The sequence below is a fragment of the Caballeronia sp. INDeC2 genome (assembly GCF_023631325.1).
Classification (GTDB): Bacteria; Pseudomonadota; Gammaproteobacteria; order Burkholderiales; family Burkholderiaceae; genus Caballeronia.
The window spans coordinates 1-56,577 of sequence record NZ_JALQDG010000011.1 but is presented as its reverse complement, the minus strand read 5'-3'; the positions used below and the strand labels follow the sequence as shown (position 1 = coordinate 56,577).

The 56,577-nt window shown below is 62.7% G+C and carries 55 protein-coding genes and 1 tRNA gene (1 of these 56 only partly in view); 38 read left to right on the top strand and 18 right to left on the bottom strand.

The annotated features are described in order from the left end of the window. The 4 genes in view from NCS28_RS08670 to NCS28_RS08655 are tightly spaced (at most 23 nt apart) and all read right to left on the bottom strand, a layout consistent with a single transcriptional unit that may run on beyond the window. Positions 1-83 carry the 5' portion of a malonate decarboxylase subunit delta gene (locus tag NCS28_RS08670; protein WP_250513440.1) on the bottom strand. The gene continues 220 nt to the left of window position 1, outside the view, so 83 of the gene's 303 nt are visible here — the first part of the coding sequence; it begins with the start codon at positions 81-83; the stop codon falls past the left edge of the window. 23 nt (positions 84-106) lie between these two features. Beyond that, positions 107-973 carry a triphosphoribosyl-dephospho-CoA synthase gene (locus tag NCS28_RS08665; protein ID WP_250513439.1) on the bottom strand — a complete coding sequence of 289 codons (867 nt, stop codon included), beginning with the start codon at positions 971-973 and terminating at the stop codon, positions 107-109. Between the two features lie 5 nt (positions 974-978). Beyond that, on the bottom strand, positions 979-2,655 hold the full coding sequence (gene mdcA / locus NCS28_RS08660; protein ID WP_250513438.1) for a malonate decarboxylase subunit alpha: 1,677 nt from the start codon (positions 2,653-2,655) through the stop codon (positions 979-981). Further along, positions 2,652-3,446 (bottom strand): GntR family transcriptional regulator, encoded by a 795-nt coding sequence (locus NCS28_RS08655; protein WP_250513437.1) that lies wholly within the window; start codon positions 3,444-3,446, stop codon positions 2,652-2,654. Before NCS28_RS08655 ends, mdcA begins: the two co-directional genes overlap by 4 nt. Positions 3,447-3,590: 144 nt before the next feature. Here NCS28_RS08655 and NCS28_RS08650 point away from each other — a divergent pair, with 144 nt between their 5' ends. The 3 genes from NCS28_RS08650 to NCS28_RS08640 all read left to right on the top strand — a co-directional run bounded on the left by NCS28_RS08650 (position 3,591) and on the right by NCS28_RS08640 (position 6,097). Further along, a complete protein-coding gene (locus tag NCS28_RS08650) occupies positions 3,591-4,904 on the top strand; it encodes an MFS transporter (protein ID WP_250513667.1) in 1,314 nt (437 codons plus the stop codon). Between the two features lie 189 nt (positions 4,905-5,093). Continuing rightward, positions 5,094-5,453 carry a hypothetical protein gene (locus NCS28_RS08645; protein ID WP_250513436.1) on the top strand — a complete coding sequence of 120 codons (360 nt, stop codon included), beginning with the start codon at positions 5,094-5,096 and terminating at the stop codon, positions 5,451-5,453. 269 nt (positions 5,454-5,722) lie between these two features. Beyond that, a complete protein-coding gene (locus tag NCS28_RS08640) occupies positions 5,723-6,097 on the top strand; it encodes a hypothetical protein (RefSeq protein ID WP_250513435.1) in 375 nt (124 codons plus the stop codon). A gap of 92 nt (positions 6,098-6,189) precedes the next feature. On the opposite strand, the gene fabI is transcribed toward NCS28_RS08640, so the two are convergent. Beyond that, entirely contained in the window at positions 6,190-6,987 is a 798-nt protein-coding gene (gene fabI, locus NCS28_RS08635; protein WP_250513434.1) for an enoyl-ACP reductase FabI, read from the bottom strand. Positions 6,988-7,285: 298 nt separating this feature from the next. On the opposite strand from fabI, the gene NCS28_RS08630 reads away from it, so the two are divergent. From NCS28_RS08630 to NCS28_RS08605, 6 genes are all read left to right on the top strand, one after another. Beyond that, the gene (locus NCS28_RS08630; RefSeq protein WP_502801173.1) at positions 7,286-9,106 is read left to right on the top strand and encodes an extracellular solute-binding protein; all 1,821 of its coding nucleotides are present in this window, start codon (positions 7,286-7,288) and stop codon (positions 9,104-9,106) included. Positions 9,107-9,119: 13 nt separating this feature from the next. Continuing rightward, positions 9,120-10,160: a microcin C ABC transporter permease YejB gene (locus NCS28_RS08625; protein ID WP_250513432.1), complete on the top strand. Its 1,041-nt coding sequence runs from the start codon at positions 9,120-9,122 to the stop codon at positions 10,158-10,160. A gap of 1 nt (position 10,161) precedes the next feature. Further along, positions 10,162-11,274, top strand: coding sequence for an ABC transporter permease (locus NCS28_RS08620; protein ID WP_250513431.1), 1,113 nt, complete (start codon positions 10,162-10,164; stop codon positions 11,272-11,274). Continuing rightward, a complete protein-coding gene (locus NCS28_RS08615; protein WP_250513430.1) occupies positions 11,271-12,869 on the top strand; it encodes an ABC transporter ATP-binding protein in 1,599 nt (532 codons plus the stop codon). Before NCS28_RS08620 ends, NCS28_RS08615 begins: the two co-directional genes overlap by 4 nt. Positions 12,870-13,016: 147 nt before the next feature. Next, positions 13,017-13,676 (top strand): C40 family peptidase, encoded by a 660-nt coding sequence (locus NCS28_RS08610; protein WP_250513429.1) that lies wholly within the window; start codon positions 13,017-13,019, stop codon positions 13,674-13,676. Positions 13,677-14,038: 362 nt separating this feature from the next. After that, positions 14,039-15,583, top strand: coding sequence for a 2-isopropylmalate synthase (locus NCS28_RS08605; RefSeq protein WP_250513428.1), 1,545 nt, complete (start codon positions 14,039-14,041; stop codon positions 15,581-15,583). Positions 15,584-15,659: 76 nt separating this feature from the next. Here NCS28_RS08605 and NCS28_RS08600 read toward each other — a convergent pair whose 3' ends face one another. Next, on the bottom strand, positions 15,660-16,175 hold the full coding sequence (locus NCS28_RS08600) for a hypothetical protein (RefSeq protein WP_250513427.1): 516 nt from the start codon (positions 16,173-16,175) through the stop codon (positions 15,660-15,662). A 195-nt stretch (positions 16,176-16,370) separates the two neighbouring features. Here NCS28_RS08600 and NCS28_RS08595 point away from each other — a divergent pair, with 195 nt between their 5' ends. The 27 genes from NCS28_RS08595 (at position 16,371) to NCS28_RS08465 (ending at position 43,070) form a co-directional block, all read left to right on the top strand. Further along, entirely contained in the window at positions 16,371-17,660 is a 1,290-nt protein-coding gene (locus tag NCS28_RS08595; RefSeq protein WP_250513426.1) for a branched-chain amino acid ABC transporter substrate-binding protein, read from the top strand. 157 nt (positions 17,661-17,817) lie between these two features. Further along, positions 17,818-18,087, top strand: a complete 270-nt coding sequence (gene rpsO / locus NCS28_RS08590; protein WP_250513425.1) for a 30S ribosomal protein S15 — start codon at positions 17,818-17,820, stop codon at positions 18,085-18,087. Positions 18,088-18,427: 340 nt separating this feature from the next. Beyond that, complete coding sequence (gene pnp / locus NCS28_RS08585; protein ID WP_250513424.1) at positions 18,428-20,557, top strand: polyribonucleotide nucleotidyltransferase; 2,130 nt, start codon at positions 18,428-18,430, stop codon at positions 20,555-20,557. A 186-nt stretch (positions 20,558-20,743) separates the two neighbouring features. Further along, positions 20,744-21,760: an NAD(P)H-quinone oxidoreductase gene (locus NCS28_RS08580; protein WP_250513423.1), complete on the top strand. Its 1,017-nt coding sequence runs from the start codon at positions 20,744-20,746 to the stop codon at positions 21,758-21,760. Positions 21,761-21,926: 166 nt separating this feature from the next. After that, positions 21,927-22,700: a triose-phosphate isomerase gene (gene tpiA, locus NCS28_RS08575; RefSeq protein ID WP_250513422.1), complete on the top strand. Its 774-nt coding sequence runs from the start codon at positions 21,927-21,929 to the stop codon at positions 22,698-22,700. Between the two features lie 88 nt (positions 22,701-22,788). Continuing rightward, positions 22,789-23,157 (top strand): preprotein translocase subunit SecG, encoded by a 369-nt coding sequence (gene secG, locus NCS28_RS08570; protein ID WP_250513421.1) that lies wholly within the window; start codon positions 22,789-22,791, stop codon positions 23,155-23,157. A gap of 127 nt (positions 23,158-23,284) precedes the next feature. Next, positions 23,285-23,369: transfer RNA gene (locus NCS28_RS08565), tRNA-Leu, on the top strand. A 214-nt stretch (positions 23,370-23,583) separates the two neighbouring features. After that, positions 23,584-23,943 carry an NADH-quinone oxidoreductase subunit A gene (locus tag NCS28_RS08560; protein ID WP_008341784.1) on the top strand — a complete coding sequence of 120 codons (360 nt, stop codon included), beginning with the start codon at positions 23,584-23,586 and terminating at the stop codon, positions 23,941-23,943. A 61-nt stretch (positions 23,944-24,004) separates the two neighbouring features. Beyond that, complete coding sequence (locus NCS28_RS08555) at positions 24,005-24,484, top strand: NuoB/complex I 20 kDa subunit family protein (RefSeq protein WP_006052903.1); 480 nt, start codon at positions 24,005-24,007, stop codon at positions 24,482-24,484. A 21-nt stretch (positions 24,485-24,505) separates the two neighbouring features. Then, positions 24,506-25,108 (top strand): NADH-quinone oxidoreductase subunit C, encoded by a 603-nt coding sequence (locus NCS28_RS08550; RefSeq protein WP_250513420.1) that lies wholly within the window; start codon positions 24,506-24,508, stop codon positions 25,106-25,108. Between the two features lie 9 nt (positions 25,109-25,117). Continuing rightward, on the top strand, positions 25,118-26,371 hold the full coding sequence (locus NCS28_RS08545; protein ID WP_250513419.1) for an NADH-quinone oxidoreductase subunit D: 1,254 nt from the start codon (positions 25,118-25,120) through the stop codon (positions 26,369-26,371). A gap of 152 nt (positions 26,372-26,523) precedes the next feature. Beyond that, entirely contained in the window at positions 26,524-27,009 is a 486-nt protein-coding gene (gene nuoE, locus NCS28_RS08540; RefSeq protein WP_061136112.1) for an NADH-quinone oxidoreductase subunit NuoE, read from the top strand. Then, entirely contained in the window at positions 27,006-28,328 is a 1,323-nt protein-coding gene (nuoF, locus tag NCS28_RS08535) for an NADH-quinone oxidoreductase subunit NuoF (RefSeq protein ID WP_250513418.1), read from the top strand. Before nuoE ends, nuoF begins: the two co-directional genes overlap by 4 nt. A 51-nt stretch (positions 28,329-28,379) precedes the next feature. Beyond that, a complete protein-coding gene (gene nuoG, locus NCS28_RS08530; protein WP_250513417.1) occupies positions 28,380-30,719 on the top strand; it encodes an NADH-quinone oxidoreductase subunit NuoG in 2,340 nt (779 codons plus the stop codon). 2 nt (positions 30,720-30,721) lie between these two features. Further along, positions 30,722-31,786, top strand: coding sequence for an NADH-quinone oxidoreductase subunit NuoH (nuoH, locus tag NCS28_RS08525; protein ID WP_250513416.1), 1,065 nt, complete (start codon positions 30,722-30,724; stop codon positions 31,784-31,786). A 24-nt stretch (positions 31,787-31,810) separates the two neighbouring features. Next, a complete protein-coding gene (gene nuoI, locus NCS28_RS08520) occupies positions 31,811-32,299 on the top strand; it encodes an NADH-quinone oxidoreductase subunit NuoI (RefSeq protein WP_008341734.1) in 489 nt (162 codons plus the stop codon). Positions 32,300-32,473: 174 nt separating this feature from the next. Beyond that, positions 32,474-33,163, top strand: coding sequence for an NADH-quinone oxidoreductase subunit J (locus NCS28_RS08515; protein ID WP_250513415.1), 690 nt, complete (start codon positions 32,474-32,476; stop codon positions 33,161-33,163). Between the two features lie 20 nt (positions 33,164-33,183). Further along, a complete protein-coding gene (gene nuoK / locus NCS28_RS08510) occupies positions 33,184-33,489 on the top strand; it encodes an NADH-quinone oxidoreductase subunit NuoK (protein WP_016345647.1) in 306 nt (101 codons plus the stop codon). A gap of 17 nt (positions 33,490-33,506) precedes the next feature. Continuing rightward, positions 33,507-35,582, top strand: a complete 2,076-nt coding sequence (gene nuoL, locus NCS28_RS08505; RefSeq protein ID WP_250513414.1) for an NADH-quinone oxidoreductase subunit L — start codon at positions 33,507-33,509, stop codon at positions 35,580-35,582. 13 nt (positions 35,583-35,595) lie between these two features. Next, the gene (locus NCS28_RS08500) at positions 35,596-37,095 is read left to right on the top strand and encodes an NADH-quinone oxidoreductase subunit M (protein WP_250513413.1); all 1,500 of its coding nucleotides are present in this window, start codon (positions 35,596-35,598) and stop codon (positions 37,093-37,095) included. A gap of 25 nt (positions 37,096-37,120) precedes the next feature. Continuing rightward, the gene (nuoN, locus tag NCS28_RS08495; RefSeq protein ID WP_250513412.1) at positions 37,121-38,593 is read left to right on the top strand and encodes an NADH-quinone oxidoreductase subunit NuoN; all 1,473 of its coding nucleotides are present in this window, start codon (positions 37,121-37,123) and stop codon (positions 38,591-38,593) included. Further along, entirely contained in the window at positions 38,593-38,913 is a 321-nt protein-coding gene (locus NCS28_RS08490) for a DUF2818 family protein (protein WP_250513666.1), read from the top strand. Before nuoN ends, NCS28_RS08490 begins: the two co-directional genes overlap by 1 nt. Before the next feature lie 45 nt (positions 38,914-38,958). Further along, positions 38,959-39,558, top strand: a complete 600-nt coding sequence (locus NCS28_RS08485; RefSeq protein WP_250513411.1) for an NUDIX domain-containing protein — start codon at positions 38,959-38,961, stop codon at positions 39,556-39,558. Between the two features lie 193 nt (positions 39,559-39,751). Continuing rightward, positions 39,752-40,201, top strand: coding sequence for a DUF1178 family protein (locus NCS28_RS08480; protein ID WP_250513410.1), 450 nt, complete (start codon positions 39,752-39,754; stop codon positions 40,199-40,201). A gap of 55 nt (positions 40,202-40,256) precedes the next feature. Beyond that, entirely contained in the window at positions 40,257-41,453 is a 1,197-nt protein-coding gene (locus NCS28_RS08475) for an acyl-CoA dehydrogenase family protein (protein ID WP_250513409.1), read from the top strand. A gap of 9 nt (positions 41,454-41,462) precedes the next feature. Next, the gene (locus NCS28_RS08470; RefSeq protein WP_250513408.1) at positions 41,463-42,593 is read left to right on the top strand and encodes an acyl-CoA dehydrogenase family protein; all 1,131 of its coding nucleotides are present in this window, start codon (positions 41,463-41,465) and stop codon (positions 42,591-42,593) included. A gap of 21 nt (positions 42,594-42,614) precedes the next feature. Next, positions 42,615-43,070, top strand: coding sequence for a MaoC family dehydratase (locus tag NCS28_RS08465; RefSeq protein WP_250513407.1), 456 nt, complete (start codon positions 42,615-42,617; stop codon positions 43,068-43,070). 5 nt (positions 43,071-43,075) lie between these two features. On the opposite strand, the gene NCS28_RS08460 is transcribed toward NCS28_RS08465, so the two are convergent. From NCS28_RS08460 to NCS28_RS08430, 7 genes are all read right to left on the bottom strand, one after another. Continuing rightward, positions 43,076-44,296, bottom strand: coding sequence for an acyl-CoA dehydrogenase family protein (locus NCS28_RS08460; RefSeq protein WP_250513406.1), 1,221 nt, complete (start codon positions 44,294-44,296; stop codon positions 43,076-43,078). A 19-nt stretch (positions 44,297-44,315) separates the two neighbouring features. Beyond that, positions 44,316-45,413 carry a phosphotransferase gene (locus tag NCS28_RS08455; RefSeq protein WP_250513405.1) on the bottom strand — a complete coding sequence of 366 codons (1,098 nt, stop codon included), beginning with the start codon at positions 45,411-45,413 and terminating at the stop codon, positions 44,316-44,318. Positions 45,414-45,441: 28 nt separating this feature from the next. Then, positions 45,442-46,167, bottom strand: a complete 726-nt coding sequence (locus NCS28_RS08450) for a histidine phosphatase family protein (RefSeq protein WP_250513404.1) — start codon at positions 46,165-46,167, stop codon at positions 45,442-45,444. Between the two features lie 4 nt (positions 46,168-46,171). Further along, positions 46,172-46,960 carry an oxepin-CoA hydrolase, alternative type gene (locus NCS28_RS08445; protein ID WP_250513403.1) on the bottom strand — a complete coding sequence of 263 codons (789 nt, stop codon included), beginning with the start codon at positions 46,958-46,960 and terminating at the stop codon, positions 46,172-46,174. Continuing rightward, complete coding sequence (locus tag NCS28_RS08440; RefSeq protein WP_250513402.1) at positions 46,957-48,498, bottom strand: 3-hydroxyacyl-CoA dehydrogenase; 1,542 nt, start codon at positions 48,496-48,498, stop codon at positions 46,957-46,959. The genes NCS28_RS08445 and NCS28_RS08440 overlap by 4 nt, the downstream gene beginning before the upstream one ends. Positions 48,499-48,573: 75 nt before the next feature. Continuing rightward, positions 48,574-49,755 (bottom strand): pyridoxal phosphate-dependent aminotransferase, encoded by a 1,182-nt coding sequence (locus NCS28_RS08435; protein WP_250513401.1) that lies wholly within the window; start codon positions 49,753-49,755, stop codon positions 48,574-48,576. Positions 49,756-49,801: 46 nt separating this feature from the next. Further along, complete coding sequence (locus tag NCS28_RS08430; protein ID WP_250513400.1) at positions 49,802-50,293, bottom strand: putative toxin-antitoxin system toxin component, PIN family; 492 nt, start codon at positions 50,291-50,293, stop codon at positions 49,802-49,804. Positions 50,294-50,349: 56 nt separating this feature from the next. On the opposite strand from NCS28_RS08430, the gene yaaA reads away from it, so the two are divergent. Further along, positions 50,350-51,129 (top strand): peroxide stress protein YaaA, encoded by a 780-nt coding sequence (gene yaaA / locus NCS28_RS08425; RefSeq protein ID WP_250513399.1) that lies wholly within the window; start codon positions 50,350-50,352, stop codon positions 51,127-51,129. 32 nt (positions 51,130-51,161) lie between these two features. After that, on the top strand, positions 51,162-52,322 hold the full coding sequence (locus NCS28_RS08420) for a M14 family metallopeptidase (RefSeq protein WP_250513398.1): 1,161 nt from the start codon (positions 51,162-51,164) through the stop codon (positions 52,320-52,322). A gap of 95 nt (positions 52,323-52,417) precedes the next feature. Here NCS28_RS08420 and NCS28_RS08415 read toward each other — a convergent pair whose 3' ends face one another. From NCS28_RS08415 to NCS28_RS08395, 5 genes are all read right to left on the bottom strand, one after another. Further along, positions 52,418-53,005, bottom strand: a complete 588-nt coding sequence (locus NCS28_RS08415; protein ID WP_250513397.1) for a BspC domain-containing protein — start codon at positions 53,003-53,005, stop codon at positions 52,418-52,420. A gap of 148 nt (positions 53,006-53,153) precedes the next feature. After that, positions 53,154-53,828 carry an energy-coupling factor ABC transporter permease gene (locus NCS28_RS08410; protein WP_250513396.1) on the bottom strand — a complete coding sequence of 225 codons (675 nt, stop codon included), beginning with the start codon at positions 53,826-53,828 and terminating at the stop codon, positions 53,154-53,156. 67 nt (positions 53,829-53,895) lie between these two features. Then, positions 53,896-54,705 carry a response regulator transcription factor gene (locus NCS28_RS08405; RefSeq protein ID WP_250513395.1) on the bottom strand — a complete coding sequence of 270 codons (810 nt, stop codon included), beginning with the start codon at positions 54,703-54,705 and terminating at the stop codon, positions 53,896-53,898. 193 nt (positions 54,706-54,898) lie between these two features. Beyond that, complete coding sequence (locus tag NCS28_RS08400; protein ID WP_250513394.1) at positions 54,899-56,113, bottom strand: DUF2863 family protein; 1,215 nt, start codon at positions 56,111-56,113, stop codon at positions 54,899-54,901. A gap of 122 nt (positions 56,114-56,235) precedes the next feature. Further along, a partial coding sequence (locus NCS28_RS08395) for a hypothetical protein (RefSeq protein WP_250513393.1) occupies positions 56,236-56,577 on the bottom strand: 342 nt, incomplete at its 5' end.

Genomic DNA, 56,577 nt, shown 5'->3' with positions numbered 1-56,577 from the left:
AGATCGCCCGAGCCGACCACGCCCACGTGCGCGCGGTGCGTGACGGGCCGTTTGGCGGGATATTCGTATCGCATGTTTTCCATCGTTCGTTCCTCTTCGATGCGCCTTAAACGAGACGCCTGAGACTGTCGAGAAAGAGTGTCGCCGCGAGCAGGTCGGCGGCGCCGCCGGGCGATGCGTTCAAAGCCAGCAATTCGGCTTCGAGCCGCGCGAGCGCGGTGCGTCCTTCCTGCGCGCTCACGCCGCCGTGCTTCATCACGTATTTCGCGCCGCGTTGCGCCGCATCGAGCGCGTTCATTCCGCCGCGATGCAGGAGGCACGTATCGTCCAGCGACGCGATGATCGCGATGAGCGCATCGAGTCGCGCGTCGGATTCGTCGAGACCGCGTGCGCGTGCATCGTCGAGCGCGAGCAGGCCGATGAGCCGTGCATGCGGAAAGCCGTCGCGCGCTTCGCCCCGCGCGCCCGCGACCCGATAACGCTCGCTCACGCGCGCGCCGTGACTCGCCTTGACGGACGCGGGCGCATAGCGATCGTCGTAGCGCGCGATCGCCGCGGCCGAGGCGCAGATCGCGTCGCTTTCGTCGGGTGCGTGCATCGCCGCGCCCGCGCATAACAGACCGACGATCCATATCGCCCCGCGATGCGCGTTGCTGCCGTTCGTCGCGCGCATCATCGCGGCTTCGCCTTCACGGCCGATGCGCGCCAGTTGCTCGCGCAGCGCCTGCGACGGCTGCACGCCATGAGCCGCCCGCGCGATTGCAAGAAACGTCGGTTGCAGCGCGCGTGCGGAACGCAGCATCGTGTCGAGATCGAGATCGCGATGCGCGCCGCTGCCGCGTTCATCGACGAGCGCGGGCTTGGGCGTGAGACGCGCTTCGGCGATGAGCGCATCGACGGCATGTGTCGCGATGATCAGCGGCGAAGTCGAATGGTCGCGGACTTCGTCGCGCAACAAGGGAAGGGCGTTCATCGCGATCACCAGCTTCTGAAGCGTGCGGGCGGCACATAGAGGCCGCCCGACCACGCGACGAGATCGTCGATGCTGCGCGCCGCGAGCAGCGAGCGTTTCGCTTCGCCGCGCCGCACGCCCAGATCTTCCGGATACGCGACGATGCCGCGCCGCCTCAACTCGGCGGTCTTCGAAGGATCGGCGCGCATGCCGACGGGCGTCACGCCCGCGACGGCCGCGAGCGCGGCGCGACGCTCGTCGACGCCTTCGGCCGCATGCAGGTACGCGATGCCTTCCTCGGTCACGACGTGCGTGACGTCGTCGCCGTAGATCATGACGGGCGCGATCGGCATGCCGCTTTTTTCGCCGACGGCAATCGCATCGAGCGCGTCGACGATGGTCGGCTCGCCGCCTTTCTTGTACGTCTGGGCGGTTTGCACGACGAGCTTGTGGCCGCGCGCGATCTTCGGGTTCGGGCCGTCGTCCTTCAATAGCTTGAGCCACGCTTCGCTCGAATGGCGGCGGCCGCGCGGATCGTGTCCCATGTTCGGCGCGCCGCCGAAGCCGGCGAGCCGTCCGAGCGTGACCGTCGACGAGTTCGCGTCGGCGTCCATTTGCAACGTCGATCCGATGAAGAGATCGACGCCGTATTGCCCCGCGAGCTGGCAGAACACGCGATTCGAGCGCAGGCTGCCGTCGCGGCCGGTGAAGAACACGTCGGAGCGCGCCGCGATGTAATCCTCCATGCCGACTTCGCTGCCGAAGCAATGCACGCTCTGCACCCAGCCCGATTCGATCGCGGGGATGAGCGTCGGATGCGGATTGAGCGCCCAGTTCGTGCAGATCTTGCCTTTCAGTCCGAGCGATTCGCCATACGTCGGCAACAGCAGTTCGATTGCGGCCGTATCGAAGCCGATGCCGTGATTGAGCGCCGTGACGCCATAACGCTCGTAGATGCCGCGGATCGTCATCATCGCCATCAGGATTTGCAACTCGCCGATGTGGCGCGGATCGCGCGTGAAGAGCGGCTCGACCGCGAACGGGCGATCCGCCTGAACGACGACATCGACCCACGAGCCGGGAATATCGACGCGCGGCAGTTCATCGACGATTTCGTTCACCTGCGCGACCACGATGCCGTGCCGGAACGCGGTGGCCTCGACGATCGTCGGCGTGTCCTCGGTATTCGCGCCGGTATAGAGATTGCCGTGACGATCGGCCTGCACCGCGCACACGAGCGCAACCTGCGGCGTGAGATCGATGAACATGCGCGCATATAGTTCGATGTACGTATAGATTGCGCCTATCTCCAGCATGCCGTCTTCGAGCAGTTGCGCCACGCGCAGGCTTTGCGGCCCGGCGAACGCGAAATCGACCTTGTGCGCGATGCCTTGCTCGAAAAGCGCGAGATGCTCCGGCCGGCTGATGCTCGAGATGAGTAGATGGATGTCGTGCACGTGCTGCGGATCGAGCTTCGCGAACGCGCGCGAGAGGAAGTCGGCCTGCTTCTGGTTGTTGCCTTCGAGCGCGACGCGATCGCCCGCGACGATCAACGCGCTCAACGCATCGACGATGCGCTCGGGATCGAGCACGGCGCCGTCGAGCCACGGCTCGATCAGCTTCAGGCGCCGCGCTTTTTCCTGCGCGCGCGTGTTCCAGTTCCGGCTTGCGGAGAGGGCGTCAGCGGGTGTGGACGAGTTCATCGGTCTGTCTCTGGAGAAGTCGTTCGGGTCGTGCGGGAAGATGCCGAAGCGCGCGGGCGGCGTTTCTTCTTGACGTGGCTCGATAGAGCGAGCGATTGGGCATCGGCGAGAAAGCGGTGAATCAGTTCGCCCGTCGCAAGCAGATGGCGCGCGACGAGCGTTTGCGCCTGTTCGATATCGCGCGCGACGAGTGCATCGAAGATCGCGCGATGCTCGGCATCGGATGAATCCTTGTGTATCGGCAGCCCGAGCTTCAGACGCAGATAGCGTTCGCCGCGCCGATGCATCTGGCCGATCAGCTCCATCAGGCGCGGACGATCCGCGGGCGCGTAAAGACTCATGTGGAACTGCTCGTTGCGCACGACGTACAGCGCGGCATCGGGCTCGTTTTCGGCGGCTTCGAGCAGGCGCTTCGCGTCGGCGAGCGTCTCGGGCGTGTGATGCCCGATCGCGATGCCGATAGCCAGGCTTTCGAGCGACGCGCGTATCTCGTAGATTTCGCGGGCCTCGTCGGCCGATTGCAAGCTAACGGCCGCGCCCCGGTTCGGCTCGATCGTCACCCAGCCTTCGCTTTCGAGCTGGCGAAACGCTTCGCGCACCGGAATGGCGCTCACCGAAAACTGCCGCGCGATGGCGTCCTGACGCAGCGGCTCGCCCGGCAGCAGCGCGCCTTCGACGATCGCGCCGCGCAGCGCATCCGCGATGAAGCGCGACGTGCTCTGGCGCGGCTCGAATTGCGCGTCGCGGAATGTGGCCGGAGGCTGCGCTGCGGCGGAGAGGTCTGTCGGCATGGCTAGGTGAAAGTGCTGAGTTGTGGTGTGTCGATGTTCAAATATTATATATAAAAATGCACACGGAACCCCGGTGCTTTCCCTAGACGCCAGAACAAACACTTTTAACCGGCGCGTCGTTAATTTCTTTGGAGAGACATGGCCATGCCGACAACGCTCGATGGACAGGTAAGCGCCACGCGCGCCACGAAGACGCCGCTCAACCGCTCGCAGATCACCGGTTTCTGGGGCGCGTGGGCCGGCTGGACGCTCGACGGAATGGATTCGTTCATCTACGCGCTCGTGCTCGCGCCGGCGCTCACCGAACTGTTGCCGCGTTCGGGCTACGAGGCGACGCCGGCGAATGTCGGGCTCGCCGGCTCGATTCTCTTCGCGCTCTTTCTCGTGGGGTGGGGACTCTCGTTCATCTGGGGTCCGCTCGCCGACCGTTTCGGACGCACCAAGGTGCTGGCGGCGACCATCTTCACGTTCGCCATCTTCACGGGCCTCGCGGCGACCGCACATACGGTGTGGGAGCTGGGCATCTATCGATTCTTCGCGGGCGTGGGTATCGGCGGGGAATGGGCGCTGGCCGGGACGTATGTCGCGGAGGCGTGGCCGGAGGATCGCCGGAAAATGGGCGCGGGTTATCTGCAGACCGGCTACTACGCTGGCTTCTTTCTGGCCGCTGCGCTGAACTACACGATCGGCGCGGCGTTCGGCTGGCGCGCGATGTTCCTGGTCGGATTGTTCCCGGTCGTCGTGTCGATCATGGTGCTCTTGCGCGTGAAGGAAACCGACAAGTGGGAGCGCGCCGAATCCGTGGCGCCGCATGTGAAGCACGAGAGTTCGCTCAAGGCGATCTTCAATGCGCAATATCGCAAACGCACGACCGTCGCGGCGGTGCTGTTGACGGTGGCGATCATCGGTCTGTGGGCGGGCGCGGTGTACGAGCCGTCCGCGGTCGTGCAGCTCGCGACCAAGGCCGGCATGGACAAGCATGACGCCGCGCGCATGGCGTCGATCGCGACGGGGCTGCTTTCCATCGGCACGATCATCGGCTGTCTCGCGCTGCCGCCGATGGCCGAGAAGATCGGCCGTAAAAAGACGCTCGCGGTGTACTTCGTCGGCATGGCGGCGTCGATCGCGCTCGCGTTCGGCTGGGCGTTCTATCTGCCGAACGGGCTCGTGCCGTTCATCGCGCTGCTCGTCGTGCTGGGCTTCTTCGGCGGCAACTTCGCGCTGTTCTCGCTGTGGCTGCCCGAGCAGTTCGAAACCCGCGTGCGCGCGACCGCGTTCGCGTTTTGCACGTCGGTGGGGCGCTTCTTCGGCGCGATCGTGAACTTCGGCATCGGCGCGATGGTGCTTCACATGAAGACGCTCGGCATGCCGATCGCGATTACGGCGGTGGCATTCCTCATCGGCCTCGCGGTGATTCCGCTCGCGCCTGAAACCAAAGGGCAGGAACTGCCCAACTGAGCGACGCAAAGCACTTCTGCATACAGCGGCCTTGGTGATTCGAAGGCCGCTTTTTCATATGCGAACGAGCTTACTTTTCGTAAGTTTTCATCGCGGTAATGGCGCGTTACGAAGTCGAACACTTGAGGCCACGTCCGTCCGATATAGTCCCGTCAACACAACAAACAACCCATCGAGGTGGGGCATCACATGAACAAGGTATCGAAGGCTTCCGTGCTGGCTGGCGCCGTGATGATCAGCGCACTGATGTCGTCCGGCGCGGCCAATGCGGGCGTGTCCGTGGGCATCAATCTCGGGGTGCCCGCGCCCGTGTACGTCGCTCCCGCGCCGGTCTATGCGCCGCCTCCGCCGCCCGTCGTGTACGCGCCGCCTCCGCCGCCGGTGTATGCGCAGCCGGCCATCGTGATCGGCTGGCATGGCGATCGTTACTGGGACGGCCGTCGTTACTGGAATCGCGACGACTACTATCGCCATTACGATCACGATCACGGTCATGATCACGGTCACGGCTACGGAAACGACAACGGCCATCACAACGGCTGGCATTGAGCGTCGCGCGTTGCAGAAGAAGGGCATAGGGAGCCACCCGTTCATAGCGGGTGGCTTTTTCATTGCGGCTTCACGCGCAGAAAGGCAGATCCGCCGGTAGAACGACACCCGCAAGGATTTCCCACCTCGATGCAATGTAACAAAAGGTAAGCTTTCTCCTGACATTAAGCCGGGACGCGCAGGAACTTACAAAGCTGAAATATTGCGATGAAAGCTTTTCGTTATAGTTCGAGCCAAGCGAACAAGCAGAGAGCGAGGTTGAAATGCAGATGAACAAGAGACGCTCGGGACGATTCGTGGCGGCCGTGCTAGCAGTCGCGGCGCTGAGCGCGACGGGCGCCGCGCACGCCGATGTGCACGTGGGCGTGAACGTCGGCATTCCGGCGCCGGTGTATGTCGCGCCGACGCCGGTCTATGCGCCGCCACCGCCGCCCGTCGTCTATCAGCCCGCGCCGATGTATGCGCCGCCGGTGGTCATCGGCTGGCATGGCAACCGGTACTGGGACGGCCGGCGCTACTGGAGCCGCGGCGACTGGAATCGCTATCACGGACATGGACGCGGGCCGCATCATGGTCCGCCGCCGGGGCACGGACATGGGCATGGCAATGGTCACGGGCATGGCGGCCCGCACGGGCATCGCTGAAGGCCGGCTCGAAAAAGGGCCGCAGCCCGCAAAAAAAAAGCGCCGCTCACGTGAAGTGAGCGGCGCTTTTCTTTGAAGCAGCAAACGAGCGGTTATTCCGCCTCGCCGCCCATTCCGCCGACGACCGCATGGAACCCCGCATCGACATGAAGGACTTCCGCGCTCACGCCGCCCGACAGATCCGACAGCAGAAACGCCGCGACATTGCCCACTTGCTCGATCGTCACGTTGCGCTTGAGCGGCGCGTTCTCCTCGACGAAGTTCAGGATCTTGCCGAAGCCCTTGATGCCGCTCGCCGCGAGCGTCTTGATCGGGCCGGCCGAAATGGCGTTGACGCGCACGCCCTTGCCTCCGAGCGACGGCGCCGCCGCCATGTAACGCACGCTCGCCTCGAGCGATGCCTTCGCGAGACCCATCGTGTTGTAGTTCGGCAGCGCGCGTTCGGCGCCGAGATAGGAGAGCGTGAGGAGCGACGAGCCGTCCTTCAGCATCGGGAGCGCGGCCTTCGCGAGCGCGGGGAAGCTGTACGCGGAGATGTCGTGGGCGACGCGGAAGTTCTCGCGCGTCATGCCGTCGAGGAAGTCGCCCGCGATCGCCTCGCGCGGCGCGAAGCCGATGGAATGCACGAGACCGTCGAGCGTGTCCCAGCGTTCCTTCAGCGACGCGAAGAGCCCTTCGATCTGCGCATCGTCGGCGACGTCGCAGGGATAGACCATATCGCTGCCGAACTCGGTCGCGAATTCGGTGATGCGCTCCTTGAATCGCTCGCCGACATACGTAAACGCCAGTTCCGCGCCTTCGCGCTTGCAGGCCTCGGCGATGCCGTAAGCGATCGAGCGGTTCGACAGCAGGCCCGTCAGCAGAATTCGTTTTCCAGCGAGAAAGCCCATGAATGCTCCTTCTTTGATGTCAGTGTCGCGCGCGGGCGCTGAGAAGAACAAAAGCAGCGGATGCCGCGCGTAGCGCGCATCGCGCGATCGGCCTGCATCAAGACGCCTGGATGCCGGGCCGAACGGTGCGTGATTTTGGGTAGAATTCTCTCACATCGCAATGCCCCGCCGAGGATTCTCGCGGCGTTCGCTTCGGCGTCCGCCCGGGTCACTCAAACGCATCACACCCTCACTTCGCGCCAAGAGGCACATGACGACCCGTACGACGATCCGCTCGTTTCGCGCCTCATCCAACTTCATGGCGCTTGTACTGGCCGGATCGATCGCTTCGTTCGCTTGTCCCGCGCATGCGGTTCACGCGATCGCCCAATACGGCGAGCCGAAATATCCGGCGGGGTTCAGGCACTTCGATTACGTCAACCCCGACGCCCCGCGCGACGGCACCCTCGTGCTCGCGAATCCGAACCGGCTGACGAGCTTCGACAAGTTCAATCCGTTCACCTTGCGCGGCAACCCGGCGCCCGGTCTTTCGCTGATGTTCGAGAGCCTGACGACGGGCAGTTCCGACGAAGTATCGACCGCATACGGCCTGCTCGCCGACGATATCTCGGTCGCGCCCGACGGCATGTCGGCGACCTTCCACATCAATCCGAAAGCGCGCTTTTCCAACGGCGATCCGGTCATGGCCGAGGACGTCAAGTTCTCGTTCGAGACGCTCAAGAGTCCGCTGGCCGCGCCGCAGTTCTCGGTGTACTTCGGGCAGATCGCGCGCGCGGTCGTCGTCGATCCGCGCACGATCCGCTTCGAGTTCAAGACCGCGACGCGCGAGATGCCGCTGCTCGCGGGCGGCATTCCGGTGTTTTCGCGCAAGTGGGGGATGAAGCCAGACGGCACCCGCATTCCGTTCGATCAGATTGCGTTTCAGAAGCCTATCGGCAGCGGGCCGTATCTGATCGACCGGTACGACAACGGCCGCACGATCTCATACCGGCGCAATCCGGATTACTGGGGCGCGTCGCTGCCGGTGCGCGTCGGCACGTTCAATTTCGCGCACATCGACTACAAGCTGTACGGCGATGCCACCGCGCGTCTCGAAGCCTTCAAGGCGGGCGAGTACGACGTGCTCGTCGAATATGTCGCGCGAAGCTGGGTGCGGCGCGATATCGGCAAGCGCTTCGACAGCGGCGAGCTCATCAAGCGCGAGTTCCCGCAGCACAACGGCACGGGCATGCAGGGATTTTTCATCAACACGCGCAAGCCGCTTTTCAAGGACGTGCGCGTGCGCCAGGCGCTCGATCTCGCGCTCGATTTCGAGTGGCTCAACCGGCAGCTGTTCTTCAATCAGTACAAGCGCATCGACAGTTTCTTCGTCAATACGGATCTTCAGGCGAAGGGCACGCCGACCGAAGGCGAACTCGCGATCCTGAACCCGCTGAAAAAGGAACTCGATCCCGCCGTGTTCGGTGAGATGCCGCGCCAGCCCGACACCGATCCGCCCGGGTCGCTGCGCGCGAATCTCATCAAGGCGCGCGAATTGCTCCGCCAAGCCGGCTGGACGTATCGCGATGGCGCGCTGCGCAACGCGAAGGGCGAGCCGTTCGTCTTCGAGATTCTCGACGACACGGGCGGCGGCGCGTCGATGGAGCCGGTCGCGGCCGCGTTCGGGCGCAATCTGCAGAAGCTCGGCATCGCGATGAACTTTCGCACCGTCGATTACGCACTCATCCAGAAGCGTCTCGATGCGTTCGATTTCGACGTGACGAGCGTGCGCATGCCCGACGTGCAGGTGCCGGGCACCGAGCAGGTCTCGCGCTTCGGCAGCAAGTCCGCCGACGAGCAGGGCTCGGACAATCTCGCGGGCGTGAAGTCGAAGGCCGTCGATGCGATCCTGCAGAAGGTGATTTCCGCGCAGACGCGCGAGCAGCTCGTCGACGCGACGCATGCGCTCGATCGTGTGCTGATGAACGGCTACTATGTGGTGCCGCACTGGTACTCGGCGACGCATCGCGTGGCGTATCGCAATACGCTCGCGTATCCGTCGACATTGCCGTTGTATTACGGCGCCGAGGAATGGGTCATATCGACGTGGTGGGCTACGTCCGCGCCCGCGGCGAAATAAAGGACGGTGCGCCATGTGGAGCTACATCCTTAAACGCATTCTCTTGATGATCCCGACGCTCATCGGCGTATTGACGCTCACGTTCGTCGTGATTCAGTTCGTGCCGGGCGGTCCCGTCGAGCAGGCCGTGCACGATCTGCGGCGCGGTCAGTCCGAAGGCGGCGGCGGTTTCGGCCTGCGCACGCATACGGGCGTCGATGCGCAGCAGGTCGAACAGCTCAAGAAGCTCTATGGCTTCGACAAGCCGCCGCTGCAACGCTACTTTTTGATGCTCGGCAAATTCGCGCGCTTCGATCTCGGCGAGAGCTATTTCAGGCATCAGAGCGTGTGGTCGCTGATCGTGTCGAAGCTGCCGGTGTCGATCAGCATCGGCTTGTGGACCTTCTTCATCACATATCTGATATCGGTGCCGCTCGGTATCGCGAAGGCCGTCAGGAACGGCTCGAAGTTCGATGTCGCGACGAGTCTCGTCGTGCTCGTCGGCTTCGCGATTCCGGGCTTCGTGCTGGGCGTGCTGCTGCTCGTGCTCTTCGGCGGCGGATCGTTCTGGCAACTGTTTCCGCTGCGCAATCTCACGTCCGACAACTGGGCGACGCTTTCGCTCGGGGGCAAGATTCTCGACTATCTGTGGCACATCACGTTACCCGTGACGGCGTCGGTGGTCGGCAGTTTCGCCATCGTCACGATGCTCACGAAGAACGCGTTCCTCGACGAGATCCGCAAGCAATATGTGCTGACCGCGCGCGCGAAAGGCCTGAGCGAGCGGCGCGTGCTCTGGAAGCACGTGTTTCGCAATGCGCTGCTGCCGCTCATCGTCGGCTTTCCCGCGGCGTTCATCGGCGCGTTCTTCACGGGCAGTTTGCTGATCGAGACGCTGTTCTCGCTCGACGGGCTGGGCCTCCTCTCGTATGAATCCGTCGTGCGGCGCGACTATCCGGTCGTGCTCGGCACGCTCTATCTCTTCACGCTGATCGGTCTCGCGACGAAGCTCGTCTCGGATCTGTGTTACGTCTGGGTCGATCCGCGCATTCAATTCGAACAACTGGAGCGCTGACTTGAATCGAGCCGCTTCGTCGGAATCGTCACGGCGTGCCTCCGACGCGCAGCCGTTGCGCGAGCCGGTTTCGGTGCCGCCCGGGCGGCGCGTATGGCTGCGCTTCAAGCGCAACCGCCTGGGGTACTGGAGCCTCGTCCTCTTCATCGCGGCGTTCGTCATCAGCCTCGCGGGGCCGCTCTGGTCGAACGACAAGCCGCTCGTCGTGCGCTATCAGGGGCACATGTACTTCCCGCTCGTGAAGACTTATGCGGAGACGGCCTTCGGCGGCGATTTCCCGACGCCCGCCGATTATCTCGATCCCTTTGTGCGCGATCGATTCAGCGCGCCCGGCAACTTCGCGATCTATCCGCCGAATCACTACTACTACGACACGCTCAACTATTTCTCGAAAGGCTCGAACCCCGCGCCGCCTTCGCGCGAAAACTGGCTCGGCACCGACGATCGCGGCCGCGACGTGTTCGCGCGGCTGGTGTACGGCTTTCGCGTGTCGGTGCTGTTCGCGCTCGTGCTGACGGCGATCGGCACGATACTCGGCGTCGTCGCGGGCGCGGTTCAGGGTTATTTCGGCGGCAGGATCGATATCACCGGGCAGCGGCTGATCGAAATATGGAGCGCGTTGCCGGAGCTTTATTTGCTCATCATCTTCGCGTCGATCTTCGAGCCGAGCCTGATCCTGCTGATCATTCTGCTGTCGCTGTTCGGATGGATCGGGCTGTCGGATTACGTGCGCGCGGAGTTTCTGCGCAATCGCACGCAGGACTATGTGCGCGCCGCACGCGCGATGGGCCTGTCGAACTGGCAGATCATCTGGCGGCACGTGCTGCCCAATAGCCTCACGCCCGTCATCACGTTCCTGCCGTTTCGCATGAGCGGCGCGATTCTCGCGCTCACGAGCCTCGATTTTCTCGGTCTGGGCGTGCCGTCGCCGACGCCGTCGCTCGGCGAACTGCTCGCGCAGGGCAAAGCCAATCTCGACGCCTGGTGGATTTCGCTTTCGACGTTCGGCGTGCTCGTCGCCACGCTGCTTTTGCTGACGTTCATGGGCGATGCCCTGCGCAACGCGCTCGATACGCGCATTGCCGATGCGGTGAAAGCGGGAGGCGGGCAGTGAGCGAGCCGCTTCTTTCGATCGAAGACCTGCGCGTGCGTTTCGGCGACACGCTCGCCGTCGATGGCGTGAATCTCGATATCCGCGCGGGCGAGCGTGTGGCGCTCGTCGGCGAGTCGGGCTCGGGCAAGAGCGTGACGGCGCTGTCGATCCTGCGCCTCGTGCGCGATGCCGAGGTGACTGGCTCGATCCGCTTCGCCGGCGAGGAGTTGCTGTCTAAGAGCGAGCACGCGATGCGCGGTCTGCGCGGCTCCGACATCGCGATGATCTTTCAGGAGCCGATGACGGCGCTCAATCCGCTCTACACGGTCGGCGACCAGATCGGCGAGACGATCCAGTTGCACGACGGCACGAGCCCGCGCGAGGCGCGGCAACGCGCGATCGCGCTACTCGCGCGTACCGGCATCACCGAGCCGGAAAGGCGTGTGGACAACTATCCGCATCAGCTTTCGGGCGGGCAGCGCCAGCGCGTGATGATCGCGATGGCGCTCGCCTGCCGGCCGCGGCTTTTGCTCGCCGACGAGCCGACCACGGCGCTCGACGTGACGATCCGCGCGCAGATCGTCGACTTGCTGCTGGAACTTCAACGAGATGAAGCCGAGAAGCGCGGCATGGCGGTGCTGCTCATCACGCACGACCTGAACCTCGTGCGGCGCTTCGCGGAGCGCGTCGCGGTGATGGAGAAGGGCGTGCTGGTCGAAAGCGCTGTCGTCGGAGAGATTTTTACGTCGCCGCAGCATCCGTACACGAAGCGGCTGATGCAGAGCAAGCCGAAGCGCAACGTGCTGCCGGTGCTGCCGATCGCGCCGGTGCTGCTCGACGCGAAGGATGTGTCCGTCGATTACGCGACGCGCCTGCCTGGTTTCGCGGGCTGGTTCCGGCGCGGCCGCTTCAAGGCCGTCGACGACGTCTCGCTGACGGTGCGGCAGGGCGAGACGCTCGGCATCGTCGGGGAATCGGGTTCGGGCAAGTCCACGCTCGCGATGGCGCTGCTCGGCCTGCAACGCGTCTCCAACGGCACGGTGCAGTTCCGGGGCCGCGCGATCGGCGATTTTCGCGGACGCGAAAAAGCCGTGCTGCGCTCGAATCTGCAAGTTGTGTTTCAGGACCCGTTCAGTTCGCTGTCGCCGCGGCAGACGGTGGAGCGGATCGTCGGGGAAGGGCTCGCGCTGCATCGCCCGGAACTCGATGCGGCCGCGCGGCGCACGAAGGTAATCGCGGTGCTGCGCGAAGTCGGCATGGAGCGCGCGGCGCTCGATCGCTATCCGCATGAATTCTCTGGCGGGCAGCGGCAGCGCATCGCGATTGCGCGCGCGCTGGTGCTCGAACCGAGCATCCTGATCCTCGACGAACCGACGAGCGCACTCGATGTTTCCATTCAAACTCAAGTACTTGCACTCCTCGCGGACATTCAGAAGAAGCACAATCTCGGTTACGTTTTCATTAGCCATGACTTGCAGGTGATCGGCGCGATGGCGCATCGCGTCGCGGTCATGCGGAATGGTTTTGTCGTCGAGTCCGGCGAAGTAGAGAAGATTTTTGCGAACCCCTCTGACGAATACACAAGAAAGCTACTGAAAGCAGCCCTGAATTCCTAAAAATCTTTCTTTTTCACCAATTGGGTGCCCGTCTCAATTGTATTTTTCTATTTCTTTTGACAGTTAAATACTTTGTGGCTAGTATCCCTCCAAACTTTCACGTATCTCCCTGATTTCGCAGCTTTTAATTGTAAAACCTACCGACCGATGCAACCACTCACGTTGACTCAAGCATGCGCGCGCGCCGCCGCGGGTATGTTAATCGGCCTTCTGATGACAACAACTTCCGGCGCGTTCGCCGACGAAGTCAGCAGTAGCAGCCAAAATGCCAACAACGGCATTTTTCCGTCCAGTAAATCCGCTGACGCAACCAGCGCAGACGCCCCTAGCAATCCGGGCGGCGCGAAGTCCTTTCTGTCGGGCGTGGCGAGCAAGGCGGGCGACGTCGTCGTCGGCGCGCTCAACATGATCGGCGTGCGCTATCGCTGGGGCGGCAACACGCCGGATTCGGGCCTCGACTGCAGCGGCTTCGTACGCTACGTCTTCCAGGACACGCTCGGCATGACCTTGCCGCGCCGCGCCGAGGAAATGAGCCGCGTCGGAGAGAAGGTGACCGTCTCCGATCTGAAGCCGGGCGATCTCGTGTTCTTCAATACGATGCGCCGTTCGTTCTCTCACGTCGGCATCTATATCGGCGACAACAAGTTCGTGCATTCGCCGTCCACCGGCAGCACGATCCGCGTTGACGACATGGAAGACGGCTATTGGGAAAAGCGCTTCCAAGGCGCGCGCCGTATCGAGAACGCGCCTATCGGCGATGGCTCGGAACTGCGCCAGCGCGTGAGCGCGTCGATCGGCGGTTACTGATCGTCGCTTCGACATTCGAAAAAGCCTGCCTCCTTTTGGGACGCAGGCTTTTTTGTCTTTCAGCGCAATGGCGCGGCAAGTGGAACGTCAATCGGCGCGATCGGAAAGCCTCATTGCACGCGCCTCTAAAAGCCGTTATAGTTTTTGAATGAATTTTTTCTCGTTCCCCTTCTCGCTATTCCCGGCTGGTGCGTCGCTACACGCACTATCGCTGCTAGCGCGCCTACCGCGCTGATTCGTCTCGCCTCCCGTCTGCTCGTCTTTCAGGTTTTCGACGCCAGCGGTGGCGCGAACACCCGAATTCCCTTTTGCCTTATCGTCTTCCACCCAACAATCGATAAATCTCCCCACAGGAGCCCAACATGGCAGCAGACAAGTTGATCATTTTCGACACGACCTTGCGCGATGGCGAGCAGTCCCCCGGCGCGTCGATGACGAAGGAAGAGAAGATCCGCATCGCGAAGCAGCTGGAGCGCATGAAGGTCGACGTGATCGAGGCGGGCTTCGCCGCGAGCTCGAACGGCGATTTCGACGCGATCAACACCATCGCGTCGCTCGTGAAGGACAGCACGGTCTGCTCGCTCGCCCGCGCCAACGACAAGGACATCCAGCGCGCCGCCGACGCGTTGAAGCCCGCGAATCAGTTTCGCATTCACACGTTCATCGCCACGTCGGCGCTGCACATGGAAAAGAAGCTGCGCATGACGCCGGGGCAGGTCTACGATCAGGCGCGCCTGGCAGTGCGCTTCGCGCGCAAGTTCACCGATGACGTCGAGTTCTCGCCGGAAGACGGCAGCCGCTCGGATATCGATTTCCTCTGCCGCGTGCTCGAAGGGGTGATCGAGGAAGGCGCGCGCACGATCAACATCACGGATACGGTCGGTTACGGAATTCCGGAGCATTACGGCAATCTCGTCAAGACGCTGCGTGAGCGCGTGCCCAATTCCGACAAGGCCGTCTGGTCGGTTCACTGCCACGACGACCTCGGCCTCGCGGTCGCCAATTCGCTCGCGGGCGTGCAGATCGGCGGCGCGCGTCAGGTCGAGTGCACGATCAACGGTCTCGGCGAGCGCGCGGGCAATACGTCGCTCGAAGAAATCGTGATGGCCGTGAAGACGCGCAAGGACTACTTCGGCCTCGATCTCGGCATCGACACGTCGCAGATCGTTCCCACGTCCAAGCTCGTCTCGCAGATCACCGGTTTCGTCGTGCAGCCGAACAAGGCGGTCGTCGGCGCGAACGCGTTTGCACACGCGTCGGGCATCCACCAGGACGGCGTGCTGAAGGCGCGCGACACCTACGAAATCATGCGCGCCGAAGACGTGGGCTGGAGCGCGAACAAGATCGTGCTCGGCAAGCTGTCGGGCCGTAACGCGTTCAAGCAGCGTCTGGAAGAACTCGGCGTGACGCTCGAATCCGAAGCCGACGTGAACGCCGCATTCGCGCGCTTCAAGGACCTCGCCGACCGCAAGGCCGAAATCTTCGACGAAGACATCATGCAGATCGTCTCCGAGGAATCCGCCGAGGCGCAGGCGAAGGAGCACTTCCGCTTCGTGTCGATGAAGCAGCATTCGGAAACCGGCGAGCAGCCGCAGGCGACGGTCGTGTTCGCAGTCGAAGGCAGTGAAGTCACGGGCGAAGCGGGCGGCAACGGTCCCGTCGATGCGACGTTGCACGCGATCGAATCGAAGGTCGAGAGCGGCGCGGAACTCGTGCTGTACTCGGTCAACGCGATTACCACCGGCACGCAGGCGCAGGGCGAAGTGACGGTGCGTCTGTCGAAGAGCGGGCGAATCGTGAACGGCGTGGGCACGGATCCGGATATCGTCGCCGCGTCGGCGAAGGCGTATATCGCCGCGTTGAACAAGCTGCATTCGAAGGTCGAGAAGCTCAATCCGCAGCTTTGATTTGCGGGCGCGGTCTCGTCTGAAATGCAAAAAGCCCTCGCGAGAGGGCTTTATTCATGGCGCGGCGCGCATCCGCTCAGAACAGATTGCGCCGGTCGGGATCATGAAGCGGGTCGGGCGTTTTCTGCGTCATGCGCAAAATGCCCTGATCGTCGAAATAGAAGTTGTACATCAGGTACCAGATGTTCGCTTCCATATATCGATACGTCCACACTTCGCGCTTCATCAGCGGAAAGTACGACGTCTCCACCGGCCGGCCGAAGTTCACGAGCACGTCCTTTCTCGTCCACGTGCCGATCTGCGCCTTGTAGAACTCGTTCTCGTCGAGCACCTGTCTGACGTTGACGATTTTGCCGGATGCGTCGATATCGGCGGCGGTGGTGAATTCGCCGAGCGGTTGCGTCGGCCACATCAGGCGCTTGCCGCCGTCGGGCAAATCGTAGACTTCGCGCGGCGGGCCGAGGCGCGCGGTGATCGTCGATGCATCCGCGCCGGCCTGATAGTTCTGCCACGGCTGCGCGCAGGCCGACAGAAGGAGCGCGACGCCCGCGCATGCAAGCGATGCGCGCATGCGGTTGAGTTTGTGCAGCATTGAAGCCTCCACGTGCTTGCTCCTCGCGGCGGCGAGCAGCGTTTATTCGATGTTTCCCGTGATTTTGACACGCGCGCGCGGCAAAACATTCGCCGATACGTCGCGGTATTCGAGCGGATGTGTCGGCAATGCCGGACTTGCGCGGCGCGCCCGCCGCGGCCTATGATCCGCGCTTTCGGCGGATCGGCGGAACCCATGAAGAAAGGAATCGGCGTGCGCGCGACGCGATGGCTGCGCACCGTAGCATCGGCGTGTTTCGCGTTGTCTTTGACGGCGAATGCGGCCGATTTGCCGCCCATCAAGCTCGGGTTGATCGAGGGCATTTCCGGCCCGTTCGCGAACGCGGGCTCGATGGTCGAGCGCAATCTGCGCTTCGGCGTCGAGCGCGTGAACGCGCAGGGCGGCGTGAAGCTCGCCGACGGCATGCATCCGCTGCAACTCGTCGTGCTCGACGGCAAGGGCAGCAGCGAGGCGAGTCTCGTGCAACTGCGCGCGGCGATCGACGACGGAATCGGCTTCGTCATGCAGGGCAACAGCTCGGCGGTGGCGGCGGCGCTCGTCGCGGCGATCGACAAGCAGAACACGCGCGAACCGGATCGCCGCGTGCTCTTTCTCAATTACTCCGCCGACGATCCCGCGCTCACCAACGACGCGTGCAGTTTTTGGCATTTCCGTTTCGACGCCCACGCCGGTATGCGCATGGACGCGCTCGCCGACGCGTTGAAGGACGATCGCGCGGTCAGGAAGGTTTATCTGCTGAATCAAGATTACAGCTTCGGCCATGACGTGAGCCGCGAGGCGCAGCGCGCGCTCAAGGAGCGGCGACCGGACATCGCGATTGCGGGCGACGAGTTTCATCCGATCGGCCGCGTGAAGGACTTCGCCCCTTACATCGCCAAAATTCGTTCGAGCGGGGCGGACGCCGTGATCACCGGCAACTGGGGCAACGATCTGACGCTGCTGGTGAAGGCGGCGCGCGAGCAGGGCCTCGACACGAAGTTCTACACGTTCTACGGAAACAGTCTGGGCGCGCCGGCCGCGCTCGGCGACGCCGGCGTGAAGCGCGTGATCGCGGTCGCGGACTGGCATCCAAATGTGGGCGGCGCGGCGTCGGACGCTTATTACCGCGCGTTCCGCGCCCGCTATCCCGCCGCAGCGGACGATTACCTCGTCGCGCGCATGCCGCTGATGATCGAAATGCTTGCCTCGGCGATGACGCGCGCGGGAAGCGCAAACCCGCTCGCGGTGGCGCGCGCGCTGGAGGGGATGAAGTTCGACGGTGAAAGCTTCCACGCGATGACCATGCGCGCCGACGATCATCAGGTGATCCAGTCCCTTTACGTCATGGAAATGGACAAGGCAGGCGCGAAAGGCGTCGCGCTCGATAACGAAGGCTCTGGCTACGGCTTTCGCACGCTGCTCGCCGTTCCCGCCGACAAGACAGTCCCGCCGACGATCTGCAGGATGACGCGCCCGGCACGTTAGATGTGATCCGCGCCTGCCGGACCCTGTCTCCGGCGGCGCGCGCTATGTTATACTTTGTGCTTCGTCTTCGGCTTCAACTTAGGCGAAATCCGAAATTGGCAAACCCACGGCACGGCCTTTCTTCCGTGACCGCCTGTCTGTATCAAAGGAAAAGCAAATGTCCGTAGCAGAAATCAAGAAGTCCGACATCGTCGCAGAATACGCGCGCGGCACCAACGACACCGGCTCCCCCGAAGTGCAAGTCGCACTGCTGACGAGCCGCATCAACGAACTCACCCTCCACTTCAAGTCGCACTCGAAGGATCATCATAGCCGCCGCGGTCTGCTGCGCATGGTGAGCCGCCGTCGCAAGCTGCTCGACTACCTGAAGGGCAAGGATGCGGATCGTTACCGCTCGCTGATCGAAAAGCTGGGTCTGCGCAAGTAATTGTCGTCAGACGGCCGCCGTTAGAACGAAGTGCCTGTGTCAGTCCGCTGATACAGGCACTTTGTTTTTGTACGTCCGGCCATGAAGTGGTGCGCGATCGCATTTTCATCGGTCGGCACGTCGTAGTTCGTAGTGAGTGATTTCGGCAGTTCATCGCTTTTACCCGGATGCATCATCCGGTTCGACACCCGGTCCGGCCTCGCGGCAGAGCTTTGTGTCATTCCAGCGCGGCGCGCGCGTCGGCAGGCCCCGCGCTGGAATGGCATAACACACCTCTCAAGCGTGGCCCGCGACCGCCCCAGCCAGCGCCAGACGACCGGCGCGGCGCAACGTAGAAGGAGTGACAATGTTCAATAAAATCGTCAAAGAATTTAAGTGGGGACAACACAATGTCCGTCTGGAAACGGGCGAAATCGCTCGTCAGGCAAGCGGCGCGGTGATCGTCGATGTCGAAGACACCGTCGTGCTCGCGACCGTCGTCGGCGCAAAGACCGCCAAGCCGGGCCAGGACTTCTTCCCGCTGACCGTCGATTACCTCGAAAAGACCTACGCCGCAGGCAAGATCCCCGGCGGCTTCTTCCGCCGCGAAGGCCGTCCGTCGGAAGGCGAAACGCTTATCTCGCGCCTGATCGACCGACCGCTCCGTCCGCTCTTCCCGGAAGGCTTCTATAACGAAGTGCAGGTCGTCATCCACGTCCTGTCGCTGAATCCGGACGTTCCGGCCGATATTCCCGCGCTGATCGGCGCATCGGCCGCGCTCGCCGTGTCGGGCTTGCCGTTCAATGGTCCGGTCGGCGCGGCGCGCGTCGCATACATCAACAACGAGTACGTGCTGAACCCGACGCGTCCGCAAATGAAGGAATCGGCGCTCGATCTCGTCGTCGCCGGTACGGAACGCGCGGTGCTGATGGTCGAATCGGAAGCGCAGCAGCTCTCCGAAGAAGTGATGCTCGGCGCGGTCGTGTTCGGCCACGAGCAGATGCAGACGGCCATCGACGCGATCCATGAACTCGTTCGCGAAGGCGGCAAGCCCGAGTGGGACTGGCAGCCGGCGCCGAAGAACGAAGCGCTCATCTCGCGCGTCACGGAAATCGCCAAGCCGGAACTCGAAGCGGCCTACCAGCTGCGCAACAAGCAGGCGCGTTCGGCCAAGCTGAAGGAAGTCTACGCGGCGACCTCGGCGAAGCTCGCCGAGGAAGCAGTAGTGGCCGATGCGGCAACCATCGGCAACGTGTTGTTCGACATCGAAGCGAAGATCGTCCGTTCGCAGATCCTGAACGGCGAGCCGCGCATCGACGGCCGCGACACGCGCACGGTGCGCCCGATCGAAATCCGCACGGGCGTATTGCCGCGCACGCACGGTTCGGCGCTCTTCACGCGCGGCGAGACGCAGGCGCTGGTCGTCGCGACGCTCGGCACCAAGGGCGACGAGCAGAACATCGACGCGCTCGAAGGCGAATACCGCGAGCGCTTCATGCTCCACTACAACATGCCCCCGTTCGCGACGGGCGAAACCGGCCGCGTCGGTTCGCCCAAGCGCCGTGAAATCGGTCATGGCCGACTGGCCAAGCGCGCGCTGGTCGCGTGCCTGCCGAGTGCTGACGAATTCGGCTACTCGATCCGAGTCGTGTCGGAAATCACGGAATCGAACGGTTCGTCGTCGATGGCTTCGGTGTGCGGCGGCTGCCTCGCGCTGATGGACGCCGGCGTGCCGATGAAGGCGCACGTCGCGGGCATCGCGATGGGCTTGATCCTCGAAGGCAACAAGTTCGCGGTTCTGACCGACATCCTCGGCGACGAAGATCACCTCGGCGACATGGACTTCAAGGTGGCCGGCACGGCGCAAGGCGTGACCGCGCTGCAGATGGACATCAAGATCCAGGGCATCACGAAGGAAATCATGCAGGTCGCGCTCGCGCAGGCGAAGGAAGGCCGCATGCACATCCTCGGCAAGATGACGGCCGCGGTTCCGCACACCAACACGGAACTGTCCGACTACGCGCCGCGCATGATCACCATCAAGATCAATCCGGAAAAGATCCGCGACGTGATCGGCAAGGGCGGCTCGGTGATCCGCGCGCTGACGGAAGAGACCGGCACGACCATCGACATTTCGGACGACGGCGTCGTGACGATCGCGAGCACGAGCGCTGAAGGCATGGCCGACGCGAAGAAGCGCATCGAGAACATCACGGCCGAAGTGGAAGTCGGCCAGGTCTACGAAGGCCCGGTGCTCAAGCTGCTCGACTTCGGCGCGATCGTGAACATCCTGCCGGGCAAGGACGGTCTGCTGCACATCTCGGAGATCGTCAACGAGCGCGTGAAGGACATCAACGACTACCTGAAGGAAGGCCAGATCGTGAAGGTCAAGGTCATCCAGACGGACGAAAAGGGTCGTGTGCGTCTTTCGGCGAAGGCGCTTCTGAACGAAGCGGCGCAACAGGCGGAACCCACGCACCCGCAGCAGTAATGCGGTAATGTGTAGACGGCCGGCCGCTGATGCGAGCCGGCCGTTTTCATGTATGACGCTTCGGATGCTATGCATTGTCGGATGCGTCATCGGACTCGATGGCAGTGTGGAGCGTAATTGCGTCACGCGCGCGCAGTGCCATCCGGTTCGAATGCACACTGACTCCGGTCGGCACAGGGAGAGGATATGAAGGCCATCGAAATCACCGAGTTTGGCGCACCCGAAGTCCTGAAACTGGGCGAACGTCCGACGCCCGCGCCCGGCAAGTGCGAAGTCTTGATCAAGGTGGCCGCTTCCGGCGTCAACCGCCCGGACGTGTTCCAGCGCAAGGGCGCGTATGCGCCGCCGCCGGGCGCATCGGACCTGCCGGGGCTGGAGGTGGCGGGTGAAATCGTCGATGGCGATTTCGACCCCAGGCACAACCCGTTCGGTCTGAAAAAAGGCGATCGCGTGTGCGCGCTGCTCGCGGGCGGCGGTTATGCCGAATATGCGGTGGCGCCGCTCGAACAATGTCTGCCGGTGCCGAAGGGCTTGTCGGATATCGAGGCCGCATCGTTGCCGGAGACGTTCTTCACGGTCTGGAGCAACGTGTTCGAGCGCGCTCAGTTAGGCGCCGGCGAGAACGGCGCGGAAGAGACGCTGCTCGTGCAGGGCGGTTCGAGCGGCATCGGCGTGACGGCGATTCAGATTGCAAAGGCGCTCGGCTTTCGCGTGTTCGCCACGGCCGGCACCGACGAAAAATGCCGCGCGTGCGAAGCGCTCGGCGCGGAACGCGCGATCAACTACAAGACGGAAGATTTCGTCGAAGTGGTGAAGTCGCTAACGAACGACCGCGGCGTCGACGTGATTCTCGACATGGTCGCCGGCGACTATCTGCCGCGCGAGCTCAAGGCGCTGGCCGACGGCGGCCGCATCTGCGTGATCGCGCTGCTGGGCGGGGCCAAGGCGGAGATCAATCTGAACGACGTGCTGCGCCGGCGTCTCGTCATCACCGGTTCGACGCTGCGTCCGCGTCCGGTCGCATTCAAGGCGAAGCTCGCCGCGAAGCTGAAGGAGCGCGTCTGGCCGGAAATCGAGGCGGGGCGCATCAAGCCGGTGATCCACGAGGTATTCCCGGCGCACGAGGCCGCCGCCGCGCATACGCTGATGGAAAGCAGCGCGCACGTCGGCAAGATCGTGCTCGACTGGCGCGAGGACGCGTGAGGTTTTCATGCGGATTGCGGCGTTTCACGTTGCGTCCGCTTTTAGCGGTTTGACCGGTTTCGTCGTAACACAGTAAAATCGCCTGTTTTGCAAGCAGTTTGCAGTTCGTCGCGGTTCATTTTATAACAAGGCGGCTCTTGCAAGTCGCCGTCGACTGACGAGACATATGTCCAGAGAACGAGCGAAACTGGTGGTGGGCAACTGGAAGATGCACGGTCGCATCGGTGACAACGCGACCTTGCTGACCGAAGTCGCCGCAGGGGCATCGGCTTTGCAAAAGGGCGTGCGTGTCGGAGTGTGCGTGCCGTGTCCTTATCTCGCGCAATCGCAGGCGCTTCTGAGCGGCTCGGTCGTGCAATGGGGCATTCAGGACGTGTCGGCGCATACGGGCGGCGCGTTCACGGGGGAAGTCGCGGCGGAGATGGCGGCGGATTTCGGCGTCACGTATGCAATCGTCGGGCATTCTGAGCGACGCGCGTATCATCGCGAAAGTCCAGAACTCGTCGCGTCGAAAGCGCAACGTGCGATCGAAGCAGGGCTCACGCCGATCGTCTGTGTCGGCGAAACGCTCGACGAGCGGCAAGCGGGTACGACCGAGCAGATCATCGGCACGCAACTCGAAGCCGTGTTGACGATTCTGACGGAAAAGCAGGCGGCGGGCATCGTGGTCGCGTACGAGCCGGTCTGGGCGATCGGCACGGGCAAGACGGCGCGCCCCGGACAGGCACAGGACGTTCACGCGTTCCTGCGTCACAAGCTGCTGGAGAAGGGTGCATCGGTAGGGAGCGTGCCGCTTCTGTATGGCGGCAGCGTGAAGCCTGAAAATGCGGAAGAGTTGTTCGGGCAAAAGGACATCGACGGCGGGCTGATCGGCGGCGCGTCGTTGAAGTCGAAAGATTTTTTGGCGATCTGCCGGGCGGCGCAAACCGTGACGCATTGAGCGTTCAACGACAAGCGGGCAGGGCAGGCGAACGAGCATAGTGCGACACGAAGGTGTCACGGAAATATCAGGGATCGGGTGAGTTGAAATGCTGTATTTGAAGACATTGATTATCGTTGTCCAACTGTTGTCGGCGCTGGGCGTCATTGGCCTCGTGCTGCTTCAGCATGGCAAGGGCGCGGACATGGGCGCGGCGTTCGGCAGCGGCGCATCGGGCAGTCTGTTCGGCGCGACGGGTTCGGCCAATTTTTTGTCGCGCACCACGGCGGTTCTCGCGGCGGTCTTTTTCGTCACGACGCTGACGCTGACTTACCTCGGAAGCTACAAGCCGCGGACGTCGGCGGGCGTGCTCGGCGGCGCCGCATCCGTGCCCGCATCTGCTCCGGCAGCAGCGGCTTCGGCGCCTGCTTCCGCGCCGGTCGCATCGTCGGCTCCGGGCGCTGACGTCCCCAAATAACGACAGAACGAATTTTTCGCATAATTTGCATTTTGTGCGTTGAACAATTCGTAGGCGCCAGTTATAATTCAAGTCTTGAAGCGATTCGCGGCAATTTAGAAGTAGTTTTCCCGGATTGCAGTACAGTGCCGACGTGGTGAAATTGGTAGACACGCTATCTTGAGGGGGTAGTGGCGAAAGCTGTGCGAGTTCGAGTCTCGCCGTCGGCACCAAAGTTATCCAATGCCAGCCGCTTGCATCGCTTCGGCTGGCATTGTCACTTCTGGAGTACCCTTACATTTTCACAGCGGCATCGACAGCGTCAAAGCGGTTGTCACAGTGTGCTGATATCGTGAGCGGTCCCAAGTGAATTCTCCCGCCGGGTGGTCCGTCCCGGCTGAAGGCCCCAATCAATAACAGACCACATCTACCGATCAGAGGATAGCCTTGAACCTCGCACCCTATTACCCCGTCTTCTTGTTTCTTCTAGTGGGCCTTGGTTTAGGTATTGCGTTGGTCAGCATCGGCAAGATTCTCGGTCCGAACAAGCCCGACACAGAGAAGAATGCGCCGTACGAGTGCGGCTTCGAAGCCTTCGAAGACGCGCGTATGAAGTTCGATGTGCGTTACTATCTCGTCGCGATTCTTTTCATCATTTTCGACCTTGAGACGGCGTTCCTGTTCCCGTGGGGTGTCTCCCTGCGCGATATCGGCTGGCCCGGCTTCATCGCGATGATGATTTTTCTGCTCGAATTTTTACTCGGTTTCGCCTACATCTGGAGAAAAGGCGGACTCGACTGGGAATGACAGTTAGATCACCGGATTCATGGGCGGCTTTGGCTGGCTGCTCATCTGGAGTGGAAAACAAATGAGTATCGAAGGGGTCTTGAAGGAAGGCTTTGTCACCACCACGGCTGACAAGCTCATCAACTGGACGCGCACCGGCTCCCTGTGGCCGATGACGTTCGGTCTCGCGTGCTGTGCGGTCGAGATGATGCACGCGGGCGCTGCCCGTTACGACCTGGACCGTTTCGGCGTGGTGTTTCGTCCGAGTCCGCGCCAGTCCGACGTGATGATCGTCGCCGGGACGCTGTGCAACAAGATGGCGCCCGCGCTTCGTAAGGTGTACGACCAGATGGCCGAGCCGCGTTGGGTCATCTCCATGGGTTCGTGCGCGAACGGCGGTGGCTACTACCACTATTCATATTCCGTCGTGCGCGGTTGCGACCGGATCGTGCCCGTCGACGTGTACGTTCCGGGTTGTCCCCCGACCGCCGAAGCGCTGGTCTACGGCGTGATCCAGTTGCAGGCGAAGATTCGCCGCACCAACACCATCGCCCGTCAGTAAGGGCCTGAGTCTCCCCAAACTATGGCAAGCAAACTCGAGACCCTCAAAGCGAACCTCGAGACGGCGTTTGGCGACCGTCTCCAGAGCATCACGGAGTCGCTGGGTCAGGTGACGGTCGTCGTCAAGGCGGCCAACTATCTGGACGTCTGCAAGCAGCTGCGCGATGACCCGTCGCTGCGCTTCGAGCAGCTCATGGATCTCGCCGGCGTCGACTATTCGACCTATGGCGACGGCGTCTACGACGGTCCGCGTTTCGCGGCCGTGAGCCATCTTCTCTCGATCACGAACAACTGGCGCGTGCGCGTGCGCGTGTTCGCCCCGGACGACGAAGTGCCCATCGTGCCTTCGGTGGTCGATATCTGGACGTCGGCGAACTGGTACGAGCGCGAAGCGTTCGACCTGTACGGCATCGTGTTCGAAGGCCATCCCGACCTGCGCCGCATTCTCACGGACTATGGCTTTATCGGCCATCCGTTCCGCAAGGACTTCCCGGTCTCCGGCTACGTGGAAATGCGCTACGACCCGGAAGAGAGGCGCGTGGTCTATCAGCCCGTGACGATCGAACCGCGCGAAATCACGCCGCGCGTGATCCGCGAAGATCGCTATGGCGGTCTGAAACATTAAGAGAACGCCATGGCAGAGATCAAGAATTACACGCTGAACTTTGGCCCGCAGCACCCGGCAGCGCACGGGGTGCTGCGTCTCGTGCTGGAACTCGACGGCGAAGTGATCCAGCGCGCGGACCCGCACATCGGTCTGCTGCATCGCGCGACCGAGAAGCTGGCCGAGACCAAGACTTTCCTGCAATCCGTGCCCTACATGGACCGTCTCGACTACGTGTCGATGATGGTCAACGAGCACGGTTACGTGATGGCCATCGAAAAGCTGCTCGGCATCGACGTGCCCATTCGCGCGAAGTACATCCGCGTGCTGTTCGACGAAATCACGCGCGTGCTGAATCACCTCATGTGGATCGGCTCGCACGCGCTCGACGTCGGCGCGATGGCGGTGTTCCTCTATGCGTTCCGCGAGCGCGAAGATCTGATGGACGTCTACGAGGCGGTGTCGGGCGCGCGCATGCACGCGGCTTACTATCGTCCGGGCGGCGTCTATCGCGATCTGCCGGACGCGATGCCGCAATACAAGGCATCGAAGATCCGCAACGCGAAAGCGCTCGACAAGATGAACGAGAACCGTCAAGGTTCGTTGCTCGACTTCATCGAGGACTTCTTCAATCGCTTCCCGCGTTGTGTCGACGAGTACGAAACGCTGCTCACCGACAACCGCATCTGGAAGCAGCGTCTCGTGGGCATCGGCGTGGTGAGCCCGGAGCGCGCGTTGCAGATGGGTCTGTCCGGCGCGATGCTGCGTGGCTCGGGCATCGAGTGGGACTTGCGCAAGAAGCAGCCGTACGAAGTGTACGACCAGCTCGACTTCGATATCCCCGTCGGCGTGAACGGCGATTGCTACGACCGTTATCTGGTGCGCGTGGAAGAAATGCGCCAGTCCACCCGCATCGCCGAACAGTGCATTGCGTGGCTGCGCAAGAATCCCGGCCCTGTGATGGTCGATAATCACAAGGTTGCGCCGCCTTCGCGCGTCGGCATGAAGAGCAACATGGAAGAGCTGATTCACCACTTCAAGCTCTTCACGGAAGGCTTCCACGTGCCGGAAGGCGAAACGTACGCGGCGGTCGAGCATCCGAAGGGCGAGTTCGGCATCTACCTGATTTCGGATGGCGCGAACAAGCCGTATCGCCTGAAGATTCGCGCGCCGGGCTATGCGCACCTCGCATCGCTCGACGAAATGGCGCGAGGCCACATGATCGCCGACGCTGTGACGATCATCGGTACGCAAGACATCGTGTTCGGCGAGATCGATCGCTGATTTCATCGCCGCCTGCACGGCGCGCTCGTCGAGCCGCCGTTCATGGAAATGCGAACGCAATAACAGGAACCCGCAGGAACGCCAGGTCTGCCGCAACATGAAGGGCGCGGCAGGTTTTCGTTCGGTAGGAATTGAAAGAGTCGTGTCTGAAAATGATCTCAGCTGAAGGCCTGAAAGAAATCGATCGCGCGGTCGCGAAGTATCCCGCCGAGCAAAAGCAATCGGCGGTGATGGCGGCGCTCGCTGTCGCTCAGGAAGAGCATGGTTGGCTCTCGCCCGACGTCATGCAGTTCGTGGCCGATTACCTGAGCATGCCGCCCGTCGCGGTGCAGGAAGTCGCCACGTTCTACACCATGTACGAGTTGAAGCCGGTCGGTAAGCACAAGATCACGCTCTGCACGAATCTGCCCTGCCAGCTCGGGCCGGACGGCGGTTCGGACAGCGCTGCCGAGTATCTCAAGCAGAAGCTTGGAATCGATTTCGGCGAGACGACCGCGGACGGCAAGTTCACGCTGAAGGAAGGCGAGTGCTTCGGCGCATGCGGCGACGCACCCGTGATGCTCGTGAACAACCATCGCATGTGCAGTTTCATGAGCCGCGAGAAGATCGACCAGTTGATCGAGGAACTTTCGAAATGACGTCACTCCACGATCGTCACATCAAGCCGCTGATCCTCGCTGGCCTCAACGGCGAGAACTGGCATCTCGAGGATTACGTCGCGCGCGGCGGCTACAAGCAACTGCGCCGCATTCTCGAAGAGAAGATCCCCGCCGAGCAGGTTATTGCCGACGTCAAGGCGTCGGGTCTGCGCGGCCGCGGCGGCGCGGGCTTCCCGACGGGCCTCAAGTGGAGCTTCATGCCGCGTCAGTTCCCGGGGCAGAAGTATCTCGTCTGCAACTCGGACGAAGGCGAGCCGGGCACGTTCAAGGATCGCGACATCCTGCGCTGGAATCCGCATGCGCTGATCGAAGGCATGGCCATTGGCGCGTACGCGATGGGCATCACCGTCGGCTACAACTATATCCACGGCGAGATTTTCGAAGTCTATCGGGTGTTCGAAGCGGCGCTCGAAGAAGCGCGCGCGGCCGGTTATCTCGGCGCGAACATCCTCGGCTCGGGTTTCTCGTTCGAGCTGTATGCGCATCATGGTTACGGCGCGTATATCTGCGGCGAAGAAACGGCGCTGCTCGAATCGCTGGAAGGCAAGAAGGGCCAGCCGCGCTTCAAGCCGCCGTTCCCGGCGAGTTTCGGTGTGTACGGCAAACCGACCACCATCAACAACACCGAGACCTTCGCGGCCGTGCCGTTCCTGCTGGAAATCGGCCCGCAAAATTATCTCGAGCTCGGCAAGCCGAACAACGGCGGCACGAAGATCTTCTCCGTGTCCGGCGACGTCAATCGTCCGGGCAACTATGAAATTCCGCTCGGCACGCCGTTCTCGACGCTGATGGAACTGGCGGGTGGCGTGCGCGGGAAGTCGATCAAGGCCGTGATTCCGGGTGGCTCGTCCGCGCCGGTCGTGCCGGGCGACATGATGCTCGCGACCGACATGGACTACGACTCGATCGCGAAGGCCGGCTCGATGCTGGGTTCGGGCGCGGTGATCGTGATGAACGAAACGCGCTGCATGGTGCGCTCGCTGCTGCGCCTGTCGTACTTCTACTATGAGGAGTCGTGCGGCCAGTGCACGCCTTGCCGCGAAGGCACCGGCTGGCTGTATCGCGTGGTGCATCGTATCGAGCATGGTCTCGGCCGGAAGGAAGATCTGGATCTGCTCAACTCGGTCGCCGAGAACATCATGGGCCGCACGATCTGCGCGCTCGGCGATGCGGCGGCGATGCCCGTGCGCGGCATGCTCAAGCACTTCTGGGACGAATTCGAATATCACGTCGAGCACAAGCACTGTCTCGTCGGCGGGCATGCGCATCACGCGCGCACCGAAGCGCTTACCGCGTAATCAGGCGCGCAGTCAGATGCGCGAGACAAGGGTTGAGGATCTCTATCCATCATGGTTGAACTAGAAATTGACGGCAAGACGGTCGAGGTGCCCGAAGGCAGCATGGTGATCCAGGCTGCGCATAAGGTCGATACTTACATTCCTCACTTCTGCTATCACAAGAAGCTTTCGATCGCGGCGAACTGCCGGATGTGCCTGGTCGAAGTCGAAAAGATGCCGAAGGCCGTTCCCGCCTGCGCGACGCCCGTGTCGGCTGGCATGATCGTGCGCACCACCTCCGACAAGGCCGTGAAGGCCCAGCAGTCGGTGATGGAATTCCTGCTCATCAATCACCCGCTCGATTGCCCGATCTGCGATCAGGGCGGCGAGTGCCAGTTGCAGGATCTGGCTGTCGGTTACGGCAAGTCGCAGTCGCGCTATAGCGAAGAAAAGCGCGTCGTCTTCCACAAGAACGTCGGCCCGCTCATCTCGATGGAAGAGATGTCGCGCTGCATCCACTGCACGCGCTGCGTGCGCTTCGGCCAGGAAGTCGCCGGCGTGATGGAACTCGGCATGCTGGGCCGCGGCGAGCATTCCGAGATCACGTCGTTCGTCGGCAAGACGGTGGATTCAGAGCTCTCGGGCAACATGATCGACCTGTGCCCGGTCGGCGCTCTGACGAGCAAGCCGTTCCGCTACAGCGCACGTACGTGGGAGCTGTCGCGCCGCAAGTCGGTGAGCCCGCACGATTCCGTCGGCGCGAACCTCGTCGTGCAGGTGAAGAATAATCGTGTGATGCGCGTTCTGCCGATGGAGAACGAGGCCATCAACGAATGCTGGATCTCGGACAAGGACCGCTTCTCGTACGAAGGCCTGAATAGCGAGGAGCGTCTCACCACGCCGATGCTCAAACAAGGCGGCAACTGGATCGAAACCGACTGGCAGACCGCGCTCGAATACGTGGCGAAGGGTCTGAAGGGCATCAAGGCGGATCATGGCGCGAACGCCATCGCCGCACTGGCCACGCCGCACAGCACGGTCGAAGAACTGCATCTGCTAAAGCAGCTGGCTGAAGGCGTCGGTACACCGAACGTCGACTTCCGGCTGCGTCAGAGCGATTTCTCGGCGCCGGTCGGCATCGGTGCGCCGTGGCTCGGCACAAAGATCGCGGATCTGTCGACCATCGACACGGCATTTGTGATCGGCTCGTTCCTGCGCCGCGATCATCCGCTGTTCGCCGCGCGTCTGCGTCAGGCAGCGAAGAACGGCGCGATGATTACGTTCCTCAACGCCAGCAACGACGACTCGCTGATTCCGACCGCGCATCGTCTGGTCGCCGCGCCTTCCGCCTGGCTCGATCAGCTTGCGAGCATCGCGGCGGCGGTGGCCGAAGCGCGCGGCGTCGCGCTGCCGGATGCGTTCGCGGGCCGCGAAGCGTCGGCTGCGGCGAAGGATGTCGCGGCATCGCTGTCGGCGGGCGAAGAGCGCGTGGTGCTGCTCGGCAACCTCGCGGTTCAGCATCCGGACTTCGCACAGATTCAGGCGGCGGCCCAATGGATCGCCGACAATACCGGCGCGACGCTCGGCTTCCTCACGGAAGGCGCGAACTCGGTTGGCGCGCATCTCGTCGATGCCTTGCCGGGCGACGGCGGTCTCAATGCACGCGAAGTGTTCGAGCAGCCGCGCAAGGGCTATGTGCTGCTGAACGCCGAACCCGAATTCGACACGGCCAATCCGGCGCAGGCCATCGCCGCGCTGAAGGCGGCGGAAATGGTCGTCGTGATGTCGCCGTTCCGGCACGGTCTGGGTTACGCGGACGTGCTGCTGCCGATCGCGCCGTTCACGGAAACGTCGGGCACGTTCGTCAACGCTGAAGGCACGGCGCAGTCGTTCAACGGCGTCGTGCGGGCGCTGGGCGACACGCGTCCGGGCTGGAAGGTGCTGCGCGTGCTGGGCACGATCCTCGGCCTGCCGGGCTTCGAGTTCGACACGGCCGAAGAAGTGCGCATCGCCGCACTCGGCACGGGTGAGCTGACCGCGCGTCTGTCGAACAAGACGTCGGTGGAAGCGAAGCGCGCCGCATCGAATATCACGCTGAACGGCAGCGGCCTGCAGCGTCTCGCCGACGTGCCGATCTATCACGCCGATGCACTCGTGCGCCGCGCGCCGTCGCTGCATCTGACGGCGGCCGCACGCGACGCGAACGTCGCCGGTCTGCCGACCGCGCTCTTCGACAAGCTCGGTCTGAAGGACGGCGAAGCAGTGCGTATCAAGCAAGGCAATCTGTCGGTGACGTTGCCCGCGGTCCGCGACGCGAATCTGGCGGAGTCGGTGGTCCGCGTGTCGGCGGGCACGACGGCTGGCGCCGCGCTCGGCGGCCTGTTCGGTGAACTGGTAGTGGAGAAGGCGTAAAAATGGGCTTGTTCGATACGATCAACGCAGGCGGCACGCAGCTTCTTGGCGTCGCATGGCCGACGGTGTGGGCGGTCGTCCGCATCCTCGTGGTTTCGGTGGTCATCCTGCTGTGCGTGGCGTACCTGATTCTTTGGGAACGCAAGCTCATCGGCTGGATGCACGTGCGTCTCGGCCCGAATCGCGTCGGTCCCGCGGGCTTGCTGCAGCCGATCGCGGACGTGCTGAAGCTTCTGCTCAAGGAGGTCATCCAGCCGACGCAGGCGAGCAAATGGATCTACGTAATCGCGCCGATCATGACCGTGGTGCCCGCGTTCGCAGTGTGGGCGGTGATTCCGTTTCAGGCGCAGGCAGTGCTCGGCGACATCAACGCCGGTCTGCTGTATGTGATGGCCATCTCGTCCATCGGCGTGTACGGCGTGATTCTCGCGGGCTGGGCGTCGAACTCGAAGTACGCGTTCCTCGGCGCGATGCGCGCCGCGGCGCAGATGGTGTCCTACGAAATCTCGATGGGCTTCGCGCTCGTCGTGGTGCTGATGGTCGCGGGCACGTTGAACATGTCAGACATCGTGCACTCGCAACAGCGCGGCATCTTCGCAGGCTGGGGCGTCAACTTCCTGTCATGGAACTGGCTGCCGCTTCTGCCGATGTTCGTCGTGTACTTCATCTCGGGCATCGCTGAAACGAACCGTCACCCGTTCGATGTGGTGGAAGGCGAATCGGAAATCGTCGCGGGTCACATGATCGATTACTCGGGCATGGCGTTCGCGCTGTTCTTCCTCGCCGAGTACATCAACATGATCGTGATCTCCGCTATCGCGACGACGCTGTTCCTCGGCGGCTGGGATGCGCCGTTCGGCTTCCTGTCGTTCATTCCGGGCGTATTCTGGTTCGTTTTCAAAGTTTTCCTGCTGCTGTCGGTGTTCATCTGGGCGCGCGCGACTTTCCCGCGTTACCGTTACGACCAGATCATGCGCCTCGGCTGGAAGGTGTTCCTGCCGGTGTCGGTGATCTGGGTGGTCGTTGTCGGCTTCTGGATCATGTCGCCGCTCAACATCTGGAAGTAAGAGACAAGAGCGGACGAAATCATCATGAACGCAATTCAGAACTTCTTCAAAACCTTCTTCCTCACCGAGCTGCTGAAGGGTCTGGCGCTGACGGGCCGTTACACGTTCCAGCGCAAGATCACGGTGCAGTTCCCGGAAGAAAAGACCCCGATCTCGCCGCGATTCCGCGGTCTGCACGCGCTGCGCCGGTATGAGAACGGCGAAGAGCGCTGCATCGCCTGCAAGCTGTGCGAAGCGGTGTGCCCGGCGATGGCGATCACGATCGAATCGGAAACGCGCGCGGACAACACCCGTCGCACGACGCGTTATGACATCGACCTGACCAAGTGCATTTTCTGCGGTTTCTGCGAAGAGAGCTGCCCGGTCGATTCGATCGTCGAGACGCACATTCTCGAATATCACGGCGAAAAGCGCGGCGACCTGTACTTCACGAAGGACATGCTGCTTGCGGTGGGCGATCGTTACGAAACGGAAATCGCCGCTTCGAAGGCGGCGGACGCGCCTTATCGTTGATATGAGTTCGATGCCGGAACCGTGCGTTTCGGCATCGCGCCAGAGCGATTTTGTTGTTGCTGTTTGGCACACTGCGGCGCGCGCCGAGGCCATGTTCTGTCCGTTCAAAGGAAGAACGAGCCACGAGCGCCGACACACCATGCCTGATGATGGCCTAACGATGAACCGGTAATCATGGAATTCACAACCGTACTGTTCTATATCTTCGCGCTGTTGCTGACCGTGTCGGCGCTGAAGGTGATCACCTCGCGCAACCCGGTGTCATCCGCGCTCTTCCTCGTGCTCGCGTTCTTCAACGCGGCCGCGATCTGGATGCTGCTGCAAGCCGAATTCCTCGCGATTCTGCTGGTTCTCGTGTACGTGGGCGCCGTGATGGTGCTGTTCCTCTTCGTCGTGATGATGCTCGACATCAACATCGATGTCCTGCGGCGGGATTTCAAGCGCTTCGTGCCGCTCGCGAGCATCGTCGGCGCGATCATCGTGATCGAGACGGCGCTGATCCTGTGGCACGGCTACGGCGCGACGACGACCCCGCTGCGCGACGCATCGGCCGGCGCGGGCGTCTCGGGCGCGGCGCTGATGCCGAACACGCAGCTGATCGGCAAGGTCATCTACACCGACTACATCTTCGCGTTCGAAATTGCGGGCCTCGTGCTGCTGGTCGCGATCATCGCGGCGATCTCGCTCACGATCCGCGACAAGAAGGACAAGAAGACGCAAACCGTCAGCCAGCAAGTCAAGGTGCGCGCGCAAGACCGCGTGCGCATCGTGAAGATGAAGTCCGAGACAGAGGCGCCGGACGCCGCTACGGAACCTGCCGTGACCGGAAACATCGGCGCGGGCACGGTCGACAACAAGGGCTGAGCGCGAAGGAGAAATCGAATATGTTGAGTCTTGCCCATTACCTCGTGCTCGGCGCGATCCTGTTTGCGATCAGCATCGTCGGCATCTTCCTGAACCGGCGCAACATCATCATCATCCTGATGGCCATCGAATTGATGCTGCTCGCGGTGAACACCAATTTCGTCGCGTTCTCGCACTATCTGGGCGACGTGCACGGCCAGATTTTCGTGTTCTTCGTGCTGACCGTGGCTGCGGCTGAAGCCGCGATCGGTCTCGCGATTCTCGTGACCCTGTTCCGTAGCCTCGACACGATCAACGTCGAGGACCTCGATCAGCTCAAAGGTTAATTTCAGGCTAGGCTGTTATGTCCACGACACTCAATGAAAACCTCCTGCTCGCGGTTCCGCTGGCGCCGCTGGCCGGCTCGCTGATCGCAGGGCTATTCGGGAAGGCGGTGGGGCGCAAGGGTTCGCATCGCATCACGATCCTCGGCGTCTTCATCTCGTTCATTCTTTCGGCGATCGTCTTCAACGACGTGATGCATGGCGCGAGCTTCAACGCGACCATCTACGAATGGATGAACGTCGGCACGCTCAAGATGGAAGTCGGCTTCCTGGTCGACTCGCTCACGGCCATGATGATGGTCATCGTGACCTTCGTCTCGCTGATGGTGCACATCTACACGATCGGCTACATGGCGGACGAGGAAGTGGGCTACGAGCGCTTCTTCTCGTACATTTCGCTGTTCACGTTCTCGATGCTGATGCTCGTCATGAGCAACAACTTCCTGCAGCTCTTCTTCGGCTGGGAAGCGGTGGGTCTCGTATCGTACCTGCTGATCGGCTTCTACTTCACGCGTGAGAGCGCGATCTACGCCAACATGAAGGCGTTCATCGTGAACCGCGTGGGCGACTTCGGCTTTCTGCTGGGCATCGGCCTGTTGCTCGCGTTTTCCGGTTCGCTGAATTACGGGGATGTGTTCGCGCAAGGCGACAAACTCGCGACCATGACGTTCCCCGGCACGCAATGGGGCCTGCTGACGGTCGCGTGCATTTGCCTCTTCATCGGCGCGATGGGCAAGTCAGCGCAGTTCCCGCTGCACGTCTGGCTGCCAGATTCGATGGAAGGCCCGACGCCGATCTCCGCGCTGATTCATGCGGCGACCATGGTGACGGCCGGCATTTTCATGGTGACGCGCATGTCGCCGCTCTTCGAGCATTCCGACGCGGCGCTCTCGTTCGTCACGGTGATCGGGGCGATCACGGCCTTGTTCATGGGCTTTCTCGGCGTGGTCCAGAACGACATCAAGCGTGTGGTCGCGTACTCCACGCTTTCGCAGCTCGGCTACATGACGGTTGCGCTCGGCGTATCGGCGTATCCGGTCGCCGTGTTCCACCTCGGCACGCACGCGTTCTTCAAGGCGTTGCTGTTCCTCGGCGCGGGCTCGGTCATCATCGGCATGCACCACGATCAGGACATGCGCAACATGGGCGGTCTGCGCAAATACATGCCGATCACCTGGATCACGTCGCTGATCGGTTCGCTCGCGCTGATCGGCACACCGTTCTTCTCGGGCTTCTACTCGAAGGACTCGATCATCGAAGCGGTGAAGTACTCGCATCTGGCGGGCTCGGGCTTCGCGTACTTCGCGGTGGTGGCGAGCGTGTTCGTCACGTCGCTGTACTCGTTCCGCATGTATTTCATGGTCTTTCACGGCGATGAGCGCTTCCGCGGTCCGAAGCATCCCGACTCGCCGATGGGCCAGGCCGAGGCGCACGGCCACGGTCACGACGCGCACGGTCATCATGATGACCATGGTCACGGTCACGCTCACGCTCACGTGCCGCACGAAACCCCCTGGGTGGTGACGCTGCCGCTCGTGCTGCTCGCGATTCCGTCGATCATCATCGGCGCGATCATGATCGGCCCGATGATCTACGGCGACTTCTTCTCGCACGGCGTGGTGTTCGACAAGGTCATCTTCATCGGCGAGAACCACGAAGGCCTGAAGGAAATGGCCGGGGAGTTCCACGGCTGGGCCGCGATGGCGCTGCACGGCATCATCACGCCGGGTCCGGTGTGGCTCGCGGCACTGGGCGTGATCGTCGCGTGGTTCTTCTACATGAAGCGTCCGGATCTGCCGGCGGTCGTCGCCAAGACCTTCCGTCCGATCTACGTGCTGCTCGACAACAAGTACTACTGCGACAAGATCAACGAGGTCGTGTTCGCGAAGGGCGCGGTCGCCATCGGCCGCGGTCTGTGGAAAGAGGGCGATGTGGTCGTCATCGACGGCATCGTCAACGGCAGTGCGCGGTTCATGGGCTGGTTCGCCGGTGTGATCCGCTTCCTTCAATCCGGTTACATCTATCACTACGCGTTCGCCATGATTATCGGCATGTTGGGGCTCTTGACCCTGTTTGTGACGCTCGGCGGCAAATAAGGCGAGGGATCCTATGCACTCTTTTCCGATTCTCAGTGTCGCGATCTGGCTGCCGATCGTTTTCGGCCTGCTGGTCCTCGCAGTTGGTAACGATCAGAACCCGGCGCCCGCGCGCTGGGTGGCGCTGATCGGCTCGGTGCTCGGGCTGATCGTCACTATTCCGCTCATCACCGGTTTCGATACGTCCACGGCCGCGCTGCAGTTCGTCGAGCAGTCGAACTGGATCGAGCGCTTCAACATCACGTATCACCTCGGGGTGGACGGCATCTCGATGTGGTTCGTCGTGCTGACCGCGCTCATCACGGTGATCGTCGTGATCGCCGGATGGGACGTGATCACCGAGCGCGTGTCGCAGTACATGGCCGCGTTCCTGATTCTCTCGGGCATCATGATCGGCGTGTTCTCGACGGCGGACGGCCTGCTGTTCTACGTGTTCTTCGAGGCCACGCTCATTCCGATGTACATCATCATCGGCGTGTGGGGCGGACCGAATCGCGTGTACGCGGCGTTCAAGTTCTTCCTGTACACGCTGGCCGGCTCGCTCCTGATGCTGGTCGCGCTGCTGTATCTCTACACGCAGACGCATACGTTCGATCTCGCTACGTGGCAAGCCGCGAAGCTCGACATGACGCCGCAGGTGCTGCTCTTCATCGCGTTCTTCCTGGCGTTCGCCGTGAAGGTGCCGATGTGGCCGGTGCACACGTGGTTGCCCGACGCGCACGTGGAAGCGCCCACAGGCGGCTCGGTCGTGCTGGCGGCGATCATGCTGAAGCTCGGCGCCTACGGTTTCCTGCGCTTCTCGCTGCCGATCGCGCCGGACGCGAGCCACTTTCTGGCTCCCGTGGTCATCACGCTGTCGCTGATCGCGGTGATCTACATCGGCCTCGTGGCGCTGGTGCAGACCGACATGAAGAAGCTCGTCGCGTATTCGTCGATCGCGCACATGGGCTTCGTCACGCTCGGCTTCTTCATGTTCGGGCCGTCGAGCCAGCTCGGCGTCGAAGGCGCGATCATCCAGATGATCTCGCACGGTTTCGTCTCGGGCGCGATGTTCCTGTCGATCGGCGTGCTCTATGACCGCGTCCACTCGCGCCAGATCGCGGATTACGGCGGTGTCGTCAACACGATGCCGAAGTTCGCCGCGTTCGTGATGCTCTTCGCGATGGCCAATTGCGGCTTGCCGGGCACCTCGGGTTTCGTCGGCGAATTCATGGTGATTCTGGCGGCGGTGAAGTACAACTTCTGGATCGCGTTCCTCGCCACGTTCACGCTGATTCTGGGCGCGGCCTACACGCTATGGATGTACAAGCGCGTGTACTTCGGCGCGGTCGCGAACGATCACGTCGCGAAGCTCAAGGACATCAACAAGCGCGAGTTCCTGATGCTCGCCGTGCTCGCAGTCTTCACGCTGTACATGGGCCTGCATCCGAAGCCCTTTACCGATGTGATGCACGAATCCGTGGCAAACCTTCTCTCCCACGTCGCGCAGTCCAAGCTGCCGCTGGCTCAGTAACGTCGTGCGGAGGAACTAAAAGATCATGCAAAACGCCTCTATGAGTATTCTTTGGCCCGACGCGATCCTGATGGCCGCGGTCGTTCTGGCCTGGCTGAACGACACGGTGTTCGGCGAGAAGAGCCGCGGGACGACCTATCTGATCGCGCTCGTCTCGACGATCGTCGTCGGCGTATGGTTCGCCGTCACGGCGCTCGACCCGACGCCGCATTACTTCTTCACGCGCATGTACATCGTCGATCCGTTCGCGAGCGCGATGAAGGCGGTGGTGTGCCTCGGCTACGCGGTGTCGATCATCTATTCGAAGAAGTATCTGGAAGATCGCGACCTGTTCCGCGGCGACTTCTTCCTGCTCGGCATGTTCTCGCTGCTCGGGCAGTGCGTGATGATCTCGGGCAACAACTTCCTCACGCTGTATCTCGGCCTCGAGCTGATGTCGCTGTCGCTGTACGCGGTCATCGCGCTGCGCAAGGATGCGCCGCAGTCGAATGAATCGGCGATGAAGTACTACGTGCTCGGCGCGCTCGCATCCGGCTTCCTGCTGTACGGCATCTCGATGCTTTACGGCGCGACCGGTTCGCTCGAACTGAACGAAGTGCTGAAGGCCGTCGCTTCGGGCCGCATCAACGATGCCGTGCTGCTGTTCGGCGTGATCTTCGTGGTTGCCGGCGTCGCCTTCAAGATGGGCGCCGTGCCGTTCCACATGTGGGTGCCCGACGTGTACCAAGGCGCACCGACCGCGATGACGCTGCTTACCGGCGGCGGTCCGAAGGTTGCGGCATTCGCGTGGGGCCTGCGTTTCCTCGTGATGGGCCTGCTGCCGTTCGCGGTGGACTGGCAAGAGATGCTCGTGATTCTCGCGGCGTTGTCGCTCATCGTCGGCAATATCACGGGTATCGTGCAGAAGAACATCAAGCGGATGCTGGCTTACTCGGCCATCTCCAACATGGGCTTCGTGCTGCTCGGCCTGCTCGCCGGCGTGGTCGACGGCAAGCTGACGGGCGCGGCCGGCGCATACAGCTCGGCGATGTTCTACAGCATCATCTATCTCGTGACGACGCTGGGCACGTTTGGCGTGGTCATGCTGCTCGCGCGCCGCGACTTCGAAGCCGAAATGCTCGACGACTTCAAGGGCCTGAACCAGCGCAGCCCGGTGTTCGCGTTCGTCATGATGATCATGATGTTCTCGCTCGCCGGCATTCCGCCGACGGTCGGCTTCTACGCGAAGCTCGCCGTGCTCGAAGCGACGATGAACGCCGGCCTTACGTGGCTCGCCGTCCTCGCCGTGATGACCTCGCTCGTGGGCGCGTTCTACTACCTGCGTATCGTGAAGCTGATGTACTTCGATGCACCGCAGGACGCATCGCCGATCATGGCCGGCGGCCTGAACCGCTCGCTGCTCGCGTTCAACGGCCTCGCCGTGCTGGTGCTCGGCCTGGTGCCGGGTCCGCTGATGACGGCGTGCCTGACGGCAATCTCGCACACGCTGCCGCTGTAATGTCGGCGGCGGGCTGGTTCATCGTCCTGTTGGCGCTCGTTTTCGCCAATGTGCCGTTCCTGAATCAGCGTCTCTTCGCCGTCGTCCCGGTGCGCCTTGCTGCGCCAACGGGACGCAAGGCGGCGAAGAAGAGCGCGTGGATTCGCATCGGCGAATTGATCGTTCTTTATTTCGTGGTCGGCGCGCTTGGCTTCTTGCTCGAAGCGCGCGCCGGCAACCGATTCGATCAGGAATGGCAGTTTTATGCCGTTACCTTCAGTCTGTTCATCGTGCTGGCCTTTCCGGGCTTCACGTATCAGTATCTCGTCAAACGCCGCTGACGGCTCTTCGCCGTCGGCAGCTTGCTTCAAGGCACAAGGCTCAAGATGGCAGATCAATCTTCGATTCCCGGCAAGGACGACGGCCTCATCGAAAAGAAGGTCCAAAGCGTCACGTTGCACGAGGGCAAATTCCTCACGTTAAAGCGCGATACCGTGGAATTGCCGGACGGCAAGCACGCGACGCGCGAGTTCGTCGAGCATCCCGGCGCGGTGATGATCCTGCCAGTCTTCGACGACGGCCGTGTGCTGCTCGAACGCCAGTTCCGTTATCCGGTCGGCCGCGTGCTGCTCGAGTTTCCGGCGGGCAAGCTCGATCCCAACGAAGACGAACTGACGTGCGCGAAGCGCGAGTTGCAGGAAGAGACGGGCTACACCGCGCGCGAGTGGACCTTCCTCACGCGTATCCATCCGGTGATTTCATATTCGACCGAGTTCATCGACATCTATCTCGCGCGCGGCCTGCAAGCGGGCGATGCCAAGCTCGACGAAGGCGAGTTCCTCGAAACCTTCATCGCCGATGAAGCGCAACTGATGAACTGGGTGAAGGACGGCAGCATCAGCGACGTGAAGACGATTATCGGCGCTTTCTGGCTGGAGAAAGTCCGCGCGGGCGAATGGAAGCTCGGCGAGACGATTGCCGATTGAGCGATTTCAGACGAATACATGCAAAAGCGGCCTCGGCCGCTTTTGTCTTTTTTGCGTCAGCAAAAGCGTCGGCCGAGCCGACCGGCTAGAATGGGCGCTTCGTCGCCCGGCGGTCCTTGGCACGTGTCCAATGTTTAGAACGACCGTTCACAAAACGCGATTTTGAGATAAACTTCAACGAAGCCCCATCAGCATGAAGGTCCTCGATTTAAAGTGCTCGCGCGAACATCGGTTCGAAGGCTGGTTCGCATCGACCGATGAGTTCGAGTCGCAGTTGTCACGCAAGCTGGTTGCATGTCCGGTTTGCTCGGCAACGGACGTGAGCCGTATGCCGTCCGCACCGCGCCTGAACTTGTCGTCGACGCGAGGCGAGGCATCGCCGCAGTCCACTCAGCCTCAAGCCGCGCCGGAAGCGGCGGCACTTCAGGCGCGCGCCTTGGAGTTCATGCGTCAGCTGATCGAAAAGACCGAAAACGTGGGCGAGCGGTTTGCCGAGGAGGCGCGGCGCATTCACTACAACGAGGCGCCGGCGCGCAACATTCGCGGCGTCACGACGCCCGAGGACGCGCATGCCTTGCTCGAGGAAGGGATCGACGTGATGCCGTTGCCTGTTCCCGAAGCATTGAAAGAGCCGCTGCAGTAAGGCTGCGCGCGGCGTCTCTTCTGGCTCGGGACGGGCCATAAGGGAGACACCGCGCATGAACCTCAGTTATTCCCCCGCCGACGACGCCTTTCGCGCCGACGTCCGCGACTGGCTCGAAGCCAGCCTTCCACGCGCGCTGCGCGACAAAGTTCTCGATCACAAGCGTCTAAGCCGCGACGACTACACGAGCTGGCACAAGCTGCTCGCGGCGCGCGGCTGGTCGGCGGTCGCGTGGCCGAAGGAATACGGCGGTCCCGGCTGGGACGTGACGCAGCGACATATCTGGGACGAAGAATGCGCCCGCGCCGGCGCGCCGATCGTGCTGCCCTTCGGCGTATCGATGGTTGCGCCGGTGCTGATGAAGTACGGCAGCGCCGCGCAGAAGTCCCGCTATCTCCCGCGCATTCTGGACGGCACCGACTGGTGGTGCCAGGGCTACTCGGAACCGGGCTCCGGCTCCGATCTCGCGTCATTGCGCACGCGCGCCGAACGTCGCGGCGAGCACTACATCGTGAACGGGCAGAAGACGTGGACGACGCTCGGCCAACACGCCGACATGATGTTCTGCCTCGTGCGCACCGATCCCGAAGCGAAAAAACAGGAAGGCATCTCGTTCCTTCTGATCGATATGAAGACGCCCGGCATCACAGTGCGGCCGATCATCACGCTCGATGAGGATCACGAAGTCAACGAAGTCTTCTTCGAGGATGTCGAAGTGCCGGCCGAAAATCTCGTCGGCGAGGAGAATCGCGGCTGGACGTATGCGAAGTATCTGCTCGGACACGAGCGCACGGGCATCGCACGTGTGGGGCAGTCGAAACGCGAGTTGCTGTTTCTCAAGCGACTCGCGCTGGATCGCAACAAGGGCGGCAAGCCGCTCCTCTACGATCCGCTCTTCGCCGCGAAAATCGCCGCGCTCGAAATCGAATTGATGGCGCTCGAAGTGACGGTTCAGCGCGTGGTCGCGAGCGAGGCGGGCGGCAAAGGCCCGGGTCCGGAAGCGTCGATGCTGAAGATCAAAGGCACCGAAGTGCAGCAGGCGCTGACGGAACTGATGGTCGAAGCGATCGGCCCACAGGCAGCCGCTTTCGATCCCGCATTCCTCGAAGGCGAACGCTCGCATAGCGTCACGGGCGACGACGATGCCGCGCCGCTCGCCGCGTATTACTTCAACTTCCGCAAGACATCGATCTACGGCGGCTCGAACGAGATTCAAAAGAACATCATCGCGCAGATGATTCTGGGACTTTGAGGAGCGCGCATGGACTTCACTTTCAGCGATGAACAGCAGCAGTTCCGCGATGCGCTGCGCCGTTATCTCGACAACGAATATGCGTTCGATGCGCGGCAGAAGGTCGTCGCGTCGCAGGCGGGCGTCGATGAGAAACATTGGCGCGCGTTCGCCGAACTCGGTCTGCTCGCGTTGCCGGTTCCAGAAGCGCAGGGCGGCTTCGACGGCGGTCCGTTCGACATGCTCGTCGTGATGCAGGAGCTCGGGCGCGCGCTCGTCGTCGAACCGTATTGGGCGACGGCCGTGGGCATCGAAGCGTTGCGGCTCGCGGCGCTAAAGGGCAGTGCGATCGCGGGCGACTTGCTCGAACAGGCGGGGCGCGGCGAGATACGTCTTTCGGTTGCATTCCACGAACCGCATGCGCGCTACGATCTCTTCGATCTGCGCACCACCGCGAGCGGTGACGGCGAGCGCTTCACGCTGACAGGCACGAAGTCGATGGTCCAGCACGGGGCGCAAGCCGATTACTGGATCGTGCCGGCGCGTGTGGAGGGCGAGGTGGCGGTTTTCATCGTCGCGAACGATGCGGCGAAGGCTGGCATTACGGAGTACCGCACGATCGACGGGCAACGCGCCGCGACGCTCACCTTCGACGAGACCCCCGCGACGCGCCTCGCTGGCCGCGATACGGGCGCCGCGACCTTCGAGCGGATCGCCGATTACGCGACTTTTCTGCTATGCGCGGAAACACTGGGCGTGCTCGACGCGCTCAATCGTGCGACCGTCGACTATACGAAGGAACGCCAGCAGTTCGGCATGCCGATCGCGCGCTTTCAGGCGCTGCAGCATCGCATGGTCGACATGTTGATCCACGCGGAGCAAGCACGCTCGATCGCCTATCTCGCCGCCGCGCGTTACGCGAGCGACGATGCCGTGATACGCGCACAGGCCATCTCGGCGGCGAAGGCGCGTGTCGGTCAGGCCGCGCGCTTCGTGGGGCAACAGGCGGTGCAGTTGCACGGCGGCATGGGCATGACCAACGAACTGCCCGCGGCGCACTGGTTCAAGCGCCTGTCGATCATCGAGACGACGCTGGGCGATGTCGATCATCATCTCGCGCGCTTCGCGGCGCTTCCCGCTTTTTTTGTCACCGAAAACTGACGCTCATCGAGGAGCTTTTGCATGAAATACGCTTATGAGGATTTCGATATCGGCAGCGCCGTGCAGCTGAGCGCGCACACGTTCACGCGAGAGGAGATCGTCGAATTCGCCGAGCGTTACGATCCGCAGCCTTTTCATCTGTCGGAAGCGGCCGGCGAGGCGTCGCATTTCGGCGGGCTCGTCGCAAGCGGCTGGAACACGTGTTCCGCGATGATGGGCATCCTCGTGCGCGACATGGTCGGCGATTCGACCTCGATGGGCTCGCCCGGCCTCGACAACATTCGCTGGATCAAACCCGTGCGCGTCGGCGATACGGTGCGGCTCACCGTGCGCGTGCTCGACAAGCGCGTGTCGAAGAGCAAGCCGGATCGCGGCATCGTGCAGACGCGTTGGGAAGCGCACAACCAGCATGGCGAGCTCGTGCTGACGGTGGATTCGGCCGCGCTCTTCGGCTTGCGCGATCCGGGCGCCTCGTAGCTTCCTCAGACGTCGGCGTACTTCCCGAACTCCAGCTTCGCGATGGCGTTGCGATGCACTTCGTCGGGGCCGTCGGCGAGCCGCAGCGTGCGCGCCGATGCATACGCATACGCGAGCGGAAAGTCGTCGCAGATGCCGCCCGCGCCGTGCGCCTGGATCGCCCAGTCGATGACCTGACATGCGACGTTCGGCGCGACCACCTTGATCATCGCGATCTCGCCGCGCGCGCCCTTGTTGCCGACGGTGTCCATCATGTACGCGGCCTTGAGCGTCAGAAGCCGCGCCTGCTCGATCATGATGCGCGCCTCGGCGATGCGCTCCTGCGTCACGCCGTGATGCGCGATCGGTTTGCCGAAGGCGACGCGCCCGAGCGTGCGCTTGGTCATCAGTTCAAGCGCGCGTTCAGCGAGTCCGATCAGCCGCATGCAATGATGAATGCGCCCCGGCCCGAGGCGGCCCTGCGCGATCTCGAAGCCGCGTCCTTCGCCCAGCAGCATGTTCGTCGCCGGCACGCGCACTTTGTCGAGCGTGATGTCCATGTGGCCGTGCGGCGCGTCGTCGTAACCGAAGACATTGAGCGGCCGATTCACCGTGATGCCGCTCGCGTCGGCGGGCACGAGGATCATCGACTGCTGCGCGTGTTTGGGCGCTTGCGTGTCGGTCTTGCCCATCACGATATAGACCTTGCAGCGCGGATCGCCCGCGCCCGATGACCACCACTTGTGGCCGTCGATGACGTAGCTGTCGCCGTCGCGCACGATGCTGCATCGAATGTTCGTCGCATCCGACGACGCGACTTCCGGCTCCGTCATCAGAAACGCCGAGCGGATTTCGCCGCGCAACAGCGGTTCGAGCCATTGGGCCTTTTGCGCATCGGTTCCGTAGCGTTCGATGGTTTCCATGTTGCCCGTGTCGGGCGCGCCGCAGTTGAATACTTCCGGCGCCCACGGCACGCGGCCCATGATTTCGCAGAGCGGCGCGTATTCGAGATTCGTCAGGCCCGCGCCGCGTTCCGATGCAGGCAGAAAGAGATTCCAGAGTCCTTCGGCGCGCGCCTTTTCCTTCAGGCCTTCGATCAGGCGCGTCGGAATCCATGCGCTGCCGGCCGCGCGATTGGCCGCGATCTCTTCCGCGTAAGCGCGCTCGTTCGGATAGATGTGCGCATCGAAAAACGCGAGCAGCTTTTCACGCAATGCCTGCACCTTGGGCGTGTAATCGAAGTTCATGCGTTCGTCTCCCTCGTTCTTATCGGCCGACTTTTTGCGCGTATTGCCACGCGAGTTCGGCCATCGGCCGCGCGCGCTTGCCTGCATCGACGGCTTGCGCGCTCGCGGCGGTTCCATCGACGACGCGTTTCATGATGCCTTGCAGGATCGCGGCGATGCGGAACATGTTGTAGGCGAGATAGAAGTTCCAGTCGCCTTCGATCGCAAAGCCCGTGCGCTCGCAATAGCGCTTCAAATAGGCGGCTTCATCGGGGATGCCCAGCGCGGCCCAGTCGAGCCCGGCGATGCCGCGAAACTGCGATGGATCGACATGCCACGCCATGCAGTGATACGCGAAGTCGGCGAGGGGATCGCCGAGCGTCGACAGTTCCCAGTCGAGCACGGCAAGCACGCGCGGCTCGTTCGGATGAAAGATGAGATTGTCGAGCCGATAATCGCCATGAACGATGCTGACGCGCGCGTTTTGCTTCTGCGGGATGTGCTGCGGCAGCCATTCGATCAGGCGATGCATCGCGTCGATCGTCTCGGTCTCCGAGGCGACGTATTGCTTGCTCCAGCGCCCGATCTGCCGTTCGAAGTAATTTCCCGGCTTGCCGTAGCTCGACAGACCGGCGGCTTCGACATCGACCGTATGAAGCGCCGCGATCACGCGATTCGTTTCGTCATAGATCGCGGCGCGTTCGGCGGGCGTCATGCCGGGCAGCGACTGATCCCACAGCACGCGGCCCTGCACGAACTCCATCACATAGAACGCGCGGCCGATCACGCTTTCGTCCTCGCACAATGCGAGCATGCGCGCGACGGGGACATCGGTGGAAGCGAGCGCGTCCATCACGCGATACTCGCGCTCGATGGCATGAGCGGAAGGCAAAAGCTTTGCTGCCGGTCCCGGCTTCGCGCGCATCACATAGCTGTGCGTGGGCGTGACGAGCTTGAACGTCGGATTCGACTGGCCGCCCGCGAATTGCTCGACGCTCAACGGGCCGCTGAAGCCGTCGACATGCGATGCGAGCCATGTCGAAAGGGCATCGGTGTCGAAACGCTGTTTGTCCTGCACGGGGCGCGTTCCTTCGAACGCGGAGAAATCGGAGTGCTTGTTCGGTTCGTCTTCCTGCATCGTCTCCTCCGTTTTTTGCGCGGCGCCGTCAGTCCATGTCGCCGGGCTTGTAGCGTACGAACTGCGCGTAGAGCAGTTCCATCGTCGTGTTGCGCACGTCGGCGTGCAGCGGCGACGGCGGCGAATGATTGATCGCGTGCACGACCCAGTCGCCGGACTTGTCGCCGACGTCGAGCGCGTTGATACAGCCCGTCGCCTGCGACAGATGTCCGAAGAACGCGCGGCCGCCCGCGGTGATCGCATGCGAGAGCAGCGCGCGATTGACGCCGCCATGCAGCACGAGCAGCACCGTATCCCACGAGCGATCGTCGCGCAGACGCGCAAGCGCGGGCAGCGCGCGGTCGAGCAGTTCGCCGATCGTTTCGCCGCCGAGAAAGCGCGTTTCTTCGGGCACGACGCCATCGAACACGGAAAGGAACGCGCGCTCGATGTCCGACGTCGTGAGGTCCTTGAGTTTGCCGCCGCGAATTTCCTGCCATTCGGGCCAGATTTCCGGATCGATCGATTGACCCGTTTCCGCTAGCACGCGCCGCGCCGTTTCCACCGTGCGCGGCAATCCGCTCACGATCACGCGATCGAAGCGAATCTCTTGCGCGGCGAACTCGCGGCCCGCCGCGCTCGCTTCCTCGCGTCCGCGTTCGTTGAGCGGGACGCTTTCCGGATCGATCGCGCGGCCGCTGTCGTCGAAATACGTGACGTCGCCATGACGCATCAGAAAGATGCGGCGGCGCTTCGGCAATTCGTAGTGAGCCATGAGCTTAACGATAATTCGGCTGGCGCTTTTCGAGGAACGCGGTGATGCCTTCGAGCGCGTCGCCGTGATGGAGCGCATCGACGAAGCTGTCGCGTTCCATGTCGAGATGCGCGGCGAGCGGCTGCACGTCGGCGGCGTTGATCAGCGACTTGATGCGCGCCAGCGCTTTCGGCGACACGCTGCCGAGATCGTCGGCCCATGCGATGGCCGCATCGAGTGCGATGCCTTTCTTCGTCAGCCGGTTCACGACGCCGACTTCATGCAGGCGCGCCGCGCCGATCGGCTTCGCTTCGAGCAGCACTTCGCTCGCGAGCGTGCGCGGCAGCACGCGCGACAGGAACCACGAAGCGCCGCCGTCCGGTGTGAGGCCGACGCGCGCATACGACATGACGAACCTGGCGTCGTCGGCGGCGACGATCAGATCGCACGCGAGCGCAAGCGAAAAGCCCGCGCCCGCCGCCGCGCCTTCGACTGCCGCGATCACCGGTTTCGTCGATGCCCGCAGCGCGCTGATCCATTCCGCCAGCAAGTCGATGCTCGCGCCTTGCACCGACGGATCCTGCGCACGATTCTCCAGCAGGCGATTCAGATTGCCGCCCGCGCAGAAGAAGTTGTCGGCGCCGGTCAGCACGATCGCGCGCACGGTGTTGTCGCGCTCCGCCGTGTTCAACGCTTCGATGCCGGCGGCGTACATGTCCGGATGCAGCGCGTTGCGCGCGCCGGGATTGGACAACTTGAGCACGAGCGTGGTGTCGCTGCCCGCGGGACGATCTGTCAGTAGTTCGGCGCTCATCTGAGCTCCTCGATATGGGTAAGCGAAAGTCCGAGCTGGGCGCGCCGCGTAAGCCAGGGCGCCGGCCGGTAGCGCGGGTCGCCGAGCACGGCGTAAATGTTGCGCAGGATCGTGAGGATGGTCGCCGCGCCGATGGCGTCGCCGAGCGCGAGCGGGCCGTGCGGATAGCCGAGACCCAGCGTCACCGCGAGGTCGATGTCCTCGGGCGTCGCGATGCCTTGCTGAGCGATATCACAGCCGATGTTCACGATCGTCGCCACGACGCGCTGCGCGACGAAGCCGGTCGAATCGCGGATCACGGTGACGGGCACGCCGTCGAAGGAGAAGAGCGCGTGCGCGGCGTCGCGCATGGCGGGCGCGGTTGCGGGCGTCGTCATGACCGTGCGGCGCGCGACCGTGTCGAGCGGGAAGAGCGTATCGACGGCGACGACGCGCGTGGCGTCGAGATGTTCGTTGACGGCGGCAGTCGTCGCATCGAGGCCGAGCGGCGTCACGAGGATCAGCGAATCCGGCTCGGGCGTGTGGCCCGCGTCGATGTGCACGGAGCAATCGCATTTGGCGATCAGCTTGAGCACCTCCTCGCGTCCCGCGTGCGACGCCCGGCTGATCCAGACGCGCGCCGGCAGCCGCGTGGGCGCGGTGGGTTCGGGCGGCACGTCCTGCTTGCCATCGACATAACGATAGAACCCAACGCCTGCCTTGCGCCCGATGAGGCCGCCCGCGAGCCGCGTGCCCGTGATCGGCGACGGCCTGAAGCGCGGCTCTTCATAGAACTGGTGATAGATCGATTCCATCACCGGATGCGAGACATCGAGCGCGGTGAGATCGAGCAGTTCGAACGGCCCGAGGCGAAAGCCTGCCTGCTCGCGCATGATGCGGTCGATATCCGCGAAGCTCGCGACGCCTTCGCTCGCCACCCGCAAGCCCTCGGTGTTCATGCCGCGTCCGGCGTGATTGACGATGAAGCCCGGCATGTCCTTCGCACGCACCGGCGTGTGGCCCATGCGGCGCGCGAGGTCCATCAGCGCGTCGCCGGCGCGCGGATCGCCGCGCAGGCCCTCGATGACTTCCACGACGCGCATCAGCGGCACCGGATTGAAGAAGTGAAAGCCCGCGACGCGCCCCGGATGCGCGCAGCCGGCGGCGATCGCGGTGATCGACAGCGACGACGTGTTCGACGCCAGAATGCAATGCTCGCCGACCACGGCTTCGAGCTCGCGGAACAGCTCGCGCTTGATGCCGAGATTCTCGACGATCGCCTCGACGATGGCATCGCAACCGGACAACTCGCTCGTGTCGCCCGCATCGCGGATGCGCGCGAGCGCCGCGTGCGCGTCGGCTTCCTTGAGCTTGCCCTTGGCGGTGAGCTTCGCGAACGTCTCCGACAGATATTCGCGCGCGGCGGCGAGCGCTTTCGGATTCGTGTCGTAGATATGCACGTTCAGCCCGCCGAGCGCCGCGATCTGCGCGATGCCGCGCCCCATCGCGCCGCTGCCGACGATGCCGAGCGTCTCGATCCTGTATTCGTGCTGGCTCATGATGCGGTCCTGCTCCTCGGGAATGGGAACGCGCGTGGCGTCGGGTTCGATGCGGCTCGGCAGGCGCGCTGTCGCTCAGAGCTTGGCGAGACGTTCGAGCGCGAGGGCGAGCGTTTCTTCTTTCTTCGCGAAGCAAAAGCGCACGACGCCCGATTCATGGCTCTCGTGATAGAACGCCGATACGGGAATCGCGGCGACGCCGATTTCGCTCGTGAGCCATTGCGCAAACTCGGCTTCGGGCATGGTGCTGATCTTCGAGTAATCGACGCACTGGAAATACGTGCCGTCGCAAGGCAGAAGCGAGAAGCGCGTGTTCGCAAGTCCCGCGCGGAAGAAGTCGCGCTTTTTCTGATAGAAGGCGGGCAGGTCGAGATACGGCTTCGGATCTTCGAGATAGTGCGCGAGACCGACCTGCATCGGCGTGTTCACGGTGAACACGTTGAACTGGTGAACCTTGCGGAATTCGGCGGTGAGCGCGGCGGGCGCCGCCACGTAGCCCACTTTCCAGCCGGTCACGTGAAAGGTCTTGCCGAAGCTCGAGACGACGAAGCTGCGTTTCGCGAGCTCCGGATAGCGCGAGACGCTTTCGTGCGGCGCGCCGTCGTAGACCATGTGCTCGTAGACTTCGTCGGAGACGATCAGCACGTTGGTGTCGCGCACGATCTCCTCTAGCTTTTTCATGTCCTCCGCGCGCCATACGCGACCGGTGGGGTTGTGCGGCGTGTTGATCATCAGGAGCCGCGTCTTCGGCGTGATCGCGGCGGCGATCTTGTCGAAGGGCAGCGCGTAGTCGGGCGCCTCGAGCGACACGAACACCGGCTTGCCGCCCGCGAGCTCGATGGACGGCACGTAGCTGTCGTACATCGGCTCGATGACGACGACTTCATCGCCCGGATGCACGCAGCACAGGATGGCCGTAAGCAGTGCCTGCGTCGCGCCGGCGGTCACGGTGATTTCCGTGTCAGGGTCATAGGCGCGGCCGTAGAGCGCGTCGATCTTGCGCGCGATCGCCTGGCGCAAGGGCGCGGCGCCCGCCATCGGCGGATATTGATTGTGGCCGTCGCGCATCGCGCCGGCGACCGCATCGACGACGCGCGCATCGCAGTCGAAATCGGGGAAACCCTGACCGAGATTCACCGCGCCTTTTTGCGTCGCGAGCGCGCTCATCAGGGTGAAGATGGTCGTGCCCACATTGGGCAGACGCGACGGGAAAGAAAGCTCGGGTGGTGTCGGCGGCAATTCGTGCGTGGCGTTCATGATCGTATGGACGTGGAATAGGGCTCGCGACTATTTTAAGACAGCATCAGCCGATGGCCGCCTGCGCTTCGAATTCGAGCACGAAGGGTTTCGGTTCGGCAATGCGAAAGGCGAAGTCGCGCGCGATGCGGCGCGCGAGCTTCAGTACCGCGCGATCCTTCGAGACGAGCCATTGCGCGCCCGACGCATGCGCGAGTTCGAGAAACTTCTGATCGTCGCGGTCGCGGCATTTGGGCAGCGGGCGTTCGCTTTCTTCGAAGGTCGCGGCGACGAACGTCGACAGTCGCGCGACGGTCGCGAGCGCGGCGGTCTTGTCGACCTCCATGCGCACGAATTGCGGATAGTCGAGCACGCGTGTGAGCTCGCGCAGGCAGCGTTCGTCGATCAGCGCTTCGAGCGTGCGGGCTTCGAGGGCCGCGTGAATCGGGCGCGTGGCGGCGTCGTCGAATACGAGGATGTCGATCCACACATTCGAATCGAGCACCACGCGCATCGGCGGCGACAATGGCAACGGCAACGGCGCGGCGGAATGGTCCATTCGATACAATCTGGGGTTTATGCCAATGATCGCCGGCGGGGTGCCGGCGAGCCTCCATGATAATCGTTCTCTCTCCCGCCAAATCGCTCGACTACGAGACGCCTGCTCATATCAGGAAGCACACGCTGCCCCAGTTCGTCGATGACGCCGCCGAGCTGATCGACGGACTGCGCGAACTCTCGCCGCAGCAGATCGGCGGCATGATGGGCATTTCGGACCAGCTCGCGGCGCTGAATTTTCAGCGTTACGCCGAGTGGTCGACGACTTTCGATGCGCGCAATTCCAAGCAGGCGGTGCTCGCGTTCAACGGCGACGTGTACGAAGGCTTCGCCGCGAAGACGCTCTCTTCGGGCGATCTCGACTTCGCGCAGAAACATGTGCGCGTGCTGTCGGGACTGTACGGTTTGCTGCGGCCGCTCGATCTGCTGCAGCCGTATCGACTGGAAATGGGCACGAAATTCCCGAACGCGCGCGGCAAGGATCTCTACGCGTTCTGGGGCGAGCGCATCACGGCGGCGCTCAACGAACAGTTGAAGAAACAGCGCGGCGCGCGCGTACTGGTGAATTGCGCGTCGGAAGAATATTTCAAGTCGGTCAAACCGAAGCTGCTCGCGGCGCCGGTCATCTCGCCGGTTTTCGAGGACTGGAAGGGCGGCCGTTACAAGATCATCAGCTTTCACGCGAAGCGCGCGCGCGGTCTGATGGCGCGCTATGCGGTCGAGAACCGCATCGACGAGCCGGAAGCGCTCAAGCGCTTCGACAGCGAAGGCTACACGTTCGACTCGAAGGCGTCGAACGACACGACATACGTATTTCGTCGCCGCATCGGGGAATGAGACCCGCGCGGCAAGCACGCAAGGAAACGCAGATGACACTCTCCATTTCAAGCAACTTCGACGCGGGCGCGATCGAAGTGATCAACGCCGACGATCCCGAGGACATTCGGCTGCGCATCCGTCCCGACTCGCATGCCGAGTTCGCGCAATGGTTCTACTTTCGCGTGTCCGGCGCGCGGGGCGAGCGTCTCGTGATGACCTTCGAGAACGCGGCGCAGTGCGCGTTCCCGGAAGGCTGGCGCGACTATGAAGCGGTCGCGAGCTACGACCGCGTGAACTGGTTCCGCGTGTCGACGGAGTACGACGGTCAGGTGATGAAGATCGATCACACGCCGGACTTCGACCGTATCTATTACGCGTACTTCGAGCCGTACAGCGAGGAGCGCCACTCGGAATTTCTCGGCGCGGTTCAGCAGATGCCGCTCGCGACGCTGACCGAACTCGGCAGAACGGTGCAGGGCCGCCCGATGTCGGTGCTCTCGCTGGGCATCCCGGACTTCGGCGACGCCGAGCCGAAGAAGAAAGTCTGGATCATCGCGCGTCAGCATCCGGGCGAGACGATGGCGGAATGGTTCGTCGAAGGGCTCGTGAAGCGACTCGCGGGCTTCGGCGACTGGGCGGGCGATCCGGTTGCGCGCGCGCTCTTCGAACGGGCCATCTTTCATATCGTGCCGAACATGAATCCCGATGGCAGCGTGCTCGGCAACCTGCGCACCAACGCCGCGGGCGCGAACCTGAATCGCGAGTGGATGGAGCCGAGCGCGGAGCGCAGCCCGGAAGTGCTCGTCGTGCGCGAGGCCATTGCGGAGACCGGCTGCGACCTTTTCTTCGATATCCACGGCGACGAAGCCATTCCCTATGTGTTCGTCGCGGGCTCGGAGATGCTGCCGGGCTTCACCGCGCAGCAGGCGAAGGAGCAGAAGGCGTTCGTCGACTTCTTCAAGCAGGCGAGCCCGGACTTCCAGGACGTGTACGGCTACGAGTCGAGCAAGTATCAGACGGATGCGTTGAAGCTCGCGTCGAAGTACATCGGCAACGAATACAAGTGTCTGTCGCTTACGCTGGAGATGCCGTTTAAGGACAACGCGAATCTGCCGGATGAGAGCGTCGGCTGGAACGGAGCGCGGAGCGCTGCGCTGGGTGCGTCGATGCTGCAGGCCATTCTGTGGCATCTGCAGTCGTTTGGCGGCTGACGGCCGGCGACTTGCCTCTAATGAAAAAAGGGCGTGGGCGCGTCAAGCGGCCACGCCCTTTTTCGATGGTGTCTTCGTTGCAGTGACGATAGCGGCTAGTGCTTCCTGGTAGTTTTCTTGGTCGCCGACTTTGCAGAAGACTTCGACGTGCTCTTCGTCTTGCCCGTCGTTGCCTTCGCTTTCGCGCCGTGCTTGCCCTTCGTGCTGTGGGTCGAGCGCGGTTCGGCGCGCGGGCGCAATGCCGGCACAGGATCGTTCCAGCCGAAGGCGAGCATCTGACTGCCGACGTAGCCGCAGCGGAACTTGAGCGGAGTGGGATCGCGCTCGCCGTTCTTCGGCATGCCTTGACCCTCGACGGTCACGACATTGTCCACTTTGATGCGCTGCTTCCTCTCGTCGAAGGAATCGTTCCACGGTTCGATCGCGGAATGCGAGGCATCGAACGAGTTGGGCGGGAATTCGACGTGATCGAAAGCCGAAGACGTGCTGGCGATGAAGTTGCCGTGCGCGGCGCAATCCGCGACGAGCGGGTTGGCCTTGAAGTCGGTGACGAAGTGGTGAATCAGTTCATTGCGCTCGTCGAGCGAATCGGCAAAAGCGGACACCGCGCATGCTAGTGATGCGCATACCGCCAACCGGCCGACGAGCCGCAGGAGCCGGCGCGGTGCGTAGTTACTTTCCATCAAGTCTGGCGCTAAGAAGACACGGGCAAAGTAAGATGCGCCGTGTGGGGAAGGAGTTCAATCTTATCGTACTTTGTGCGCGCGCCCATCGCCCGGAATCCGATATCCGGCGAACTGGATGGCACGAGGCGGGTGTAATTCGCGAGACTTAAACCCGCGGACCGCGATCGAGGCGATAGCGGCGCACGTCATACGTGGTGATCCACGCAGGCTTGTAGACGGCGATCAGAATCGTGAGCAAGCCGGTGAAGAGCGCTTCGCCCGCGCCTAGCAGCAGCGAGCCTCGCGTGAACGCGGCAGGCACGATGAACGGACCGCTGGCGAGCGCCATCTCGACCAGTACGGTCGCGCCGCATGCCGCCGCCACTGCCGCAGCTGACGTGATGAATCCGTGTCCGGCAATGAACGTGAACAGATTGCGCGGCAACCAGGCGTTGCTCAGACGCTGAAGCAGAGTGGAGACCGCGACGGGCAGTGCGCCGAAGAGAAGATAGGTGGTCGCCACCGAGAGCCAGGAGGCATCGAGAACGACCGCGGCGAGACCTGTGGTCGCAGCCGTTCCGATGAGCGCGAGCCTCCAGTCGAACAACGTGACCATCAGCGTCGCGCCCAACAGATGGATGACGGGTCCGTCATCGAACCATGCGTTGCATGCCCACAACACCGAAACCGCGACGATGATGCCGAGCCACACGTTCTGCAGCGTGGCGTCCTGCAGACGAGCGAACGGGCGCTGCAGCAGCGCGAGCGCGAGCACTCCGACGGCGACGATCCAGCCGCCGACGGTAAGCCAAAGCGGGAGCGGTGTGTAGAAGAACCCCATGCCTGCATATTACTCGTTGCGCGTAAAACGTGTGCGCAAAGGACGAACCCGTTTGCCCCGATTGTTGCTAGAACGTCGATTCAGGCTCGGCCGCCATTGGGAGCGCGGCCGCGTCGCTGTCGAGAAGCGACGGATAACGCGTCCTCGGTCGGCGCAGCGGAATGACGCCCGGCTGCCCCGCGACGGCACGCACGGTTCTCTCGCTTCCGCTGCGCAGGATTTCCAAATGCGAGTTTTGGACGCCGTTGTAGATGGCGACCGCGGCGGCGCGATTCGTTGCGCCCAGTTGCTGGAAGATACTTGCAAGGTGGATTTTCACCGTGCCTTCGCTGATGCCGAGCGTCTTCGCGATCATCTTGTTAGTGCTGCCCATGTGCACGCAACGCATGATCTGCTGCTGCCGCGGCGACAGAGCCGGATGGTGGCGGATCTTGTGCGGCAGTTTGGCGATGTCCCGAGCGCGGCGAGCGGCGAGTTCGAGCGTCAGTTCCGGGTCGACCACATCAGGCGGAATGTAGTGGCCGCCGACGAGCACCATCTCCAGCGCGCGAAGGATCAGGAGCGGGTCGAGCGCGCGCGGGATCACACCCATCGCACCGACGCTCATCAGCGCGTAGACCAGCGCGGCGCCGCAGCGGTCGACCATGATCGCCGCCGGCACGCGGGGCGCTTCGTCGAGCAAGATCTGAAGGTCGCTGGTACGCATCTCCGGTAACCAGTCGATCACGATCATGTCGGGTTCGGAGCGTTTCAAGGCGGAACGGGCTTGTCTCCAATCCTTCGCCTCGGTGAATTGCGCCTGACGCGCAACACGGCGCAGCAATGTTTTAAGGCCCGCCCGGCGCTCGGCGTCGGAACCAATAATGTTGATTATCATGCTTTACCTCGTGTCAATACACCCGCTGCCCTCGGCTACGGGACTCGACGCCGGCTTACATTTCGGCGTCAGTAGCTATATTGACAAATTTAAGCTGATTTGGCCCCCTATCCGAACGGCATAGGCATAAATACACAAAAACCCGCGCGAGGGCGGGGTTCGTCATTGGTCGATAACGGCTCTTTCGCCGGTTTCAGTGGAAATGAGGCTGCGCCGGCTCAGCGTCCTCGGGCATCTCGGCATGAACGATTTCACCGAGCGGATCGGCGTAGAGCGGCACACCGCAGTCGTCGCAAAATTCCGGCTCGAAGCGCCCCGCATGACGCCGTACGTCGGAGACGCCTGTTTTCTTCAGCAACTCGACGATTTCCTCGACCGGTCCGTCGGCGCCTTCGAGATCGGCCGCGTCCTCGTCCATCCCCAACTCTCCGTTTTCGCGTCCGTAGAGCGGCCACACGACGCCGTAGATCACATCATTGCTGCCCCGCCGCGTGAAGCCGATTCGGTATTCGTCGATGCGCCGTTCGCCGAAGCCCGCGATGACCGCGCGTAAATCCTGAGGCGCGGTGCCAAGCGTGTCGAACAGGTATCGGACGGCGGTGCGTACAGTGTGTGGACGAACCTGCTCGTCGGCATCGCGGCAGGCCGAGTAGTAGGCGTCGGGAAGCAGGCACTCGAATTCGCAGCCGGGCAAGATGGCGGCGAAGCTCGGTCCACCTTGAGCTGCCCACTGTTCGAGGCACTGGCCACGCTCGACGCGGCTGCCGTTTTCGTCTTCCTGCCAGCGGAAGAAGGCCGCGCCAGCCGGTACGACGACGAGGGCCAGCAGGAATCGCGGGTCCGCGAGAATCGGCGAGGTTTCGGGCAGGTCCGACAAATTTAGGCGCGCGGCGCTTCCGTTCAAGACCGTTTGCAACAACTGTTGCGCGACGCGTGCGGTATCGACGTGGTGGCGCGGTAACTGGTCGATGCTATAGAGATAGGGCGCGACGGCGACGCGCGCGTCCGCGGCGAGGACGTGCGCCTGCATCTGCGTGCGCAGGGCATCGACGGCTTCGCCTTTCAGCGCCCCTGACGGGATCGCGTAGCGCGTCCACGCGAGCACCGGCGCGGAAATCAGTAATGCTTCGTGGGGCGCGCCGTCGATGTCGACCTTGAATGACTCGCTGTGCGTCTCGGCCATATCGGCGAGTGCGCCATAGGCATCGGGATGATTTTGCTGCAGATGGTCGAGCGCGGCATCGAGCGTCGTCTGATTGCCGTTACGCACGAGTTTGGCGATGAGGGTGTCGAGGCGAGCTTCCCAGAATCGATCCTCGACACGGCTACCGGACGCGAAGAGCGCGAGGGAGAGGCTGACGAGCTTGTCGGCATCCGGGGGAATACGTTTTGCGATTCGCGAGCGCATATAGATACAAGTGGATTAGGTGCGGTGAACCTTTGATTGTAGTCGCTCGGGCGATGCTTTTATCGTGCGGCGTAGCAGTACGTCGATCCACGCGCGGCGACGGGCACCCGCAGCGGTCAAAATTATTTTTTCGCATCTTCCTTGCGGAGCCGGGATTCACTCACTAGAATTCCGTTCCTTCGCGATTCGATGAACGCGAAGGAAGCGGGAGTGGGCGGTATCGGTGGTGTGCTCGGGGCAGGCAGTAGAAGGTTCTGAGCGCGGTTGGCAAGAAACGAAAGCTTGAAATTCTTGTTGACACGAACCGGTGGGTTGTTCATAATCTCGTTTCTCTGCTGCTGATGCAGCGACGCAAGACGGTGGTGAGGTAGTGACTGTCCTGCGATGTGCTCTTTAAAAACTAACAGCCGATAAGTGTGGGCGCTTGATTGCTGGGTGCGGCCGGTTCTTCGGAGCTGGTAATG

What these genes read in the sequence shown, in the direction of transcription:
- NCS28_RS08415 (WP_250513397.1), bottom strand. Translation starts at nt 53,005, where the DNA reads ATGGAAAGTAACTACGCACCGCGCCGGCTCCTGCGGCTCGTCGGCCGG.
- fabI (WP_250513434.1), bottom strand. Translation starts at nt 6,987, where the DNA reads ATGGGCTTTCTCGCTGGAAAACGAATTCTGCTGACGGGCCTGCTGTCG.
- NCS28_RS08480 (WP_250513410.1), top strand. Translation starts at nt 39,752, where the DNA reads ATGAAGGTCCTCGATTTAAAGTGCTCGCGCGAACATCGGTTCGAAGGC.
- NCS28_RS08640 (WP_250513435.1), top strand. Translation starts at nt 5,723, where the DNA reads ATGAACAAGAGACGCTCGGGACGATTCGTGGCGGCCGTGCTAGCAGTC.
- NCS28_RS08655 (WP_250513437.1), bottom strand. Translation starts at nt 3,446, where the DNA reads ATGCCGACAGACCTCTCCGCCGCAGCGCAGCCTCCGGCCACATTCCGC.
- tpiA (WP_250513422.1), top strand. Translation starts at nt 21,927, where the DNA reads ATGTCCAGAGAACGAGCGAAACTGGTGGTGGGCAACTGGAAGATGCAC.
- NCS28_RS08435 (WP_250513401.1), bottom strand. Translation starts at nt 49,755, where the DNA reads ATGAACGCCACGCACGAATTGCCGCCGACACCACCCGAGCTTTCTTTC.
- nuoL (WP_250513414.1), top strand. Translation starts at nt 33,507, where the DNA reads ATGTCCACGACACTCAATGAAAACCTCCTGCTCGCGGTTCCGCTGGCG.
- NCS28_RS08440 (WP_250513402.1), bottom strand. Translation starts at nt 48,498, where the DNA reads ATGAGCCAGCACGAATACAGGATCGAGACGCTCGGCATCGTCGGCAGC.
- mdcA (WP_250513438.1), bottom strand. Translation starts at nt 2,655, where the DNA reads ATGAACTCGTCCACACCCGCTGACGCCCTCTCCGCAAGCCGGAACTGG.
- NCS28_RS08665 (WP_250513439.1), bottom strand. Translation starts at nt 973, where the DNA reads ATGAACGCCCTTCCCTTGTTGCGCGACGAAGTCCGCGACCATTCGACT.
- NCS28_RS08500 (WP_250513413.1), top strand. Translation starts at nt 35,596, where the DNA reads ATGCACTCTTTTCCGATTCTCAGTGTCGCGATCTGGCTGCCGATCGTT.
- NCS28_RS08470 (WP_250513408.1), top strand. Translation starts at nt 41,463, where the DNA reads ATGGACTTCACTTTCAGCGATGAACAGCAGCAGTTCCGCGATGCGCTG.
- NCS28_RS08405 (WP_250513395.1), bottom strand. Translation starts at nt 54,705, where the DNA reads ATGATAATCAACATTATTGGTTCCGACGCCGAGCGCCGGGCGGGCCTT.
- NCS28_RS08420 (WP_250513398.1), top strand. Translation starts at nt 51,162, where the DNA reads ATGACACTCTCCATTTCAAGCAACTTCGACGCGGGCGCGATCGAAGTG.
- NCS28_RS08465 (WP_250513407.1), top strand. Translation starts at nt 42,615, where the DNA reads ATGAAATACGCTTATGAGGATTTCGATATCGGCAGCGCCGTGCAGCTG.
- NCS28_RS08650 (WP_250513667.1), top strand. Translation starts at nt 3,591, where the DNA reads ATGCCGACAACGCTCGATGGACAGGTAAGCGCCACGCGCGCCACGAAG.
- NCS28_RS08595 (WP_250513426.1), top strand. Translation starts at nt 16,371, where the DNA reads ATGAAGAAAGGAATCGGCGTGCGCGCGACGCGATGGCTGCGCACCGTA.
- rpsO (WP_250513425.1), top strand. Translation starts at nt 17,818, where the DNA reads ATGTCCGTAGCAGAAATCAAGAAGTCCGACATCGTCGCAGAATACGCG.
- NCS28_RS08450 (WP_250513404.1), bottom strand. Translation starts at nt 46,167, where the DNA reads ATGGCTCACTACGAATTGCCGAAGCGCCGCCGCATCTTTCTGATGCGT.
- NCS28_RS08545 (WP_250513419.1), top strand. Translation starts at nt 25,118, where the DNA reads ATGGCAGAGATCAAGAATTACACGCTGAACTTTGGCCCGCAGCACCCG.
- NCS28_RS08430 (WP_250513400.1), bottom strand. Translation starts at nt 50,293, where the DNA reads ATGGACCATTCCGCCGCGCCGTTGCCGTTGCCATTGTCGCCGCCGATG.
- NCS28_RS08410 (WP_250513396.1), bottom strand. Translation starts at nt 53,828, where the DNA reads ATGGGGTTCTTCTACACACCGCTCCCGCTTTGGCTTACCGTCGGCGGC.
- NCS28_RS08515 (WP_250513415.1), top strand. Translation starts at nt 32,474, where the DNA reads ATGGAATTCACAACCGTACTGTTCTATATCTTCGCGCTGTTGCTGACC.
- NCS28_RS08485 (WP_250513411.1), top strand. Translation starts at nt 38,959, where the DNA reads ATGGCAGATCAATCTTCGATTCCCGGCAAGGACGACGGCCTCATCGAA.
- NCS28_RS08555 (WP_006052903.1), top strand. Translation starts at nt 24,005, where the DNA reads ATGAGTATCGAAGGGGTCTTGAAGGAAGGCTTTGTCACCACCACGGCT.
- NCS28_RS08475 (WP_250513409.1), top strand. Translation starts at nt 40,257, where the DNA reads ATGAACCTCAGTTATTCCCCCGCCGACGACGCCTTTCGCGCCGACGTC.
- NCS28_RS08625 (WP_250513432.1), top strand. Translation starts at nt 9,120, where the DNA reads ATGTGGAGCTACATCCTTAAACGCATTCTCTTGATGATCCCGACGCTC.
- NCS28_RS08645 (WP_250513436.1), top strand. Translation starts at nt 5,094, where the DNA reads ATGAACAAGGTATCGAAGGCTTCCGTGCTGGCTGGCGCCGTGATGATC.
- NCS28_RS08605 (WP_250513428.1), top strand. Translation starts at nt 14,039, where the DNA reads ATGGCAGCAGACAAGTTGATCATTTTCGACACGACCTTGCGCGATGGC.
- NCS28_RS08580 (WP_250513423.1), top strand. Translation starts at nt 20,744, where the DNA reads ATGAAGGCCATCGAAATCACCGAGTTTGGCGCACCCGAAGTCCTGAAA.
- yaaA (WP_250513399.1), top strand. Translation starts at nt 50,350, where the DNA reads ATGATAATCGTTCTCTCTCCCGCCAAATCGCTCGACTACGAGACGCCT.
- NCS28_RS08400 (WP_250513394.1), bottom strand. Translation starts at nt 56,113, where the DNA reads ATGCGCTCGCGAATCGCAAAACGTATTCCCCCGGATGCCGACAAGCTC.
- nuoI (WP_008341734.1), top strand. Translation starts at nt 31,811, where the DNA reads ATGAACGCAATTCAGAACTTCTTCAAAACCTTCTTCCTCACCGAGCTG.
- NCS28_RS08445 (WP_250513403.1), bottom strand. Translation starts at nt 46,960, where the DNA reads ATGAGCGCCGAACTACTGACAGATCGTCCCGCGGGCAGCGACACCACG.
- NCS28_RS08490 (WP_250513666.1), top strand. Translation starts at nt 38,593, where the DNA reads ATGTCGGCGGCGGGCTGGTTCATCGTCCTGTTGGCGCTCGTTTTCGCC.
- secG (WP_250513421.1), top strand. Translation starts at nt 22,789, where the DNA reads ATGCTGTATTTGAAGACATTGATTATCGTTGTCCAACTGTTGTCGGCG.
- NCS28_RS08455 (WP_250513405.1), bottom strand. Translation starts at nt 45,413, where the DNA reads ATGCAGGAAGACGAACCGAACAAGCACTCCGATTTCTCCGCGTTCGAA.
- nuoK (WP_016345647.1), top strand. Translation starts at nt 33,184, where the DNA reads ATGTTGAGTCTTGCCCATTACCTCGTGCTCGGCGCGATCCTGTTTGCG.
- nuoE (WP_061136112.1), top strand. Translation starts at nt 26,524, where the DNA reads ATGATCTCAGCTGAAGGCCTGAAAGAAATCGATCGCGCGGTCGCGAAG.
- nuoF (WP_250513418.1), top strand. Translation starts at nt 27,006, where the DNA reads ATGACGTCACTCCACGATCGTCACATCAAGCCGCTGATCCTCGCTGGC.
- NCS28_RS08610 (WP_250513429.1), top strand. Translation starts at nt 13,017, where the DNA reads ATGCAACCACTCACGTTGACTCAAGCATGCGCGCGCGCCGCCGCGGGT.
- nuoG (WP_250513417.1), top strand. Translation starts at nt 28,380, where the DNA reads ATGGTTGAACTAGAAATTGACGGCAAGACGGTCGAGGTGCCCGAAGGC.
- NCS28_RS08630 (WP_502801173.1), top strand. Translation starts at nt 7,286, where the DNA reads ATGGCGCTTGTACTGGCCGGATCGATCGCTTCGTTCGCTTGTCCCGCG.
- NCS28_RS08600 (WP_250513427.1), bottom strand. Translation starts at nt 16,175, where the DNA reads ATGCTGCACAAACTCAACCGCATGCGCGCATCGCTTGCATGCGCGGGC.
- NCS28_RS08460 (WP_250513406.1), bottom strand. Translation starts at nt 44,296, where the DNA reads ATGAACTTCGATTACACGCCCAAGGTGCAGGCATTGCGTGAAAAGCTG.
- NCS28_RS08550 (WP_250513420.1), top strand. Translation starts at nt 24,506, where the DNA reads ATGGCAAGCAAACTCGAGACCCTCAAAGCGAACCTCGAGACGGCGTTT.
- nuoH (WP_250513416.1), top strand. Translation starts at nt 30,722, where the DNA reads ATGGGCTTGTTCGATACGATCAACGCAGGCGGCACGCAGCTTCTTGGC.
- nuoN (WP_250513412.1), top strand. Translation starts at nt 37,121, where the DNA reads ATGCAAAACGCCTCTATGAGTATTCTTTGGCCCGACGCGATCCTGATG.